This window comes from Robinsoniella peoriensis (assembly GCF_000797495.1).
In the GTDB taxonomy this organism is placed as follows: domain Bacteria; phylum Bacillota; class Clostridia; order Lachnospirales; family Lachnospiraceae; genus Robinsoniella; species Robinsoniella peoriensis.
This window is the reverse complement of the sequence record NZ_JTGN01000002.1, coordinates 576,716-634,386: the sequence shown is the minus strand read 5'-3', so window position 1 is coordinate 634,386 and position 57,671 is coordinate 576,716. Positions and strand designations below refer to the sequence as shown.

Sequence of the window (57,671 nt, the reverse complement as noted above, 5' to 3'; positions counted from 1 at the left end):
TAACCACAGCATACATACGTTCAAAATACGGCTTAGACTGTTCTGCATGGGCTCTTGCCTTCTGCAGCTTTACGGTGGATACCAGCTTCATTGCCTTGGTAATCTGCTGAATACTGGTTATACCTGCCCGGCGCCGCCTAATATCTCTCATCGAAGCCATTGTATCACCCTTTCTAAACGATTTTCATCCTATCTGGATTCTTTAAACTCTGCTTTGCATTCTTCTATTGCTTTCACAAGTGCATCCGCCGTCTCATCTGAAATCTGCTTTGTCGTTCGGATTTCTTCCGGAATCTCAGGATATTTAATATCGATATACTCAAACAGGGCTTTTTCAAAATCCAGTATTTCTTCCACATTAATATCTAACAAATACTTGCGGGTAGCTGCAAAAATAATGATAACCTGATATGCAACCGGCATCGGCTTATACTGGGGTTGTTTTAACACCTCTTTGATCCGCTCGCCCTGCGCCAGCTTCTCTCTGGTGTCATTGTCAAGCTCTGAACCAAACTGGGAAAATGCTGCCAGTTCTCTGTATTGCGCAAGTTCCACACGGATTGGGGATGCAATTTTCTTCATCGCCTTAATCTGTGCCGCACCACCTACACGGGATACGGATAATCCGGCATTGATTGCCGGCCGGAATCCTGCATTAAACATTTCCGTTTCCAGATAAATCTGTCCGTCAGTAATCGAAATAACATTTGTCGGTATATAGGCAGATACATCCCCTGCCTGGGTCTCAATAATCGGAAGTGCCGTCAAAGAACCTCCGCCCAGTTCATCCGACAATCTGGCTGCTCTTTCCAGAAGCCTGGAATGCAGATAGAAAACATCACCCGGATAAGCTTCGCGGCCTGGCGGCCTTCTAAGAAGTAAAGACAGGGTTCGGTAAGCAGCCGCATGTTTGGATAAGTCATCGTAAACAACCAATACATCCTGACCTTTCTCCATCCATTCTTCACCTATTGCACATCCTGCATAAGGAGCAATATACTGAAGCGGCGCAAGTTCACTTGCTGTTGAAGCCACGATCGTCGTATAGTCCATTGCTCCGTATTCTTCCAGTTTCTTAACAATACCAGCAATCGTAGATGCTTTCTGTCCGATTGCCACATAGATGCATTTTACACCCTGTCCTTTTTGATTAATGATTGTATCTAATGCTATCGCCGTCTTTCCGGTCTGCCTGTCGCCAATGATTAACTCCCTTTGCCCACGTCCAATTGGAACCATGGAGTCAATTGCTTTAATTCCTGTCTGAAGCGGTGTATCTACCGATTTTCTTGCGATTACACCAAAAGCCACGCGTTCGATTTTCCGGTAATTATCAGCCCGAATGGGACCTTTTCCATCAATAGGCATACCCAGGGAATTTACAACACGCCCCAGCATTCCGTCACCTACCGGAACCTCAACCACTCTTCCGGTTGTCTTAACAGTATCGCCTTCACTGATACTGGTGGTATCTCCCAGTAATACAGCACCTACGTTATCTTCTTCCAGGTTCAGAACCATACCGTGGACTTCTCCCGGAAACTCCAGAAGTTCTCCCTGCATGGCATTCTCCAGACCATGAATACGGGCAATCCCATCGGCCACCTGGATTACCGTTCCAACATCAGACACGGCCATCTCGGAGGAATATCTTTTTATCTGTTCTTTAATAACGGAACTAATTTCCTCTGGTCTTAAATTCATGAGGCTTTGCCACCTTCTTTCCTGCAATTTACATAAATCAATATTTCTTGAATTTTCTTTCACACTTGTTCCTGAACTTCTATTATTTCAGGCTTCCAGGGAAATCTTGGTAAGCTTCCCAGTGAGATCCACAAGATGACTTCTAATACTGCTGTCCACTACACGGTCTCCAATCCGGATAATCAATCCGCCGATCAGACTGTCATCCACATGAAAGTTCATTTCCATTTTCACATAGTCCGTTGTCTCTAACAGTTTTGCCTCAATTTTCTTTTTCCAGTCATCTTTTAACGGAACCGCGGATGTAATCTGCGCAATTCCAATTTTATTATATTCCTTTACTTTCGCAATAAAATAATCAAATATCCGGGGAAGCTCTTTGTAACGCCCCTTTGTAACAACAATGACTAAAAGTCCCACACAATCGTCCGAGATTCTGTCCTTAAAAACAGACTCAATTGCTTTGATCTTATTATCATTGTCAATCTTAGGATGAAGCATCAGCTGCTCAAATTCCGGATTTTCCAAAAGAATCCGCTTTACAGCCAGAACTTCTTCCTCTAATTCCCCTAATCTTGCCTTTTCCAGTCCAACTTCAAACAGGGCGTCGCCGTATACTTTCGAAGCTAACTTTGCCATGTCTGATCACCTATTTCCTTTAAAGTATCCTCTATTAATGAATCCTGGACTTCCATATCGATAGAAGCCTTCACAACTTTACCAGCCATAAGCGAAGCAATGGATATTATTTCTTTCTTCATATCATCTGCCGCTTTCTTTCTTTCCATTTCCACCTGGGCATTTGCTCTGGCCATAATTCTGCCAGCCTCTTCCTTCGCCTCTTCTATGATCCTGGCTTCATTCTTCAGTGCTTTTTGTCTGGCAGCACTCAGGATTTCTTCTGCTTCTTTATTGATGTCTTTGAGCCTTCTGTCGTATTCCTCCATAAGCTTTTTCGCATCTTCTTTATCCCGTGCAGCCGTGTCAATATCTGATTTGATCTTATCCTGACGCTTTTTCAGCATATTTCTTGCAGGATTAAACAGCAGATATGACAGGAAAGTAAACATTACAAACATCGAGATCATAAGCAGCACCGCGTCATGAATCAACTGCGGGTCCAGATTAAATAATCGTTCCAAGGTTTCGCCTCCTTTCGCTTATTATTCAGACCTATTTCTCTTAAAGCTTTCCAAGAAGCGGATTTGCAAAGAGTAAAATAAATGCAATTGCCAACCCGTAAAGACCGGTTGTCTCTGCAACTGCCTGTCCTAAAAGCATGGTAGATGTGATGTCAGATTTTGCTCCCGGATTTCTTCCTACCGCACTTGCACCGTAACCTGCTGCAATACCCTGTCCAATACCAGGACCTACACCGGCGATCATCGCCAACCCCGCACCAATTGCGGAACACGCTAAAATTAAACCTTCATTTGTTATATTGCTCATTCTGAAATCCTCCTGATCTTTATATTATAATTCTTTATTATTGCGTGATAACTTCAAAACTCTTTCATTATTCCTGCTCTGCTTACGTCATTGATTTTAATTCATTAATTTTACGTCATCGAATTTACATCATTGATTTTACGTTATATCCACCCTGAACAATAGCCACCCTGCACAATCGTTCAGGAGCTATGCCTCACCCGGAAGCTTATCAGTTACGAATACCATCGTCAGCATACAGAACACATAGGTCTGTATTGCGCCGGAAAAGATATCAAAGTAGATGTGTAAAAATCCCGGCCATCCGATTGCAATCGGTGCCAGCAGCGTATAAATCAGTGACATCATTACGGTACCGGATAAAATATTGCCGAACAAACGCAGCGACAGTGAAAATGGTACCGCAATTTCACCAATCAGATTGATCGGAAACAAAAATGGCAGCGGCTTAAATAAGCCAGTCAGTGCACCAAACTTATTGTATCTGATATTATTGTACTGAATAATAGCAAATGTCATAATACCAAGCGGCAGCGTAACACCATAATCCGCAGTGGGCGGCCTGAGGCCAAATAGTCCGGAGATATTACTGACAAAGATAAACAAAAATATGGAACCGATGTAATTTGCAAATTTGCCTGCGTATTTTCCCATGCTTCCATGTACCATTTTGTCCAGCATCTCTACAATCATTTCCACCGCATTCTGAAATCCCCGCGGTATCTCATCGGGATTTTTCATCTTGCGGTTTGCTATAACAGCAAATACCAGAAGAATGATCATAACGATCAATATACTGACATGGGTGGTCGTGATATAGAATTCCTGTCCAAACAGTTTGTATTTGAACAGACCGTGAATCATAAAATCTACCTCACCGCCCGCAGCCAGCAGCTGGCCCTGACAAAGATACGCATTTCCCACGTTCTCACCTTCCTTTTCTTTATTTTTTTATTTTTTGAATTAAACGATGGAGAACCGGCTGCAGATAAGCTCCTATCTTTAATCCAAATAACCCCAAAAATACTGCGACAACATCTCCCAGTTTAAGCAGATACGTGCCAAAAAATACTACTACCACTACCAGCGCCCGCAGCATAAACATTTTTTTCATGTGACTGACAGCGCCCTTTTCATCCATTTCCACTGCATTTTCAATAGACCAGTTCATATGAACCGCCAGAAAAACAGAGATTGCAATTCCGATCCACAACCCGGTAGTATAGAGCACCTTTGAACCGGATAGCCATATTAGTGAAAATTGAAATATAACCCCACATATTAGAATGCCAAGAATCAGCTCTTTTGATACAGGATTTAACTTCTTAATCATCCTTTTTCTTTCCTCCTGTATTCACCATATCCTTTAATAGCATGTAACAATTGCGTCCACCGGCAAGGATACCCAGAATAAGAAGAACGATCGTGGTATTCCAGCCGAATTTCCGATCCAGCCAGTATCCAACAAATACGCACAAAATTATGGGGGCCAACATGCTGATGCCAATCTGAGTTATCATCGCCAGTGAACGAAAAACATCTTTTTTATATTTCACACGCCTGCCTCCTTTACGATATTTTACCGTAATATTATCTTAAAACATTTTCCAGATAATGTCTAGTTATTTCACTAAATAATACACAAAACTTTCGGTATTTTTTATATATATTTGACAAACTTTTAACTGGAATGTTATTTTTTACACATTATTGCCTAAATAATATTTGCAGAAATTGGAATTTTATACATGGATGTAATAATATCTTATATAATAAGAGCTTTGGCCGGTATTTTTTTAGAATACCTTCCAAAGCTCTAGAGCGTGTTTGAAAATTTCTATATGGGAGCTGTGAGTCACAGTTTGCGGGTGAGGTAAATACCTGTTTCTTCTATTCTACTACTACCCCTTTTTGCAGCATAATGTTAGCATAAAGAGCTTTCTCACTGGTTGCAATGATTGCATAAGCCGTCTTTGCTTCATCATAAAACGCAAAACGCTCAATGTTCCCAATGGCTTTATCTCCGCGGCTGTCATACTTTGCAACGATTTCTTTGTATGTATCCCAGATCGGTGTCTCTACATCATCCCCCGGCATTACTTCCATTAAGTTGACCGGATTATCCACATAGGTATCCAGTGGAAATACTTTTAAAATTGCGTCCAGGATTTCCGGTACGCCATGTCCGTCACACCGGATAACGATTGCATCTTTTCCCATGGACTCTGCCGGGAAATTTCCGTCTGAGATTACAAGACGGTCACTGTGACCCATCTCGCATAATACTTTTAATAACTCTGGTGATAAAATCTGTGGTATTCCTTTTAACATTTGTTTGTCCTCCTAACATATGCGTTGATTTAATTTTATGATACAACTGATGCCTGATAATCAGGCATCAGATATAACCTTTATAAACTTCCATACACCGTATTCCATGATGGCTTTATTATTATTGCACTGTTGGAAAACAATTTCAAGAGATATTACTTCATTTTATAAGTAATTACATTGGAATATTTTCCATAGAAGGTTTTTCCATCTGCTTTTACGTACGCACGTACTTTAAAGCTGTAGGTTGTGCCTTTTTTCAGTTTATTTACAACGGCTGTTGTGGTTTTTGCTGTATCAACTTTTTTATATTTTCCCTTGCCTGCTTTCATGTAAACTGCAAAGCCATCGCTTCTTACATTTTTGAATGTAAGTTTTACACTGTCTGCCGTATTTTTCTTTACAGACTTTAATGTTACTTTATTTGGCCTTGTAGCTGTGGTTACTGCAGTTGAATAAGCACCTTTTCCGGTTTTATTTACTGCTGCAACTTTGACCTGGCATTCCATACCAACCGGCAGTCTTTTAATTGTCATGCCTGTTTCATTTGTAGTTCCTGCCTTTGACCATTTCTTGAACTTTTGATTGTATACGTATACCCGGTAAGTATCCGCACCTTTTACTTTATTCCAGGTCACTTTCATTGAATGCGTTGCATTATTGCTGACTTTTACATTCGTAACCCTGCCTGGTTTTACGACTGCCGGTTTATTATCCTCCTTAACCGTAATGGTACATTTTGCTGTAATATTTCCATCTGCTGTTTTCACAATAATTTCCGTTTTTCCATTAGATACAGCCGTAACTTTTCCATTGGAATCAACTTTTGCTACTTTTTTATCCTTAGACGTCCAGGTTACCTTTTTATTTGCTGCATTTTCAGGATAAACCTCTGCTTTCAGCTGAAGGCTTGCCCCTTTGCCGTATAATACAGCATTTGTTTTATTCAGGCTTACTCCGGTTACGGAGATTACAGGTTTATCAATCTTAACCTCTGCCTCACAGGATGCCATAAATGCTCCATCCTCTGATTTTACTGTGATAATTGCTTTTCCATCTGCAATTGCAGTTACCACACCGTTCTTGTCCACTTCTGCCACTTTTGAATCGGAAGAGGTCCAGGCAACATTCTTATTGGTGGCATCTTCTGGTGCTATGACTGCTTTCAGCTGTGCGGTCTCTCCTGCTTTGCTGAATTTTAAATGAGTTTCCTTTAAGGAGATTCCGGTTACCGGTTTCACAATGGAAACTGTTATCTGGCAGGTTGCTGTAAAATGCCCGTCTTCCGTCAATGCAATAATAGTAGTCGTTCCATCTGCTGCTGCAGTTACCACACCCTGATCTACATCTGCAACTTCCGGCATCGTAGATATCCAGGTTACATTTTTATTTGTTGCATTTTCCGGCATTACTGTTTCGTGTAATTCTAACGTCTCTCCTGCTTTTGTCAGGGTTGCTTCTTTCTTATCTAAGATAAGCTCTGTAACTCCAACCGGAATGGCTACCTTAATGGTGCAGGCTGCTTCAAATCCGCCATCCTCTGTTGTTGCCGTTATCACTGCATCACCATTTGCAATTGCTGTTACACAGCCATTTTCATCAACGGTTGCTGCCTCCGGATTGGAGGAATTATAAGTTATTTTCTGATTGCTTGCATTAGACGGCTGAACCTGCGGTTTTAACTGCAGTATTTCGCCTGCTTTCTGCATGGTGTGTTCCGTAATATCCATTGTGATACCTTCTACCGGTATAACCTCTGGTACAATTGCTACGGTAACTTCACATACTGCGGTGAATCCGCCATCTTCCGTAGTAACGGTAATCGTTGCCGGCCCATCCGAAACTGCGGTAACCAGACCATTTCCATCAACTGACGCGATATCCGGATCAGAAGATACCCAGCTTACATTTTTGTTGGTGGCATTCTCTGGATTAACGGTTGCTGTCAACTGGATATTTCCATTTTCTGTTGTGATTTCTGCAGTTGTACGATCCAGCGATACACTTTCTGCTCTCACTGGTATTTCTACATTTACTCTGCATGCAGCCACATAGCCGCCATCTTTTGTAATGGCTACAATTTCTGTATTCCCATTTGCTGCTGCTGTAACCAGACCACTCTGATCTACTGTTGCTGCACTTTCATTTGTAGATCTCCAGGTTAATTCTTTGTTCATTGCATCCTGCGGTGTAAATACAGGATTTAACTGGAATGTTTCTCCTGAAGCCGTTAAGGTTTTTTCGGTTACGTCAAAGGCAATTCCGGTTACCCGAAGCCCTACTGTAACTTCACAGGACGCTGTCATATTTCCGTCTTCGGTGGTTACGGTAATATTAGCCGTTCCGGTTGCAACTGCTGTTACCAGTCCGTTTTCATCTACCGTTGCTGCCTCTGGATTGGATGACTCCCAGGTTACGTTTTTATTCGTTGCATTTTCAGGTGCTACCGTTGCAGTTAACTGCAGGGTCTCTCCCACCTGGGTCAGTGTTGCCCTGGTCTTATCCAGTTCTACACTTTCTACCGGTGCAGCCGGAGCTGTAAACTGTACATCGAACTTATCGATTACCGGTCCTGCTTTTACATCTGCTGTAAATACCAGTTCACCTGCACCTGCTTTCGTCACTACAATTGGAAGTTCTACTGTTTTATAGACATTTGCATCCGGTCCGGATACATCCTGGCTGCCGCTTACTACGTTGGTACCGCTCCATACAAATGCATTTGGTGCTGAGGAGTTTCTTCCGCTTCTGTAAGTTGCGGTGAGTGTATAGGTACCTGCCTGAGCTGCGGTAAATGGAAGTTTAATTACATTTCCTGTTTCAAACCAGTTGATTTCTTTTCCGTTGCTTGCATTAGCCTTATCGGAAATTCTTACATACTTATCCGTATTTACCGGATATAAGGTAAAGTGCTCCGCTTCTAAATTAACTGTGCTGTCATCGGAAGGGAATGCAAATGGCAGTGCTTCTGTATAATGGTCAAATACAAAGGAAGCTTCAATGGTGCTGTTTGCCTGAACATTTACAAAAGTATAAGAATATGAATTTGCTGCTTCATCCTCCACTACTAACTGGTCTTTCACCGATTCGCCATTTACTAATACATCATCAATTTTGTAATTAGCCTCTGGTGTGATCACAAATTTCTTATCTGTTCCCTGATAAACCTCATTATCACCTGCATCACTGATACTTCCGTGTTCTCCTGCTGATGCATCTATCTGGAACTTCACGTAGTCAATTTCATTTGGTGTAATCTCGAACTTATCAATTACCGGTCCTGCTTTTGCATCCGCTGTAAAGATAAGGGTTCCGGCACCTGCTTCTGTAATCTTAATCGGAAGTACCACTTTGTGATATTCTGAAGCTCCGTCTTCACCGTATACATCCTGGCTGCCGCTTTCAATCTTGTCACCACTCCATACAAATGCATTTGGATTGTTCTGTGCCCTGCCGCTGCGATAGGTAGCTTCCAGATTGTAGGTACCTGCTTTTTCAGCTGTATAATGAAGTATAATCTTATTTCCAGGTTCAAACCAGTTTACTTCTTTTCCGTTACTTGCCTGGTCACTTTCTGTAATTCTTACATATTTATCCCCTTCAATCGGATCCAGGGCAAAAAATTCTGCTTCCAGAAGCTTCGACTGATCTTTATATGCCGGGAAGACAAACGGATCTTCTTCTGTATATGGATCTCTGGACACCAGTCCGTCAATCGCTGCTTTCAGATTATTATATGCATTTGTGATTGCAACTCCGGTTGGACTTTCATTATCAACAACCTTCTGAGCCTCTTTTTTGGCATCCAGCATTGCGTTCCAGCTGTCTTCCTTGTAATATGCGCTTACCAGGGAGTCGGTAGATGCAATCAGTTCTGACACCATTGCTTTTGTGATCTTATCAGCATCTGTAATGGTTACACGGGCAGATGGTTTAAATCCAAGTACCGTGCCATCGGATGGCTCTACCAGGTCAACGCTGAAGTACAGATCACCGGTATTTAATGTCTGGCGTTTTGTTGTTACATGGGCTGTTTTTTCAGTTTCTCCCTCTTCAAATACCAGTTCAATTCCCTCTGTAGGTATGTATTCACTTTGCACTGCCGTTCCCGGATTATCCTGGAACAGAACGGTTGCCCTGCCTTTGGAACCTCCGATACGTTTTACCACAAACTCATTTACCGTATCTTCCGGTACCGTATAGGAAGATTGTTCTAATTCAAACATTCCTTTTCCGCCATTATTTAATGATAATGCCGCTTCCAGTCCGATTGCTTTGTTCTTCACTACCAGTCTGATGGTGTGCTGTCCATCCTCTAAGTCCGGAGTTTCATATAAGACCTGTCCAACTGCTCTCTTGGATGCACTTGTATCAATGGTTACAGGCTCTGAAGCACCGTCAATATACAAATCTGCTGTTCCGTGATTCGGGTCCTGTGTTCCTAAAAGCCACGCTTTAGTCCCTTTAAACTTAAGTGTTACTTCAGCTCTTGGATTTGCCCACATGTTCGTACCATTTGTGTACTGGGAACCGGTTTCCTGAGTCCATCCGTTTCCGATTTCAAATCCAATTCCATCTGCCGTATCCGTATCTTTGATGTCGATGTTATCCAGGCCATCCGGGATCGCCTGACCTACTTCAAATCCCTGGGATGCTTTATAGAGTCCTACTTCACTGATTACAGGAACTGCATAAGAGCCGGTTATATTAATGCGTACCTTATCTGCTTTTACAGGAGTTTTCCGGCAGAGTTTTTTCGGACCGATTGTAGTCCCTTCTGCAAACTTTTTCCATTCTCCGCCCTGGTTCTGGTATTCCACGGTAAAGGAAGAAACACGCTGTCCCAGCTTAATCGCTTCTTCTATGGATACCACATCAAATGTTTTGGTTGATCCAAGGTCTATTGTTATGGAACCTGTAGTGGAGCCATCATCCATGGTCCAATAGGTATCATCATTATTATCTTTTAAATTATCCGGTGAGTACGCAATATCATCTCCCCTTACCGATGATGCAGAAATAGTCACGCCTTCCTGCGCAGCTAAATTCTTCTTAAACGTCTCATTGATATTCGTTCCGAATTCTGCAACCCGGTCCAGAATAGGCTGATCGATCGTGCCTTCCCTGTTCGGCGGTATATTTAATAACAGAACCGCACCATGTCCAACAGAATCGAAATACATATTGGATAGCTGTTCCAGACTGAGGGGTGTCTTCTTACCCGGTCCCCAGAACCAGCCCGATGTAATCTTTGCATCTACCTCCGGAACTGTCCATTGATTGCCGTCATGATATCCCGAGGTTGCTCCCCCTACCTGTCTGCTGTCAATGGTATCTCTCTCTTTATCCACTCTTGACTTCGACCAGGTCTCTTCGTTGGCAAAACCGCTTTCATTCCCGATCCAACGTACTGTTGTGCGGGATTGAGCACCAAATAACATACAATCAGATTCATATTTTTTAGAAGCAATTCCTTCGTTTTTCTGGATTGTATCAAACCATAAGTCAAAATCATAATCCTGAGCCATGGAACCGTCGCCCTTTGCTCCATCCATCCACACTTCTACGAAATGTCCGTTATTTCCATATTCGTTATTTCCCAGAATCTCCTGGAGCTGGTTATTATAATACTTATTATAATCTAAAACGTCATGCTCTTTATCAGTTGGATTCCCCTGTTCATCACGATATCCATATGACGGATTATTTACATCCCACGGTGATAAGTATAATCCCATATCCATATCATACTTTGTACATGCTGCGGAAATTTCCTTCAGCACGTCCCCCTTATAATCAGTACTTTCCAGATCATGATCTGTATACTCGCTTCTCCATATACAAAATCCATCATGATGCTTTGCCGTAATGATTAACTTCTTAAATCCTGCATCCTGCAATGATTTTACCATGTTATCTGCATCAAAATCATTTTCAAGTGCAAAACTGCTTGGTGATTCTTTCCCATTACCCCATTCCGTGTTGGTATAAGTATTCATGCCGAAGTGACAAAACGCAGCTAATTCCTGTTTCTGGTAATCGTATTGATTCTGGCTCGGTGTTACCCCCCATGGAGCCGGCGCTGCAGTTCCATTATCACTCAAATCAATGCTGTAGACTCCCTCCCTGTTTGCTCCCTGGGCTTCCGCCTTAACGCTCATCGAGCTTACCGGTGCTAAAACTCCCGGTACGATCATCGCTGCGGTCATTGCTGACGACACAAATCTTTTCCAAGTTTTCTTCATACCTCTTCTCCTTTTCTTGTATATTTTTGGTTACTTTATAAAAAATTCTGAAAAATCAGAATATTTTATCCTTTTATCCATTAATTACCAAGCAATTTAAATACAAAAATAGAGAGGGAATTTACAATCCACTCTCTATTCCGTTTTGAAGCATATTAAATTAAAACTATGAGTTAAAAGTAGTTCAGTACAATCTACGGATTATTCGTACAGACAAGGAGCGATGTCTGGATCTTCCATAGTTTCAGCTGTGTAATATAAGCATCCTGTATCAACATCAGCTACTTCTTCACCTTTAGCTGCTTTTGCTGCTAAAGTAACTGCCTGGTAACCGATCTGTACTGGGTTCTGTGTGATAGATCCTGCGAAGATACCATCTTTGATTGCCTGTAACTGGATTTTACCGGAGTCAAATCCTACAGCGATGATTTTGTCAGCGCCAAGTTTCTGTAAACTTTCATTAGCTGTAACGATATTCTTAGCTGAGAATTCGTTAGAACCATAAATTGCTACTAAGTCAGCTTTGTTTAACAGTGTATTTGCTACTGTAACACATGCTGCATCATCTGTTGTTGCAGGAATACCTACTTCGATGATAACTTTTGCTCCGTCAACTTTTGCATTGTATTTGTCATGTCCTTCAACAGAAGTTTTGTCAGCTCCGATTAAAGAAACCATTTTATCAATGAAACCGCCAGTACGTTCACCGATAGACTGAGATGTAGCATCCTGGGATACACAGCCGATTCTTACTGTTTCAGCTGGATCTGTTACTTTGTCTTTGATCAGGTCATATAATTTTTCTGCTGCAAGCTCGCCTGCTGCATAGTTATCTGTAGCTGCATTAGCAACAATTGCACCTTCCGGAGCATCTGGTACACCTGAGTCAAATCCAACAACCGGGATTCCTGATGCCTGTGCATCATTTAAAGAACCTAATACTGCTTCTGTATCAAGAGCTGCCAGACAAATAGCACTTGGTTTTTTATTGATTGCATTCTTTAACTGCTCAACCTGTTCTGGAATTGCACTTTCATTCTGCGGTCCAACGAAGTTTGTTCCTTTTAATCCAAGTTCTTCTGCAGCTTTTTCGGTACCTAACTTAACAGCTTTCCAGAAGTCATGCTGGAAACCTTTTGCAACGATTTCAACTGTAACATCACTGTAATCCCCTGTAGCTGCTGCTGTAGTAGAAGCTTCTGAAGTTGCTTCGCTTCCTGCTGCTTCTGTTGTAGCTGCCTCAGATGCTGCTTCGCTTGCTGCCTCAGTTGTTGCTGCTGTAGTTTCTTTTTCTGAAGCTGCTTTTGTTGCTGCTTCTGTTGTTTTTGTTTCGGAACTTCCACACCCTACGGCTAAAGCTGCTACCATAGATACGCCTAATACTACACTAATCACTTTTTTCTTCATTGTTAAATCCTCCCTTAATAGAATTTGAAGTTTTTATTTTGATCTTCCTGCATATTGCAGGAAGACTGAATAACATTAATAGATGCTACTGATTAACCCTGTTTTCTTCTGTTATAAACATCGGCAAATACTGCGATGATTAATACGAAACCAGTAATAAATAACTGATAGTGAGGCTGTAATCCAATAAATGGAAGACCTGTTTTCAGTACGGACATGATGAATACACCAATTAAAGTACCGGATACGGAACCAACACCACCGGAAAGAGATGTACCACCGATAACTACGCCGGCGATTGCATCCAATTCGTAACCATTACCTGTACCAGGCATGATGGTTAAGTAAACTGCTGCATAGGAGATACCTGCTAATGCTGCAAAGAATCCACTGATTACATATGCTAATGTTTCCCATTTTACTACGTTTACACCAGACAGTCTGGTTGCTTCTTTATTACTTCCTAATGCAAGGATGTAACGTCCAGGACGGGTTTTATTTAAGAAGATGGACATAATAATTGCTAATACAATCAATAAGATAAATCCTGTTGGAATTCCGGCTAGCGGAAGTCCTTCTCCCTGGAACTTGAAGATATTTCTAAACCAGCTTCCTGCTGACTCACCCTGTGGGAAAGTAACACTTGCTGTTGCTGTTACGATAGAACCTAAACCTCTTGTGATCATCATCATACCCAGTGTAGCGATAAAAGCTGGCAGTCCCATTACAGAAACCATTAAGCCGTTTGCCATACCGAATAAGATACCTAAAACTAAGATTACTACCATACAAAGTGCCATCGGAAGACCTGCTTTATTAAATAAAGTACCGCCGATCAATGCACAGCAGACACAGACTGTACCGATTGATAAGTCAATTCCGCCTGTAATAATTACAAAAGTTACACCAATTGCTAAAAATCCAATGTAATAAGATGAATCTAAAATACTGATAAATGTACTATATTGAGCAAAATTGTTTCCGGCTATACAAAAGAAGATAAATAATACAACCAGTGCTAATACCGCTACCAATTTCTGCGTTCCAATACTTCCTAACTTTCCTTTTTTCTGCTCTGCCATTTTCTCTTACCCTCCTGATTATTCTCTTAATGTTGCAGCATGCATGATCTTTTCCTGAGAAGCTTCTTCAATGGAAAGCTCTCCAGTCTTGCGGCCTTCGCACATAATAATGACTCTGTCACTCATACGAAGTACTTCCGTAAGTTCTGATGAAATCATGATAATGGATTTTCCATCTTTTACAAGTTCATTCATCAGAGCATAAATCTCGCTCTTTGCACCGACGTCAATACCACGGGTAGGTTCGTCGAAAATCAGGATGTCACAGTCTCTGGTAAGCCATTTTGCTATAACAACCTTCTGCTGGTTACCACCAGATAAGTTTTTTACTTTCTGTTCAATCGAAGGTGTTTTTGTCTTTAAAGCTTCTACATACTTCCTGGTAACTTCTTTTTCTTTTTTCTTATCGATGAAAAGACCGTTTGTAAAGTTCTCCAGGGAAGCCATCGTCGTATTTTCAGCTACTGTTTTTTCAACATTTACACCGAAACGCTTTCTGTCTTCTGACAGGTATCCGATACCCGCATTTACTGCGTCCTGAGGACTCTTGATCTCAACCTTTTTGCCATTGATATATACTTCACCGCTGTCTTTTTTATCGGCTCCGAACAATGCTCTTGCTGTCTCTGTTCTTCCGGCTCCCATAAGTCCTGAGAAACCAAGGATTTCTCCTTTGTGAAGATCAAAGCTTACATTTCTGACCATCTTTCCGGCATTCAAGTTTTTAACACTTAATACAACCGGCGCATTTGGAGGTACATTGCTGTGTTCTTTGGGGTCTTCATAAACAACACGTCCAACCATCATATTGATGATATCATCCTTCGTGGAATCTTTTGTTACGATTGTTCCTACATACTCACCGTCACGCATAACTGTTACTCTGTCAGTAATCCGCTTAATTTCATCCATTCTGTGAGATATGTAGATAATTCCGATATTCTTCTTGCGAAGGTCATCGATGATCTTAAACAAGTCAGTGATTTCAGCATCCGTAAGTGCAGCTGTCGGTTCATCAAATACAATCACCTTTGCATCCGTTGAAATAGCCTTTGCAATTTCACACATCTGCTGCCTTCCTACTGTAAGATGTCCCATCGTATCCTTAGGATCAATATCAATATTCAATAAATCAAATAATTTTTGTGCTTCGACATTCATCTTTCTGTCATTGATCATTTTACCGTTCATGCTTTCGCGTCCGATAAATATATTTTGAGCAACAGTCAAATGATTCATCATGTTCAATTCCTGATGCACAATAACGATACCTGCTGTCTGAGCTTCTTTTGGGCTTTTGAACTCTACTTCTTTACCCTCAAATGTAATGGTACCTTTGTCCTTAGCATAAATTCCGGTTAATACTTTCATCAAAGTTGATTTACCGGCTCCGTTCTCACCCATAAGTGCATGAACTTCACCTTTTTTTAATTCCAGATTAACCTCTTTTAAGGCATGGACTCCGGGGAAAGACTTATCAATGCCTTTCATTGTCAGTATTACATCACCCACGTTCTCACCTTCCATTTCTTTTTTTTGCAGTTATTAAATAACTTTCTTCTAACTAATGAACATTATATGTCTAAATTGTGAATATAACAATAGAATATCTTCTTAGAAAAGGTAAAAATCTTACTGTATAATAAATTTTTTACCTTTTAGTGTACAAAATGACTTAATTGCCTAAAGCCGATTCTCTCAACAGGCAGAAACTCTGGGTTGTGACAAGCTGACGCTGTTTGCAATTGTATCAGATGTTTGGAAATATAAGATATTTAGATTTTTTAGTCTTTTAGATTTTTAAGATTTTTAGATTTTAAGATTTTAAGATTTTAAGATTTTTATATTTTAAGATTTTTATATTTTTAGATTCTAAGATTTTATGTATATAAGATACTTAAGATTTAGCAGAATGAACAACCAGTCCACAATGATAAGCTAAAGCTGCCTTATGCATTTTATACGTTCGATGCCAATAGTGTACAGCATGCCACCCCCCTGGGGTTCCACCATGCTGAGAAAACCAGCTTTGTATCAACGAATGCTATCTCGGAAAGATGGGTGTGGGAAACTGGTATGGGCATAGGAAGCGTAGAGCAGAGCTGAGTATTTTTCTTACCTTTCCGGAGTGTTTTTTGGCGGATAGTATTCGACTGGCTCCCATCGGATACTAAGCGGGTACTGAACCGAGAAATGCATCAGGATTTCTCGGTGAATGCCCGCGTGCCGCCAAAAAGCGCTTCGGAAAGGTTAGAAAATACCAGTTCTGCGGCCAGCTGACGGAGCCCATGCCAGTTTCCCACACCCATCTTTCCGTGCACTACCTACATCTACAAAGCGTCCCTTACTCAGCTAACCCCAATTTTAAGATGAAATTGTACACTGTAATACTAGTTAGATTCCCGAAAATGAAACAGCAATTTCTGATTTTCTTCAGTATACATATTATCTTTCGTAATTAATTCCGATCCGGAATTCACATCTTTCTCTACGACGGTTCCATGGGCAATTTCCACTGCCTTCTGTACACCAAGATAGCCCATATTAAAGGGCTTTTGAATGATAATCCCCTTGAAGACGCCTTCTTCCAGCAATTGAATTTCTTCTATAGAACTGTCGAATCCAACCATAGTAATCTTTCCTTCCAGACCCAGGTCTTTCACCGCACGGGCAGCTCCTACCGCAGAATATTCGTTTAATCCTGCTATGACATTAATACCAGGATTTTTTTCCAGCATTTCTTTTGTAACCTCATATGCCTTCTGGTAATTGGAATTACAAAATACCGTATCTACAATATTTTCTTCGTATTCTCCCAGTCCGTCCCGCAATCCATGCTCTCGCTCCATGGCGGTGGAAGAACCTTTTACATGGGCCACAATGCCGATCACTGGGTCACTATCCGGCAGATTCTTTTTTATAAAATCTCCCATTTTCTGTCCTGCCTGGAAATTGTCGGTTGCCACCAGGGTTAAACCCAGTTCCTGGTCGATAGAGGAATCCACAAGCACAACCTTTATTCCCATCTCAAGTGTCTGTTTAATTGCATCCGTTATATCCGTAAAACTGCTGGGGGCAATCATGATAACGTCCGGCCTGTCCTCTGCCGCCTGAAGCAGCAGCTCCCTTTGTTTGATATAGTCATTTTCAGAATCTGCTCCGGTAATGGTCATATTCGCATCATATTCCTTCGCCGCCACCTGGGCACCTTCTGTAAGCGATCCCCAAAAATCCGAATCATCCACAATTTTAGGGATAAACACTATCTTAACCGGGCTGGTCTTCCCCTGCCAGTGTCCAATCAGCGCCCAGCCCGTGAATAGGAGCACTGCCCCCACTGCCAGGATGACAAGGATGGATTTTTTACTCTTCGTCATACGCATCTTCCTCCATTTCATCATTTGGTATCGTTACGTATACGCTTGTACCAATACCCGGCGTGCTCTCATAAGCCAGACCATATTCCTTACCGTAATACAGCTGCAGACGGTTGTGGACATTATAGACCCCAACTTTATTAGATACTTCGTCCGGACGTTTGTTTTCCAGAACGTGGTCCAGCACTTCTTGTTCCATTCCCACTCCATTATCCCGAATGCAAAGGATGATTTTTTCTTTTGTCATTTCTCCGGTGATATAGATCATTCCTTTTGTTTCTTTATATTTGATACCATGATAAATTGCATTTTCAACAATAGGCTGAATCACCAGCTTTACGATACTCTTTCTCTGAATCCGGGCAGGAACGTCTATCTCAAATTCCAGCTGGTCACGGTAACGCATTTTCTGAATTGTGAGATACTCCCGGGTGTATCCCAGCTCTTTTGCAATGGTAACAATTTCATCCTCATTACTGATACTCTGGCGCAATAGTTTTGCCAAAGACGATGTCATCTGCACTACCTCACGGTTTTTCCCTCCCTCAGACATCCAGATAATGGAATCCAGGGTATTGTATAGAAAATGCGGATTGATCTGGGATTGCAGTACCTTTAGCTCACTTTTCCTCTTTTCCTTCTGTTCCCGTACATTTTCCTCCATCAGGTTCTGTATCTTTCCTGTCATAATATTAAATGATTTGCCAAGGCTTGCCACCTCATTTTCCCCTTTGCTGACAAATGCTGCATTTTGGAAATTTCCCCGCTCTACTTCTTTCATGGAATCCTTGAGATCCTTAATAGGCTTTGTAATTTCTTTCGACAACACAACCGCGAGTATCATGGCCAAAGCAAACAGCCCGGAAGCTATTACCAGATAAAATATCTGCATTTCGTCTTTGTTCTTGATCAGCTCTCCTATGTAAGAAACACCTGCTATGGTCCAACCGGTTTCCCTGGAAGTACTGACCGTATATAATTTACTGCCATTACCTTCATCTGTAATGAAGCTGCCATTTTCCTGCGCCAGAACACGGTCTATTGCTTCTACTTTCAAACCACTGTTCAGCAATTGCTGCTGGGGATGATAAATGATGCTTCCGTCTTTATCCAGAATAAACATATATCCTTTATTACCCAGCTCGATTTTTTCACACAGACTTTTGATGGCACTGTAATTCAAATCAATAAAGAAAATCCCTTCAATTTTATTAGTAGCCGGATTAATCAATCCTTTGCTTAAGGTAACTACCCACTGGTATTTATCTTTAAATGCATTCTGCACATGGGAACCGGATACTACAGCAGCCCCATTTGCTTTAATCGTATTCAAATACCAGGGCTTATTTGGGATATCCCCACTGGGATTGAGTGTCGCTACTCCACGGTTCAGCACCATCTTCCCATTATCTGCGATAACAGCTATATTATAGATATCTTCCCTGGTATCCAGAACGGTCTTAAACTGTTCCAGCAGACGAAGCTTTAAGGATTCCCCAGTACTGCCGTCTCCAAAGAGATAGTCCACAACATCGGAATGGTCCGTTACCATCTGGGAGATGGATTCCATATAGCTAATATATGAATCAATATTTGAATTTACCTGCTCCACCAACTGCTTAGTATAATCCTTTGAATTGTCCAGAACTGTTTCTTCCGTGTAATTCAAAGAGAAAAGAAGGAATATCAGCAACGCAAGCACAACCACAAGCGTAAAGGAAAACAACATCGAATTACGTATACTTTTAAAGTGAAATAGAAACCGTACTGCCTCACCCCTTTTTTTCTTATCCATAAATTACCTCATCTTTTTTGCATATTCTGTAGGAGTCATCCCCGTTATCTTTTTAAATGTGATACTGAAGTAATGAGGATCACTATATCCCACATCTTCTGCGATTTCATAAGTTTTCTTTGCTGTATTTTCAATCAGAGACTTTGCCTTCTCAATCCGCTTCTTAGTCAACGCCTCAATAAAGGTCTCCCCGGTATAATTTTTAAAAATAGAGCTGAAATAACTGGTACTCATCGCCAGATGCAGGCAAACGGAATTCAGGGAGATCTTAGAATCACCATAATTCTTGTCTATGTAATCCAGCGCCTGCAGTGCCTGTTTCTTACAGTAGCTGTCCTTTTGGTCTTTCATACTGTGGGACAGAGTCTTGCCAAACTGAATTAAATCTTCCGCTATATCCGTCAGATGTTCCTTTTCATAGATGGAATTCAACAGTTCTCTTTCTTCTATAAAGATCTCGCTTTCGCTTAATGTAGAAGCATCCAGTTCATTCATAATGGACAGCACCATGTTCTGTACGTAGAAAATACTTCTGTTTTTTGTCACATATGCATCTCTTAATGACTGTACAAATCCCAGTACGTATTTTCGTATTTCATGTTCATTGTTGGTTTTAATCGCCAGTACAATCTGATTTGCCCACTTTGAGACGTCCACATTCTGGCTTTCCTGGCTGTCCCTTAGATTCTTGGCATAAATCACCTGATTTCCACCCAGTAGGAAACGGTATTCCATTGACTTTTTCGTATCATTAAAGGAACTGTAGACCAGAGACAAAGAATTTACCACCCTGCCAAGACCGATGGTAGATTCAATTTTTAAGAATTTTAATATTGCCTCCTGTATCTCTTCGCAGACACGCAATGCCTTCTCTTCCAGATTTTCATCCCCCGCAAAGATCATTACGGTTTTTTCTTCAAATGCCTGGAATGTTACTCCGGCACCATACGATGCCATAATCTCAGCCGTTATATTATAAATAGCAAAATACGCCAGATCGGTCTTCGTATCCGCTTCCTGGTTCAAAAACGGAGAAAGATCATCCCCCAGAACCATTGCTGCCATAAAATGGCTGCCGCTTAACTGGATCTGATAATCCATGAGCTTGTCCTGAATTGTCTCTTCATTCACATTTCCCTGCAAAAGTCCAATTAAAAAGCGCCCGCGCATCAACGGGAGGTTGCTGATATAGGCTCCACGTATTTTCTTCATATTCTGTTTTTTCAGCTGTTCTGCATCCAGAGCTTCTTTTACCTTCAGCAGTGTTTCAGAAAGTTCAAAAGCGGTTATCGGCTTCAGTATATATTCTACAACCTGATATTTTACAGCCTTTTTTGCATATTCAAATTCATCATACCCGCTGATAATCACTACTTTAGTATCTTTATACTGTTCATATACAAACTTTGTCAGCTCCATGCCGTCCACATGCGGCATACAGATATCCGTAAGAAGGAGATCCGGTGGATTCTGTATGATCATGTCCATTGCCTCTTTCCCATTTTTGCAAGCACCGACCAATTCATAACCCAATTCATTCCACCTTGTATTTTCACTGATAGCCTCTCGAATGAGGGCTTCATCATCAACTAATAATACCTTGTACATATCTGCCTCCCTGAACATTTATTTTAATTCTTTATTATTCTATCTTATATGATATAGAAATACAATAGAATTGTCAATGATGCTGTGTTAGACATGGATAACCATTGGTAAACAGGTAAAATCTACTCTTCCATTACTTCCCCTCTCTTAATCTCTTTGTAAATCTCCACAATAGCCAGCAAAGTCAATGGTCCAAGAATTACCCCGGCAACCCCGTAAATACAGATTCCTGCATACACTGCAACTGCAATTACAATGGGATAAACACCAAGTTTTTTTCCAATCATCTTAGGCTCCAGAAATTCTCTGGTAGTATTTGCAACAAAGAACAACGTGGCATATGCTGCAGCGTGTACAAAATCACCTTGCAGAGCACATACCAACGCCCAGGGTATCAGTATCGTTCCGGTTCCGATAAATGGAAGTGCATCCGATACGCCGATCAGCAATCCAACCAACAGGGCATAGGGGTACCGAATCACCCAAAGTCCTGCAACACAGATAACAGAAACGATACTCATAATAATGAGCTGTGCTTTAAAGTAGGCTCCGCCAAGTCCCCAAAGCCGATTCAAAACGGTAGCTGTTCTGCGGTATAATTCAAACTTTTTAAGTTTATCATGTATTTCGTCATAATCCTTTAATAAAAGCAGTACAGATACAAATAATGCAAAAAATAATCCTGCCGCTTTCACAAAACCAAGCAGATACTGCAGTGAATAATTAAACATATCCGGCACAATATATACCTGGAGACGGTCTGTCATAACCTGAATATTCTGATATACAAAATCTTCAATGGCTTCTGCCTGAATCCCCAGCGTCTGCTCCATCGCAGAACAGCAGTTTCCAAGTATCAGTCTGAATTCTTTTTCATAACTGTCCAGATTGGATACTATGGCTTTAATCTGCGCAAACAGCTGGATTGTCAGATAATACAGTCCGCCAATCAGTAAAATTGAAAAGAATCCCAGTACCACAGCCGCAAGCCATTCTTTCTTTATTTTTATCCTGCGCTGCAGCCGCTTTACAAATGGATTCAGTATCCGCACGATAATATACGCAATAAAAAAAGGGGCTACAAATGGCAGCAGGTATTTCATTCCAACGAATACTGCAATTGCAATCCCTATTACGATAAGTACTTCTTTATATTTCTCTGCTCTGCCCATCCTTTCGCCCTCCTATATTGTAAGAATAGGATGTGCAGATTCATTTTGATTATTCATTATTAGAAGACAGACATCTGGTACAAATGGCAATATCCGCCATGTTTTTATCTGGACGTGAATATTGAAAAAGCATCACCTTTGGGTTCACAGGAAAAAGCCATCTGTTTTTTTGTTTTTGGATGTAAAAAGCTTAACTTACAGGCGTATAAACCGATAGTTGTTCTCTGGTCACCTGCTGTTTTGGGATTATATTTTTTATCTCCATACAAAGGTGTTCCTGCACCAGCCAGCTGCACACGGATCTGATGATGACGCCCGGTAATCAGGTGAATTTCCAATAGTGACAAGCCTTCTTTTTCTTCCAGAACCTGATAATGTAATTCCGCCCTTTTGGCACCTTTTTGTTCCTTTTTTACAATTCTGGACGTATTGGTTTTACCGTCTTTAAACAGATAATCCACAAGCACTCCCTGGATTTGGGGAAGTTTTCCACATACTACAGCCTGATACCTTTTATCCATCTCCCCATTACCTGCCTGTTTACTTAAATCCGCAGCAGCCATCGGCGTTTTCGCAAATACCAGTACGCCACCAACCGGCTGATCCAGCCTGTGGATAACTCCCAGATAAGGCTCGCCATTTCCACTATTTTCTGTACTCAGATAATTTTTTATTCTGCTTTCCAGATCCATAGTGCCAATTCCCGCGCTTTGTACCGCTACACCGGACGGCTTTTCACAGACCAAAACCTGGCCGTCTTCATAGATTATATTTAACATATAGGATTACCTCTTTCGCATATTTTATTTTTTAATAATAAAAGCCGGTATGGGTCTGACTTTCTGACTGATTACACAACACCTTTACTGTAAATATTTTTCCAGTTGTTTTTTGCTTAATATAGGAAATAATAACATTGATCATAATTCTTTGCAATAGTTGGTAATAATTATTTCATACAACCGATACCCTGCTATTTATTGACAAATTATATAAAATAATTTGACAAATTTCTGGTAATTCAGTATGATGACAACAGGTCATTTAAGGAGGAAAAAAATGTTAACTTATGTTCTGCTAATCATAGGATTTGTACTGCTGATAAAAGGTGCCGACTACTTCGTTGAAGGCAGCTCCAATATTGCAAGACTTCTCCGTATCCCCAGTGTCATCATCGGACTTACTGTTGTTGCATTTGGTACAAGCATGCCGGAAGCTTCCGTGAGTATCACCGCTGCCATCGAGGCTCAAAATGAACTGGCACTAAGTAATGTTATTGGTTCTAATATTTTTAATCTGCTGGTTGTAGTGGGCATATGCGCTGCTATCAAGCCCATGGGTATTACACCTTCCGTTTTAAAACGCGAATTTCCCTTCTCCATCGTGATTACCGCGGTATTGCTTCTGCTGTCTCTGGACCATGAAGTAGGCCAGATCGACGGTTGGATATTACTTGCTTTCTTTGTGCTCTTCCTGGTGTTCACCGTTAAAAGTGCACTAAAAAGCCGAAATGAAATTCAGGCAGACTCTACTGACGGTATCAAGCAGTTATCCCCGCTCTTAAGCGGCATCTGCATCATCGGCGGTTTGGCTGCCATAGTAATCGGAGGGGATCTGGTAGTTAACAGTGCCGTTTCCATAGCTGAATCTTTTGGGCTCAGTCAGACACTGATCGGCCTTACGATTGTAGCCCTTGGTACCTCTCTGCCCGAACTGGTAACCTCCATCGTTGCTTCCCGAAAAGGAGAAAACGACATTGCACTTGGAAATGTGGTAGGATCTAACATCTTTAACATCCTTCTGGTTTTAGGCGCATCTTCAGCGCTCCATCCGGTTGCAGTCAATCTGTTTTCTATTTACGATATCATGATTCTGATCGTTGCCAGCATTGCCGTATTTATATTTGCATTGCAAAGCAAGATACTGAATCGTATGGAAGGGTGGATCATGCTATTGGGCTATGCTGCATTTATGGGATTTATTATTTTAAGATAGACTTCTAAAAGAAAAGGGACGCTTACAACCAATAAAAGAACTGGTTATAGCGTCTCTTTTTTATTTTTGCACCGGAGATTTTAATACAATCAGTACTGCAATACCGCCAAATATTACTGAACCGGTCAAAGTACTCAGGAAGGACCATGCAGGATTACCCCCCGTGCCTCCTAACAAAAGGGCAAGCATCCCCAAAAAGAACTTTGCGATTCTGCCGCCTGCAGCATACAGGTCTACGATCGGCAACACAATCAGTAAGATTACCGGAACTCCAATGCTGATTACCATCTTTTGAATCTTACCCAGATTATAATACAACGCTCCGAAGAAATATCCTATCATCGTAAATAGAATGACAAAGCCTGACCAGAACAGAAGTTCCACCCCCAGCTTCTCCAATCCACCTGCCTGCTCCCAAAAGGATGGGTATATTTTGCCAAAGATATTTCCTGCCCGCAGATTACCGTCTCCCAATGCTGCCAGTTCATAAACCAGGGAAACCAGTCTGCAAATAACCGCCAGAACAATCCCGCTTAACAGTGTATTTAAAATTCTTCCTGCCGCTATCATTTTACGGCTGACATTGTTTTGCATCAGCATTTGGAAGTTTTCCCGAAATGAATTTGCTCCCATAATAAACCCGGCCAATACTACCATTGATTCGTTGCGGAAATAAATTCCCTTATCTTCCATGCCACTTATCTTAATTCCAACAAGGTTTGCTAATTCCAGAAACAGTAAAATCCCAAAAAATAATACATAGGAAATTTTGTAATCCCGAAACTGATATTTAAAAACTGATTTTAACCTCATATTTTTCTCCCTCTATTTCTGCACCTGGGCACGAATTACTAACAAATAGCTGATTCCTCCCAGAATTACCGTACTTACCAGAAATGTAATCACTGCAATAAACGGATTCTGGCTTTTCTGTCCCATTACCATTAAGAAAAAGTCCAGTAATTTCTTATAGATCCCTTTAACCAATAATACATCTATAATTGGAAGTAAAACCACAGCAAATACAGAGAGGGCTACTCCTAAAATAATCTTTGTTGTTCTTGACAGATGATACAGTAAGGAACTGACACAATATCCAAGCAGCGTAGCCATCATAAGCGCCAGGCTCCAAAACAGAATATTTATCAGGAATAACGGCAGGGATTCCATTTCACCCAGCATTTGAGGATACATAACCTGGAGAATATTGATTTCAAATATAATGTTTTTATTGAAATGTACAAATATCCTGCAGACCAGCGTAATCAGCTCATTTAATACAGCAAGCGCAATGCTGCTGGTTATTATGGTTAAAATTCTGCTGAAAACAATTGTCTTTCTGGAAACTCCATTTTGCATCATAAGTAAAAATCCCTCCTGGAAACAGGAACATCCCATTACAAATCCAAATATAATGCTTCCAAATTCTAATCCGGAAAAAGAACCGCCGGCATCAATCTGCCCAAATATTACTAACCCGCTGAAAAAGATAATCAGCGACAGCACTACAGCAGCGTAGCCTGTTCCGGCACTAACGTACTCTCTCATCTGATATTTATATACCGACTTCAGTTTCATAATCTTTCCCCCTAATTTGTCAACTGGATAAATAATTTTTGCAGATCTAACCCGGTTATCTCCAATCCTTTCGGCAGATTAGCACGATCCGGTCTGCCAATGATATACGCAGTTTTCAAGCCTCCCAAAACATCTGTACCAATTACTTCTTTTCCTCTTATATACGTATCCACAAGCGCTCCATTTCCGGAAACCGTATAGCCTCTGCTAAGAAGCTCTTCCCGTGTTTCCAATCGGATTACCTGACCGTTTTTAATAATTACAATATCCTCTATCACGCTGGAAACTTCTTCTATTAAATGTGTGGATATCACTGCAGCAAAAGGATTCTCACTATATTTTTCAATTAAAATCTTATAGAACAGTTCCCTGTGATTTGCATCCAGTCCCAATACCGGTTCATCCAGGAAAACAAAAGGTACATTTACCGATAATGCAATAATATTTTTAAAAATGGAAGTATACCCCGTTGATAATCCTTTGACCTTCTTTTTCACATCTAACCGGAACTGCTCTGCCATATTCATTGCAAAATCCGTATCAAAATTTTTGTAGAATTCCTTACTCCATTTGAAAACTTCTTTAATTTTCATAGATTCCGGATATAATGTTTTTTCACTCATCAGATAAATCTGTTCCAATGCCTGATCATTTTCCCTCACCGGTACTCCATTCATAAGAACCTGCCCCTCATCCGGAAAAATACGGTTACTGATAATATTAAGCAATGTAGACTTACCCGCACCATTCCTTCCAAGCAGTCCATAGATCTTTTCTTCCTCAAAAAGGAGATTCACATGATCAAGTGCCACGGTGTCTTTAAACCTTTTACTGATATTTACTACTTCAATCCCTGTCATTTCCTAAATCCCCTTTCTATCATCCCTAATAATTCTTCATCTGAAATGTTCAATCGCTTTGCTTCCTCAATCATTCCACTGATATAGTGCTCAAAGAACTGATCTTTCCTCTTTTGTCTCAGCTTCTCTACCGCTCCCACTGCTACAAACATACCTACACCTCTCTTTTTATAAACAATGCCTTCCTCAACCAGCATATTGATTCCCTTCAGGGCGGTTGCCGGATTGATCTTATAAGTTACTGAAAATTCCGTAATTGAGGGGATCTGTCCCTCTTCCTGAAAAGCCTCTGTCAGAATCGCATCTTCAACGCCCTCCGCTATCTGCATAAAAATAGGTTTTTCATCCTCAAAGTTTAATTTCATGAAAACCACCTCTTGTTTGTTGGTTAGTTACTTGACTAATTAACTATATGTGTATTAAAGCATACTTTTTTGTTTATGTCAACTCCTTAAATAGAAAAATTAAGATAATTTTCCCAACACAAAAAAACTGTCCCAATTTATAATCAGGACAGCTCTCACTATAATTCTTTTCAATTTTGAACAGTTTTTATATCTTAAACCGGTACCCTACACCCCAGATCGTCTCTATATACTGAGGCTTCGCCGTGTTGAACTCAATCTTCTCACGAATCTTCTTAATATGCACCGTTACGGTTGCAATATCACCGATAGATTCCATATCCCATATCTCGCTGAATAACTCTTCTTTAGTAAATACGTGGTTCGGGTGTTCTGCCAGGAACGTTAATAAATCAAATTCTTTTGTTGTAAATGTCTTCTCTTCTCCATTAATCCAGACTCTTCTGGCCGTCTTGTCTATCTTAATACCGCGAATCTCAACAATATCATTTGTCTGGACATTACTGCTGATTAATCTGTCGTAACGTGCCATATGTGCCTTCACTCTTGCTACCAGCTCACTGGGGCTGAAGGGCTTTGTCATATAATCATCTGCTCCCAGTCCAAGACCGCGGATTTTATCGATATCATCCTTTTTCGCCGAAACCATAAGAATCGGTGTGTTCTTCTTGTCCCGGATGGATTTACAGATTTCAAATCCGTCTACTCCCGGAAGCATCAAATCCAGGATAAATAAATCAAATTCTTCTTCTAATGCTCTCTTAAGTCCAATATCCCCACGATTTTCAATTTCTACCTCAAAACCGCTCAGTTCCAGATAATCTTTTTCCAGATCTGCGATACTTTCCTCATCTTCAATAATCAATATCTTACTCATTGACAGGTACCTCCTGATATTTTCTAAGCACAAAATACATAACTGTGCCTGTTCCCATTTTACTGCTTGCCCAAATTTTACCGCCGTGATCTTCTATAATCTTCTTAACAATGGACAATCCGATTCCGCTTCCGCCCTGGGCAGAATTTCTGGATGCATCTGTACGGTAGAACCGGTCAAAGATAAGCGGCAGATCTTTCGGTGCAATTCCTTTTCCGTTGTCCTCAATTTCCACTTGAATGAAGTCGCCTACATCCTTAACCCGGATATTGATATAACCCTTAGGCTTATCTAAATACTTTACGGAATTTCCTATAATATTATTAATTACCCGCTTCAGCTGTTCTGCATCAGCGATAATCCAGGTTTCTTCATCTGCATAATTAAAATAAGAAAACTCAATATTCTTAGATTCCAGATCCAGACCAACCTCTTCAAAGCAGTCATCAAAGTAACTGGATACGTTAATTTTACTAAATGTATATGGAATACGGTTCGTATCGATCTTCGAATAAAATGTCAATTCATTAATCAAACGGTCCATATCATTAGCCTTATTATAAATCGTACGGATATATTTATTCATCTTCTCAGGAGTATCCGCCACACCATCCATAATTCCTTCTACATAGCCTTTCACAGCCGTAATCGGAGTCTTCAGGTCATGGGAAATATTGCTGATCAATTCCTTATTTTCCCTGTCGTACTCTACTTTTTCTTCGGCAGATTCCTTCAGCCGCTTCCTCATCTCTTCAAAATCCTGGCACAACTCGCTGATCTCATCTTCACCTTCAGCTACTAATGTAAAGTCCAGATTGCCTTCTTTGATATTCTGGGTAGCTGCACGAAGCTTTCGAAGCGGTGTACTGATTCCCGAATAAATCCAGGTACTCAAAAGACCTGCGGTTAAAATCAGGATTACAACAATTGTAATAAACATATCCCGAAGCAGTGACTTCATCTGCGGCAGCATATTATCCATACTGGTTATAATGAAAATGCTTCCTGCTGTTTCATCCGAAAATGTAACATCAATCTGCTTTACAAATGCCCTTACATCTTTTCCGATATACGTTCCGCTGTCAGCAGACGTTGTATAAATATTGGGTCCCGGCAGTTCTTTAAAAAGCTGTGCATTATTTTCAGAGGTACCCGAATAATACTGGGAACTTCCTTTGCGCACAATGAGATAAGAATTCTTGTCCTGCAATTTATCATTAATCGTACACAGATAATCCACATCCAGAAACTGATCCGGATCTTTGTCGGCTTCCTTCTTCATCTCCTCAAAAATACGCTTCGTGGTTATGCTCAGCATCTGTACTGAATTAGAAAATGCGTCATAGGAAACATTGTCGATTCCATATTTATCTTCTATGGATTTTAACTGGTACTGACTGAAACCCAACAGAGCTACGCCTGTTAACAGAAGCGGGACACATATAATTACAAAAAAGGCTATGATAAGCCTTGTTTTTAATTTCATAGCAAAAACTCCTTTATGTTATACCGTTCTCTTTTCAGTATAGCATAAAGGAGCCATATTTACATCTAAACAAACAAGGACTTTTATAAATTTTTCATAAATTTACAAGTACTTCTTAAGAATTTCGACTTTATCCAGCTTCTCCCAGGGCAGATCCAGATCATTTCTGCCGAAATGTCCGTAAGCAGCAGTCTGCTTATAGATCGGGCGGCGAAGATCAAGCATCTTTATAATTCCGGCAGGACGAAGGTCAAAATTCTCTCTTACGATTTCCGTAATCTTCTCGTCTGATAATTTGCCGGTTCCAAAGGTATCGATCATGACAGAGGTGGGTTTTGCAACTCCGATTGCATAAGATAACTGAATCTCACATTTTTCAGCCAGTCCTGCGGCCACAATATTTTTTGCCACATAACGTGCTGCATATGCTGCAGAACGGTCTACCTTGGTGCAGTCTTTTCCTGAAAATGCTCCGCCGCCGTGTCTTGCATATCCGCCATAAGTATCTACAATAATCTTACGTCCGGTAAGACCGCTGTCTCCATGTGGTCCGCCGATTACAAAACGTCCGGTTGGATTGATAAAAAATTTCGTATTCTCATCTACCATTTCAGCAGGCAGAATTACATCAAATACATATTTCTTAATATCCTCATGAATCTGCTCCTGTGTTACATCCGGATCATGCTGTGTAGACAGAACAACTGCATCCAGTCTGGATGGCTTGCCATTTTCATCATATTCTACACTGACCTGAGTCTTTCCGTCCGGTCTCAGGTAAGAAAGTGTGCCGTCTTTACGAACTTTTGTAAGCTGCAGCGCTAATTTGTGTGCCAGTGAAATTGGATACGGCATTAATTCTTCCGTTTCATTTACCGCATAGCCGAACATCATTCCCTGATCTCCTGCACCGATTGCTTCAATTTCATCATCGGTCATGGTATTCTCCTTTGCTTCCAGCGCTTTGTCAACGCCCATGGCAATATCGGAAGACTGCTCGTCAATGGCTGTGATAACGCCGCAGGTTTCCGCATCAAATCCATATTTTCCACGTGTATAGCCAATGTTTCTTACCGTATCACGCACAATTTTCTGGATATCCACATAAGCATTTGTAGAAATTTCTCCCATTACCAGAACCATGCCTGTAGTAGTTGCAGTCTCACACGCCACACGGCTCATGGGATCCTGCTCTAACAGAGCATCTAAGATAGCATCAGAGATCTGGTCGCACATTTTGTCCGGATGTCCTTCTGTTACTGATTCAGAAGTAAATAATAATTTTTCCATAGAATCCTCCTTTGGATAAGAGCATTTATATTTTCTCACGAGATCGATTTAACATATCCTGCAGGCTTACTTGAGGCCGGGAACATGTCCCGCTTCACAAAACTGCTCCTGCTTTTAAACTAAAAAAGGTCCGCACTAAGCGGACCCCCTATCTATTATGATAAGTAAATCCTCTTATTGTTCGAATTACTCGCTCAGGTTGGCACCTTCCTCTGACGGGGTTGCCGTGGTTTCACAGATCCTTTGTATCTCCACCACTCTGAATAAGAGAAAATATAATATTTAATTTTGTTACGTCTACTACGATAACGCTTATTCGCCTGTTCGTCAAGTACTTTTTTATGGAAATTACTCTAATGATAAAAATTTGATAAAAAATTATATAGAAAAAGCAATAGAAGCAGATATGTCGTGACTTTAGGAGTACCAAATGATAGAATATGGTAAAGAAACAAGCGATAAGCGGAACGGTACAATAAGATAGCACAACAATCGGAACAACGAATAAAAATCGTTTGCCGGGTTGTGGAAAGGGGAGTAAAATGCAGATTCAAAATACACCTGCACTGGAAACAGACAGACTGATATTAAGGAAATTCACTGAAAATGACATGGATGCCTTATTTTCCATCTACAAAGATGAAGAAGTGAATACTTATTTACCCTGGTTTCCTCTGAAATCACTGGAAGAAACCAGAACTTTTTTCAAAGAAAACTATGCCAGATCATATCAGCAGGCGAAAGGATACCGATATGCTGTCTGCCTGAAAACAGATAATGTGCCCATTGGTTATGTACATGTGTGCATGGATGACAGCTATGATTTCGGCTATGGACTAAGAAAAGAATTCTGGCACAAGGGAATCGTATCAGAGGCTGCAAAAGCCGTATTAGAGCAATTAAAAAGAGACGGATTCCGGTATGTAACAGCTACCCATGATATCAAAAACTCCCGCAGCGGCAAAGTCATGAGACGCCTGGGCATGAACTATCAATATTCTTACGAAGAACACTGGCAGCCGAAGGATATATTAACCACATTCAGAATGTACCAGCTCAATTTTGATGGACAAGATGAACGGGTTTATAAAAAATACTGGGATAAATATCCTGTGCACTTTATTGAAAAAGATCTGTAAAGCAATATTTGTTTTCGTTGACTTTTTGTTGTTTTTTCTTTATACTGAATGCATGAAAGTATCGTTAAAGAGGAGAAAACAAAACTATGGATGTAAAATCAATCAGCATGAACTGCACAAGAACGGAATTTATCGGAACCGCGGTACTGGACACAATCGGTTTGGTGATTGCGGGAATCGATGATGCTCTTTTGGAACAAATGAATGTTGGAAAAGCTTATCATACCATAGGTGTTTTCAGTTCCCGAACCGGTGCGGCAGGACAGCTCACTGCTGTAGATGAAGCAGTGAAAGCCACCAATACAGAAGTATTATCCATCGAACTTCCCAGAGATACCAAGGGCTGGGGCGGACATGGTAATTACATTGTACTTGGCGGAAACAGTGTTTCTGATGTCAGGCAGGCTGTTTCCATTGCTCTTGAACTGACAAATAAGTATGCAGGGGAACTTTATATCAGCGAAGCCGGACACCTGGAATTTGCTTTTTCTGCAAGTGCTGGGCAGGTACTGAACAAAGCTTTTCACGCTCCCGCAGGCCAGGCGTTTGGCTTCTTATGCGGTTCGCCGGCTGCTATCGGTCTTGTAATGGCTGATAATGCAATGAAAGCCGCCGGCGTAAATATAATCGAGTATATGACCCCGAATAAAGGTACCAGCCACTCTAATGAAGTCATTCTTGCTGTATCCGGTAATGCCAGCGCCGTAAAGGAAGCTGTTCTGACCGCTCGGCAGGTAGGACTGGAATTATTGATTTCCATGGGCAGCTACCCGGAGATTCCCGGCATACCTTATCTGTAAATATGGTAAATAAAAAAGTTATCAAGAACGTAATCATCTTGATAACTTTTTTCTTATACTGCATAACCGTAAACTTCCCTCTTTCTGCGGAAGAAGAAACAGGAGATAAATACAGTGAGACACTCTGCAAGGGGAACTGCCATCCAGACCCCATCAACGCCTATGATATAAGGCAGAATCAAAATGCAGCTCACTATAAAGCCAAAGGTACGCATAAATGATATCGCCGCCGATATTTTACCGTTTGAAAATGCAGTAAACATGCCGGAAGCGAATATATTCATCCCTGCAAACAAATAGTTGAATGAGAACAGAAAGAATCCTCTGCTGGCAATTTCATAGGTTGCTGAAGTACGCGGTGTAAATATTTCTACAATTATGGGTGCCCCCGCCAACGCAATGATCGTAATTACAACTGCGGAAACGGCAATAAACCGGGTACAGATTTTATAAATCCGCTGTAGTAAAATCACATTTCCACTTCCGTAGTTAAAACTGAACACAGGCGCTACACCTATTGCAAATCCCAGATATAAAGCATTGAACAGGAACTGGCCATAAAGTACGATCGTAATCGCCGCAACGCCATTTTCCCCCAGAAACCGAAGCATAATAATATTAAACAAAAAGGTTACAATTGCAGCAGACAGATTGGTAACCATCTCTGACGAACCGTTCAGACAGCTTTCTTTCAGCACGCCAAAATCCATTTTGGGTTTAACAAAGAATAAATCTCTCTTTATTTTCCAAAAATAGATAAGGCCGGCTACACCCGGTACTGCCTGGCCAATTCCGGTAGCCAGAGCTGCTCCCCCGATCCCCATCTGCAACGGACCCATAAAAACGTAATCCAGCACAGCATTTGTAAGTCCTCCCAGCAAAGTCAGTCCCAGTCCGATTACAGGCTTCCCTGCTGTCACGAAGAATGACTGGAATAACAGCTGAAGTACACATGCAGGCGCAAATAAAAGGAGAATCTGTAAATAAGAGATACTATTCCCAAGTATTTTATCCGTAGCCCCCAGCGCTTTTACCATAGGCTCTATAAAAATATTGCCTGCCGTTAAGGACAAGATACCAAACAACAATCCGGAAATTACAATTAAAGTAAAATTCTGTCTGGCTTCCTCTGGTTTCTTTTCTCCCATTTTTCTTGCTATAATTGCACTGCCGCCGGTAGCCAGCATAACGCCAACCGCTATCAGTATATTCACCGCAGGATAAACAATATTTGTAGCAGACAGAGCATCACTTCCAAGAAGCCTGGATATAAAAACACCATCCACAATGGTATACAGGGACATAAACACCATCATTACCATAGTAGGCAGAGCAAATCTCAGCAGAGAAACAAAATTAAAATCTTTCGTAATTGAATTTTTCATGATATAACACCTCTTTTTATTGCATTTTAGCGATTTCTTTACTATCATAAGGTATCGGGTTACCCTATAGTCAAGGAAAAATTATTTTCTAAAAAAATATGAGCTTACAATTTATATATCATTTAAATTAAAAAAAATATGAAAGGAAGGGAGATTTATGATTAATAAAGATCTTTATTTTACAACAGGAGAATTTGCAAAACTCACCGGAGTCACCAAGCACACCCTGTTTCACTATGACAAAATCGGTCTGTTTTCCCCTGAAATAAAACTGGACAACGATTATCGGTATTACTCCATTTCCCAGCTGGATGTGTTTGATGTGATCTGGAATTTAAAAGAGCTGGATATGCCCCTGTCTGATATAAAATACTACCTGGATCATAAAAGCCCTCAAGCCTTAATATCACTTTTAGAAGAAGAGGAAAAAATAATCGACCGGAAAATGGCAAAACTGAAGAAAACCAAAAAATGGCTGCGGTTTAAATCTGAATTTATTCAAAAAGCTCTGCAAAAAGATTTTTCCAGAATTGAGGTATTAGAAACAGCGCCCCAGTACTATATTCCTACCCATACTTCAACTTATAATGACAAAGAACTGGCAAAAAAAATAGGGGAACTGATTAGTCTGGGGGAAAACCTTGGAATTAAGAGCCCTTATGGGATCGGATTTCTGCAATATGCAACGAAAATTCACCAAGGTATATACAACGATTACCGGCATATTTATCTGCTCCTGGATTCCCCGCCTAAGGGAGTTTCTTATACCTTAAAGCCGGGAGGGGCTTATTTATATGGTTACCATCAGGGCGGTTGGAAACAGATCGGAGAAACTTATCGCCGGATGCTTACTTTTGCGGGAGAACATGCACTGGAATTAGATGAACTCTTCTTCGAAGATTATCTGCTGGATGAACTAACAGTAAATGGATATGACAATTATGTGATTCAGATTTCTGTTTTAGTCAAAGAAAAAAGAGACTGATTCAGTCTCTTCAGATCTCTTAACCATTCAATTCTCTTCTTTCTTACTAAGATGAAGGTCATATTCTTTTTCTTCATTTTTTATTTCCCAGTGAATTAAAAATGTCAGGATAGCCCGCAAAGCAATAATTCCTGCTACCAGGACAATTTCAGAGATTTGGCGAACAACTACCGTTCTTAGAATTTCACTGCCAAGCTTAAATTCCAACCCCATTGCCAGTCCCTTTGCCAGCATGAGCCGCGTCTCCGGTTTTCTGCGGATATAATTAATAATTCCCTGAATTCCGGTATACGCGATGACACCCACGCCAATGTACTCAAAGAGCAGCACCGCCAGGTTTACGATGGACACCAATGTGCTTTCCAAAAATACCATTGTTTCTTATCCTTTCAGCTTTATCTGTTCTGTCCCCCAAGAGCGTGTCCGAACTTTGTTTTCAAACACGCTATAAATCATTTTAAAATTATTATTTCTTACTCTTTGTCACGAATCCAAAATCTACAGTTCCGTTGTCCCATTTTGCGGTTATCTGATAGGTATACCCTGCTTCTGCTGCCGGAATAATGAATACTCCATCCTTCTCTTCCGGCTCTACCTTTTCTCCCTCGGGTACATCGCTGCCTTCGCTATACTGCTTCTGTACATCCTCCGTCCACCGGATAATTTCTATGGTGTCTGGTTTTTTCGTAAAGTCCAGTTTCAGATCCGTAGGTTCATTTAAAGTAAGATCATTGATTTCCTTCCATCCAAGGACCGGCGCCATATCAGTTTTTGCAGTACCTGTGGTTCCATCCTCATTTTCGTAGCTCCACTCGTATCCGCCCCGGGTAATCGCTGCCGATACGACTGCTTCCGGCTGGGTGTACTCAGCAGAAAGATATGGAGGCTCAGCAGGATCCGGCTCCTGGTAAATCTGGTCGATGATCTCATTATACTGGTCCGCATCCTCCGGCTTTCCGGTCTGATCCAGCACCATTTTTGTAACTCCCGGGTACTGTCCCGGATAAGACTGCAGCATTATTCCATTTCCATAAATCTTTAAAATATTTCCTCTGGTCAGATCTTCCTGCTTGATCTGTTTCCCATCTTTATCAACCAGACCGCCCTCCGGCACCGGTGCCGTGAAAAGTGTTCCGTTTTTTGTATCGATAAAAATAAAGTTTTCTTCTCCATAGGTGAGATACATGGCAGTAATTACATTTTCCTCTGGATTTTCAGATGAATTTTCAGTTTTTTTCTCCGTCTGTAATTCCGATGAGTTTTCTGTTTTTTGTTCTGTCAATGTTTCCGATGACTGCTCCGTTTTTCCCATTTTATCTTCAGAATTTTTTTTCTTATTTCCTGTCACCAACACAGCTGCAGCAACTGCTATTACAACGAGCACTACAACTCCGGCAATGATATACTTCATGTTTTTATTTTTCATGTTCGTTTTCTCCTTTACTCTGATTATGAACAGTATCAGTTAATATCATACTATATATCATGATATTTATAAAGAAGAATTCAATTTTTTATTAGGATAAACCTTGATTGGCATGAATTGGTGCTTAACCCTTTCTTCCCATTAGCTGATCAAACATTGTAGCGCAGCGGATTGTCATTTCATGAGGTGTCACCTTGCTCTCCACCTCACCACGTTTCACGCAGTCCACCATTTCCTGGATTTCATAAATAAATCCATTCTCTGTCTGATCTGTAAAATGTACCGGTTCTTCCCGGTCACGGTACAGGGAACACTCTTGTCCATAGTGAACCAGCGGTACTACAATCTTCCCTTCGGTCCCGTAAAATACAGCTTCATCATTTAGCTTCGCAGCAATGCTTGCGTGCATATTAGCAATACAATTATCATATAAAATGGATATCTGTTCGGTTTTATCAACCCCGGTTTCAGATTGAATCATATAGGTATGTATATCTTTTACCGGACGATCTAAAAAATATGTCATCAGTTCAAAACAATAAACCGTGATATCCGTTGCCGCACCGCCCGCCAGATCAGGATTATTAAAGCGGTTCTTTGGATCATTTCCCGCCTGGAAGCCAATATTAATTTCGGCCAGCTCTACATTACCGATTTTACCTTCATCCAGCCATTGTTTAGCAATTTTGTTATGAGGAAGGAATCTGGACCACATCCCCTCCATAACAAAGACTCCCAGCTCTTTGGATCTTTGGAATACTAGTCTTGCTTCCTCTCCATTTACCATCATTGCTTTTTCACAGAGTACCGGTTTCTTATAATCCAGGCAGAGCATCGTAAGTTCAAAGTGGTAATTGGGCGTCGTTGCAATATAGACTCCATCCGGATCTGCATCCTTTAACATCTCTTCATAGCTGTCATATGCCTGGGCTACATTGTTCTTTTTAGCAAACCGGGATGCCCGGTCCAGACTCTTACTGGCGACTGCAATTACTTCCATGTTCTCCAGCCGGTTAACCGCATCACAAAATTTTTCAGCAATACCTCCTGCCCCCATGATAGCAAAGCGAAATATCTTTTCCTGTCCCATAAATATCATCCTCCATCTCTTTCATAAAAAGCCAAAGAAATCAATCCTTTGGCTGGTTTACAATTTAAAAATAAATAAAGAAGGACAAAGGATTGCTAAAATCCTCCGTCCCCGATTGTCAGAGTGTATCTTCATCCCACTCTTAATTTAAATTTCTGTATTTCTTTTTCACTCGAAACTTTTTCTATTTCAGCTCCAAGGCCACGGAGTTTATCTTCAAAACACTCATAGCCACGCTGGATATAAACGATATCATCTACAATTGTGATTCCTTCCGCTGCAAGCCCCGCAATGACAAGCGCTGCACCAGCTCTTAAATCAGGTGCGCTCACCTGTGCACCTGTCAGTTTGTCCACACCGTAGATAACTGCCGTATTGCCTTCTACCTTGACTGTAGCTCCCATTCTTGCCAGCTCATCCACATATTTAAAACGATTTTCAAATATGCTCTCTGTTACAATACTGGTTCCTGTTGCCAGTGCCAGCGTAACACCGATCTGCGGCTGCATATCCGTAGGATATCCGGGATATGGTAATGTCTTTACATTTGTATTGCGTAACTGCTTTGATGCGACAACACGTACCGCATCATCAAATTCTTCTACTTCACAGCCAATTTCAATCAATTTTGCTGTTGTGGCTTCCAAATGCTTTGGAATTACATTTCTCACCATAACATCACCCTTCGTTGCTGCTGCTGCAAACATGAAGGTTCCTGCTTCTATCTGATCCGGAATAATGGAATATTCTGTTTTATGAAGCTTCTCTACACCGCGGATACGGATTACATCAGTACCTGCGCCTTTGATATTTGCTCCCATACTGTTCAGGAAGTTCGCCACATCAACGACATGAGGCTCTCTTGCTGAGTTCTCAATAATGGTATATCCTTCCGCCATGGTTGCTGCCATCATAATGTTAATGGTAGCACCAACGGAAACGGTATCTAAAAATATATGTTTTCCAACGAGTCTCTCCGCCTGGGCAACAATCGCTCCATGCTGAATGCTCACTTTTGCTCCTAATGCCTTAAAACCTTTTAAATGCAAATCAATCGGCCTGCTGCCGATATTGCATCCGCCCGGCAGAGGTACTTCTGCCTTCTTGTATTTTCCTAATAACGCTCCTAATAAATAGTAAGAGGCTCTTATCTTTTTTATGAACTCATAATCCACGCTGACACTGCCAATCATGGAGCCATTAATTAAAACTGCGCTCCTGCTTACCCGTTCAACCTTTGCGCCAATTACACTGATAGCTTCTAACAGCACATTCACGTCCTGTACATCTGGTAAATTTTCTACTAGTATGGTCTCATCTGTCATAATTGCGGCTGCAAGGATTCCAAGCGCTGCATTCTTAGCCCCACCGATCTCAACATCACCTACCAGTGGGTTACCGCCTTTAATAATATATTGTTCCATAGGACACCTCTATACTTATTTATACTCTCTTCAATTCTTATAGACAAAAACGACCCCTCGAATTTTGTCTTACTGTTACCCCTTTAAAATATCTAAACTATATTATATCACATTCTTTACTTTTGTAAACAAAAATTAAAATTTAAGTAATTTTTTCCATATATCTTTCAAAAAAAATACAATCAAATAGCATTTCCTGTGCACTATTACCCCTAAAATATGGCAAAATGTTACAAAATTATGTATTTCTATTTGTCTATTTTTTTCTGCACTTCGATCTGTCTCCAGGGGCAATCCCCAGTTTCTTCAAACCTTCCACAACTGCATCCAATGTCTCTTCCACCGTTAATCCTGCCTCATTGACAACAATATCCGCATATTTGTCATAGAGCGGTGTTCGTTCGTCAAACAGATTCCGAAGGGTCTGTCCCTCTCTCAGAACAACACCACGCCCTTTTAAATCGCCCAGGCGGGTAAATAAATCTATGTAATCTAATTGTAAATAAACCACTGTTCCAATTCGGCTTAAGTTCTCCATAGCATCTTTTCCGTATACTACGCTGCCGCCGGTAGCGATTACGGCATTTTCTTCCTGAATCCGGCTGTTCACCCTGTTTTCTATTTCAATAAAGCCATCTACGCCGTCTTCTTCAATAATCTCCCGAAGCAGCCTGCCTTCCTGCTCCTGTATCAATATATCAGCATCCACGAAATGATATCCCAGCACTTTAGCCAGAATTACCCCGACGGTACTCTTACCTACGCCCGGCATCCCGATCAAAACCACGTTACTCATTTGTATACCTCGTTCATTTATTCCTGCGAACAACGAGCCAGATGGGTTCGCTTGCGAATCCATCTGGCAACTGACGCAGGGGTCAGGTACCCCACCGCTTACAGGGGGTATTGTTGTACCATCTTAACATAAATACACATTTGTTGCAAGCTTACAATCAAAAGCAGCCTTATATCAGGCTTTAGAACCGATATAAGACTGCTTCTGGTTATCTTATAAATTTCTCTTAAGATTTGAGTAAGCTGATGCAAAAATACCAAATAGAATACCTGCTGCCGGAAAGACAATCCAGCAGATTTTCCACCCGCCGAAACCGATTCCCCAGATAAAGAAAATCAATGCCGCTATAGGAAATACGACTGCTGCCACAGAACCAATCACTTTATTTTTTTCCTGTTCCTCTTGTGCAAATTCTTCAATCTTTAACAGACGCTTGCAGCACTCTGATCTGGTTCCGAATACAATAAATATATAAACTGCTGCCGCAATCATTATCAATAAAATGCTGACTCCTGCAAATGTAGCTTTATCATTCAGAAATTTACCCAATATTACGGGAATCGGTGATGCAATACAGAGACTTACGCCTACAATAACAGATATAATAAACCCGGATCTTTCTTTCTCCATTAAATTTTCTAAAAATGTTTTTGTTTCATAAGTAATCTGAAATTCTCCTTTTTCAATATTCTTATACTTCTCCATAGAATAGCCTGAGTAAATAAACATTCCTACCGCAATAATAATTATGATAAGCAAGGGAAATAACGTAATGCTGACCAGCAGATTTTCATTCAGTCCACGATCGTCCAAAAGTCCGTACATCAATATCAAATAAGCCACTCCCACCAGTATGATATCCACTCCAATTGCAACCAGGCGGGTGCTTTTCATGCTTTTTTTCAGATATTCACATACTTCCTCACCGTTCATCTGATCAGACTCACTGCACCCATCCAAATTTTCTGAATTAATTTCAAATTCTTTAATTAGCTCATCAATATTTCCAAATTCAGAAATTACAATACCTACTGCTTCGTTTTCTGTCTTTCCGTCGTTTTTCAATTCCTGGTACTTCTCTTCCATATTACCCAATATTTCTTCCTTCAGACGTTCCATCTCCCTTGACATCATAAGTCCCCGGAACATGGTATCCACATATGTCCTGATCGTGTCCATTAGCTCATCTCCTTTAAAAATTTATTAATTACTTCCTTTGTCAGTTGCCATTCTTCGCATTTTTCTTTAAGGTATTCCTTTCCGGCATCTGTAATCCGAAAATAGGTCCTTCTTTTTCCATAAGTCTCATCACCAAAATAGGACTCAATAAATCCATTTTTCTCTAAACGGTTAAAAGCGGAATAAAGAGTTGTTTCTTTCATAACGTATTTTTCATCCGATACCCGCTTGATTTCTTTGGAAATTTCATATCCGTAGGAATCCCCTTTTGACAGGATACTAAGAAGAATTGAGTCATTGTACCCCCTTAAAACATCGCTGCTGATCAAATCTCCACCCCCTGTTCTTCATCACGTAGAGTAATTACTTTATCTGATGAAGTAATCATATCACAATTACTCCATCACGTAAAGTACTTTTTATGATATTTTTAAAAAAACATTGGGATATTGAATCAACAATATCCCAATGCTCCCGCTTTTAATTAAACTGCTATGTATTTGTTATCAGACCATTATATATATTTTTCCAGGGTCTGGAACAATTTATCCACATCTACCGGTTTAACCAGATACCCGTTCATTCCCGCTTCAAAAGCCTGGTTTTTATCCTCATCAAATGCATTTGCCGACATTGCTATAATTGGAATGGCTCCTGCATCTTTTCTCAGCAGGCCTCTTATGGATCTTGCAGCATCCAGTCCATTCATAACCGGCATTCGGATATCCATAAGGATTGCCAGATAATAGTTTTCCGGCATACTCTGGAATTTTTCCAGTGCCTCGGCCCCATCCTCCGCTGTGTCTACCTCCATCTGATGCATTTCAAGGAGCGATTTCGCTATTTCCATATTTAATACATTGTCTTCTACGAGTAGCACACGCTGTCCGTTCAGATGATACCCTTTTTTTACTTCCGGTTCATTATGCGTAATCTGAAGCTGTATCAGAGTGTCATAAAGGGTTGCCTTAAATAATGGTTTAGCAATAAAATAATCGGCCCCGGCAGCTTTTGCTTCTGCCTCGATCATGCTCCAATCATATGCTGAAATAATAATAATCATAGTATTGGGACCGGTTAATTCCCGAATTCTCCTGGTTGTCTCTACGCCGTCCATGTCCGGCATCTTCCAGTCAATCAAAGCCAGATCAAATAAACATTCATTTGTCAGTGCTGCCTCTACTTCCTCAATTGCCCTCTGTCCAGAATCAACCCATATGGATTTTGCACCGATATTGGAAAGAATCATGGATGCCTGCTCCCCTACAATACTGTCATCATCTACAATAAGAACGCTGAGTCCCCTTAACAGTTCCTTTGATTTACGGTCATTTTCTTCTTTTGCATCATCTTCTGCCAATCCAAGTGGAATTTCCACCCGAAATGATGTTCCTTTTCCTACATCACTTTTGACCTGGATGGTACCTCTCATCAGCTGCACCAGATTGTGCACAATAGACAGCCCCAGTCCGCTTCCGGTCTGGTTTCTGGCTATGTCTGAACTTTCCTGTTCAAATGGCTGATATAATTTTTTCATAAAATCTTCAGTCATTCCCACTCCGGTATCAGAGATTGTAAATTCCAGATTTGCAATACTATTTGACCTTCTGACTTCCCGGATCCCCAGAATGATATTCCCGCCTGAGTGAGTAAACTTCATAGCATTTGAAAGCAGATTCATTAAAATCTGATTCATGCGAAGGGAATCTCCTATATAGAAGCGTTCCAGCGGTTCCTCATGGTGCACTTCAAAATCAATCCCCCGCATTACCGATTGCGGATAAATAACTTCGGTAAGGTTCTTTATAAACTCCGTAAATTCGAATCTTGAATTGGTAAGAACCATTTTCCCCCGTTCAATCTTAGACATGTCTAAAATATCATTGATCAGGGCAAGGAGATATCTGGATGATGCATCTATTTTCCGGAAGCAATCCAGCATCCTGTTTTTATCGTTTATCTTCAACTGCCCGATTGTACTCATTCCTATGATTGCATTCATTGGTGTACGGATATCGTGGCTCATCCTGGACAGGAAATCAGACTTGGCATTATTGGCTGATTCCGCAGCGGCCAGCGTATCACGTAAGAGCTGCTCCTGACGTGCTTTCTCTGCTCTCTGTTCATCCAGAACCCGGAAAAGCATGATTGCAAAAACATCTTCATCATATGGATTAGCGACAAATATAACATGATTAGCTACCCAGTGATATCTCCCATCCTCTCCCATCTGCCGGAATTCCGTGTATATATCATTGCTGCCGCTTTCAAATCTCTTTAAAATCCCATCTTTGTCAAATGTTCGCTTATATTCTTCCCTGTATGCCGGATAGATCAGGGGATATACCTTTTCTATCATCTCATGATAATTCCCATGGTCATCATGCTGCATAATAAAATGTCCCGAAGTCAGGCATTCATATGTATTCTTTGACAAGTTTATCTTCATTATCAATGGATATGCTGTATAAATGGCAGCTCGTAAAATCTGGTTTTCCAGCAGCTGTTCCTGTTCCCGTTCCTTTGAAAGCAGCTTGTTCTCTGTGATATCATTCAGAACCGCCTGAATAACCTCTATGCCGTTAGCATTTATTAGCCGCTCCATGAATACGCTGACCCAGTACCTGGTTCCATCTTTACCTACCCCTTCTCTTTCATAGGCGACTTTATCACCGGTACATTTTAAATTGTCAAATACCGATCTGAAATGCTGGTTTTCTTCCTTTAGCACTAAATCAAAAGTGTCTTTCCCATTTTGAAGAAATTCCTCTCCATTATATCCATAGATTTCCCATGCACGTCTGTTTGCATAATAAATTTTATGGCTTGGGTCCGTACTCAGTTGAATAATTCCGCTGGGAATTGTATTATAGAGCTGTGTCAGGAAATCAGCCTGCCTTTTCACTTCCTGATTTGCCTTTATCAGTCTGAATTCCTGATTTTTACGCTCCGATATATCAGTGATAAAGCAGGAAACAGAAGGTTCTATTCCATCTGTAACTTTTTTGCCAATATCCATTACCCACAAAACTTTTCCATCCGGACGCAAAATACGGTATTCCAAAGAATAAATATCACCCGCTTCAAAAGCTTTCTCAACCTGTTGCCTCACACTTTCCCTGTCTTCCGGAAATATAAAGTCCCGAAAAGAAATCCGCAGTTCTCCGTCATAGGTGTTCCTGCTCCCGCATCCCAATATCCGGCAAAGCCCGGGGCTGACCCACTTGACGGTAAACGACTCGTCCATGCCGCAGACTGCCATTCCGCCGGGAAGCTGTGACATCATCAGTTCAATCTGCCGGTTCTGCTCAATCACTTTCTCCTGCATCTTCTCAAATGCTTCTTTTGCAGCTTCCACCGGAAATAATTCATCTTCACCCATGGCTGACAGAGGAACTGAATTATGGATATGCATGGTCTCAAGTCCTTTATCCGTTCTTCTGAATATAAAAGTGATTCTTTGACGGGTATGCATGTTCATGCCCGTATCCGGTTTTGCTTCCAGCATACTTTCTCCTTCACAGAGATAATAATCTGGTCCCAATTCAGATACCACGTAACGCTTATCCCACATATCACAAAGAATCAGATCGTCTTTTCCCTCCAGAAAGTGGCGGCTGACTTCCTCCTTGCCTTCCGCCCGCTGTTTTTCCCCCGCTCCCAGCCAGATAATATCCTGACTCAGCGTTGAAATAAAATAGTCTATATCGCCTTCGCAAAAGTATCTTTCCAGAATATTGTCTGCAAAGGTTATAATTTCTCTTTTTTCATGATCTGTCATAACAGAAAAGCTCCTCTTCCCCAGAAAATCACTAGTTTATTTTATTATTTTAACATAATTATTTACGAATAGATAGAGGTTCGCACCGAGAAAAATCAGAGGATTTCCCCTTAAATATTTTCCTTTCAGAATGCCCTTAAATTCCTTATTTTTTGCTTGACATTTTCCCCTTAAACGACTATAATTTGACTTGTATCAAAGATTTATTGGATGTAAAGTAATTCACTAGTTATTAGAGATTATATTTAACACCTATATAATCTGTAATAGCTGGTGAATTTTTTTATTTTCAAGAGCACAATATTTTAATGGAGGTACCACAAAATGAACAAAGGTACAGTGAAATGGTTTAACGCAGAAAAAGGTTACGGATTTATCACAGGAGAAGACGGAGCAGATGTATTTGTACATTTCTCAGCTATCCAGGGAGACGGCTTCAAATCTCTTGAAGAAGGTCAGGCAGTTTCTTATGATTTAACAGAAGGCGCTCGCGGAATGCAGGCAGCTAACGTTGAAAAAATGTAATTTCAGTTAATCTAGCGAAACCAGAATAAGGTTGTTATACTATGTATTTAGTATAGCAGCCTTATTCTTTTGCCGATTTTTTTACATGAAAGCGCAGATACAGCTGACAGCCTGTTTTATAAAAGCGCAGATGCAGCATCTGCCCTCTAACAGACTGTCAGCCGCATCTGCGCTTTTAGAATATATTCCTGACTCGTGAACACAAATCTTTCATATATTTCAACGACACATTTCATAATACCTTTCAAAACACATTTCCGTAACTTCTACTGGTTTGTATCTACATATTTTTTGATATTCGAAGCATTTACATATTTTTTCGCCTTATCACCTTCTACCACAACCAGTGTAGGTGCCTGCATCACACCGAATTTTTGTACCAGTTCCTGATTTTCTTCTGCATCAATTACAACGTAATGCTCATTTCCCAGCATTTCCTTGGCAATCTTACAGTTTGGACAGGTCTTTGTGGTAAACAGGTACTTGATTCCCTTGCCCGGCTCTACTTTCACATCATCTTTTGATATGGTTACAATGCTGCTGTGAACCTTATGCAGACAGGAATTGTCCACATCGTATAACTGGCGGTTTTTGTATTCCTGCGTCTTGCCATCGTTCCAGTTCTGAACCGGACGGTAATACCCGGTGATACGGCTGTATACTTCTGCTGTCTCACCGCATTCCGGACAAACAAAATGTTCTCCTGCAATATACCCATGATTCTTACATACCGAATAGGTAGGTGAAAGTGTATAATAAGGCAGCTTATAATTTTCTGCAATTTTACGTACCAGAGCCGCTGCTGCTTTCCAGTCCGGAAGCTTCTCACCCAAAAATGCATGGAATACAGTTCCGGAAGTATATAAGGTCTGAAGTTCATCCTGGATATCTAATGCTTCAAAAATATCAGCGGTATATTCCACCGGCAGGTGGGAACTGTTAGTATAGTATGGCGTATCCCCGTCTTTTCCTGCCGTCTTGATGTCCGGCCAGCGCTTTCTGTCGTGTTTTGCAAGGCGATAAGTGGTTGATTCTGCCGGAGTTGCCTCCAGGTTGTATAAATCGCCGTATTCCTCCTGATAAATAATCAATCGGTTTCTCATATAGTTTAACACATCTTTTGTAAACTGCTGTGTCTTCTCTTCCGAAAGATCCTTACCAAGCCATCTTGCATTTAAACCGACTTCGTTCATGCCGATTAATCCAATAGTGGAAAAATGATTGCTGAAATCCCCTAAATAACGTTTTGTATATGGATACAGCCCTTCGTCCAGAAGCTTTGTAATAACGTCTCTCTTGATCTTTAAGGAACGAGCTGAAATATCCATCATGCGGTCCAGACGCTTATAAAAGTCTTCTTTGTTACTTGCCAGATAAGCGATACGCGGCATGTTAATTGTAACCACACCTACACTGCCTGTACTTTCTCCCGAACCGAAGAATCCGCCGGTCTTTTTACGTAGTTCGCGAAGATCCAGACGCAGACGGCAGCACATACTTCTTACATCACTTGGCTCCATATCACTGTTAATGTAATTTGAAAAATAAGGCGTACCGTATTTAGATGTCATCTCGAATAACAACTTGTTGTTTTCTGTATCGGACCAGTCAAAATCTCCGGTGATCGAATAGGTAGGAATGGGATACTGGAAACCGCGTCCGTTGGCATCTCCTTCAATCATCGTCTCAATGAATGCCTTATTGATCATATCCATTTCTTTTTTACAGTCTTTATAACAGAAGTCCATTTCTTTTCCGCCTACGATAGCCGGAAGTTCCGCCAGATCATTGGGAACGGTCCAGTCCAGTGTAATATTGGAAAATGGTGCCTGGGTTCCCCATCTGCTGGGGGTATTTACCCCATATATAAAGGACTCAATACATTTTTTAACTTCCCGGTAATTCAATTTATCTGCTTTTGCAAAAGGTGCAAGATATGTGTCGAATGAAGAAAAAGCCTGTGCGCCTGCCCACTCGTTTTGCATAATTCCAAGGAAATTCACCATCTGGTTGCAGAGTACGGATAAATGCTTTGCCGGAGCAGAAGTAATCTTTCCCTTGATTCCTCCAAGGCCTTCCTGAATCAGCTGCTTTAGGGACCAGCCTGCACAATATCCGGTAAGCATTGACAAATCATGAATATGGACATCCGCATTTCTATGAGCGTCTGCAATTTCCTCATCATATATCTCAGACAGCCAGTAATTTGCCGTAACCGCACCCGAGTTGCTCAGGATCAGGCCTCCAACGGAATATGTAACTGTAGAATTTTCTTTTACACGCCAATCCTCTACTTTAACATAGCTGTTAACGATTTCTTTGTAATCCAGGATAGTCGATTTCATATTACGGATTTTTTCCCGCTGTTTCCGGTATAAGATATATGCCTTTGCAACATCTCCGTATCCTGCCTGAACAAGAACGTTTTCCACGCTGTCCTGAATGCTTTCTACATCGATGACCCCGTCTTTAATCTTCCCCTGAAAATCAGCTGTCACACGAAGACCCAGAAGATTGGTCATATCCTCATTATATTCCTTTTGTGTGGCTTCAAATGCCTTTGCTATGGCATCACTTATCTTCCCTAAATTAAAATCTGCTACTTCCCCGTCACGCTTTACTACTCTAAACATACCCATGCTCCTTCCAATTCTCATACATCAGCTCATCTATTGTTCTAACTGTAAATGACATATTTCCAGTCAAAAAAAGCTCCATTCGTTCTCTCTTTTGAGAGCGACTGCAATTATTGTAGCAAATAAATTATTGACCGTCAAGCCAAAAAAGTACTATATCTATGTATTATTTTTGGCACATAACACTAGATATAGTACTTCCTCTTTATTTTGCAACATTTAGCCTGTCACATTTCCATAAATTTCCATAGGCACATATGCTTTGACATAGATCCCTTCCGCACGGTAATCTTCTTCCAAAAGCTGGCCGTATTTTCGTATTAATTGTATCAAACCCGCATCAGCATAGGGATATATCCGCTCTATTAAAATATTTTTCTCCTGCAGAATCTGTTCTAAAATATTTTTGAGCTCTTCTAAGCCTTCCCCTGTTTTGGCAGAAATGCACAAAGTTTTATCTGCCTTAAAATCCCGCAGAGTTTCTTTCTCAATAACCCTGTCCTGTTTATTAAAAAGTGTCACCACAGTTTTATCTGTGACACCCAGATTCGCCAATGTTTCATAAACTACAAACATCTGCTTTTCCATTTGCGTATTAGATGCATCTACTACATGAAGTATAATGTCTGCATACTTTGCTTCTTCTAACGTACTGCGAAAGGCCTCAATTAAATGATGGGGCAGTTTTCGTATAAATCCTACCGTATCGGTCAGCAGAATCTCCTGTCCGCCGTTTAAAGCGAGCATCCGTGTTGTGGGATCAAGGGTTGCAAACAGTTTGTCCTCTTCCAACACTTTTGCATCGGTAAGATGATTTAAAAGGGTTGATTTCCCTGCATTGGTGTATCCTACGATTGCCGCTACCAATGTCTGGTTCTTACTCCGCTTCATCCTTACCACTTCACGGTGGCGCTTCACATCAGCCAGTTCTCGTCCTAACTGAGCGATTCTGTCCTTGATCAGACGCCGGTCCATCTCAAGCTTCTTTTCACCGGGGCCTCTGGTACCAATTCCGCCTCCCAGACGCGACAGGGAGCTTCTAAGCCCCACAAGACGTGCCAGGCGATACTTTAACTGTGCCAGCTCCACCTGGATCTTTCCTTCGCTTGTAGACGCCCTTGCAGCAAAGATATCCAGTATAATCAAAGTTCTGTCCATAACCTTTATATCCAGTTCCTGCTCCAGATTACGCAGCTGAGCAGGGGATAATTCATCGTCACAGATCACTCCGGTTGCTGAAAGCTCATATACCATTTCCCGCAGTTCCTGGATTTTCCCTTTGCCTATATAGGTACCGGGATGAACCTGTTCCCGATTCTGGATTATACGCCCGACTGTAACAGCTCCTGCTGTGGATGCCAGGTCTGTCAACTCATCCAGCGATTCCATAGTATCGTCATCATCAGATGTGCTGACACCCACCAGAATTACTTTTTCCTCTAATTTTTCAATATCAAATAAATCCGCCATATTCTCTCCTGTCAACGTGTGGACAGGAAGTCATACTCTTTCTTACCTGCCGCATCATTTGGGTATTTTGCTATATATTCGACCGCCTTGGCCTTTGCCGTCTGGAAATCTTTCTTGCGCTCATATGCCACAATTTCATTATAGAGCAGATCCTGCTTTCCGGTCTCTCCATTTAAAGCCAGTCCCTTTTGTATCGTTGCGATTGCAGCATCCGGAGCATTGTCCGCAAGATCACAGAGCGCTATTCCGTTATAAGCCTCGGGCGCTTCTCCAAAATCTTTCAGATACTGCTGGTAAATATTCCTGGCTTGTTTGGAATCCTCCAGTTTCAGATAAGCTTTTCCAAGAAGCAGCGCAGAAGTCTTGTCCTTTTCCTCTACCGGCTTTAGCAGTTCTTCTTTTGCTTTTTCATAGTTCTCCAGATAATAGTATATGCGCCCGCGCTGATAATAATCCTCTGTTTTTTCGCCGCCGATGCTCAAAGCCTTCTGCAGATATTCATCTCCCTTAGCAGAAAGATTTTTATCTTTATATGCTTCATAAATATTCCAAAACAGGTCATAATCCTCAGGTGACATAGATGACGCCTTGTCAAAATCTGCTTTTGCTTTCGCTTCATCCTCTTTCTGAAGATAACAGGTTCCTCTCATATAATACGCACTGCCATCTTCATCTGCAGATAATATCTGACTGCAGGTCTCTATGGTACCATCGTAATCTTCAGATTTTAATTGCGCTGAAGCTTTATAAAGCCTGATATCCTTTATGGTCTTCACCATTTTTTCACCTGCATTTTCCAGGGCTGAATTAAATGCAGTAATTGCCTTTACATATTCACCAAGTCCAATATAAGCCATACCTTCACCCCGGTACGCCAGAACGATATCCTTCTCTTCTGCAATGGAACTTTCAAAACTTTTCAGTGCTTCCTCATATTTCTGCTGTTCCACCGCCGCCATCCCCAGATTCAGAGAACTATCGGGATCGTTTTTCGGCTGACATCCACTCAGTGTACATGCGGCCAAAATCACTAACAGTAGCTTTTTATATTTCATGGTATTGCCTCCATTACAAAAATATTCTCTAAACACGCTTTTAGCCAGGTGCAAGCATTTTTCAGATACGCTCTAGTATATCAGATATCGACTCATAAATATAGTGGTTTTTTATTAATTCGGGGATCAATATAGACTGCAAAGAGGCTGATAATCCGCAAATTATCAGCCCCGTCGAAAACTCATTGTATATTTTTCACTATAATTTACCCATATGTCTTTTATTCCATAATTTCCCGTCTTTTTCGAAAACTCATAAAATATAAAATGATGGATACCACGCTAAAGAATATGGAATGAAAGAATGCCAGTATCATATCAATCTGCGGCTGGTGCTTTGCAGATTGAATAAGGAAGAGGAATGCCTCTTCTTTCTTTTTCCACAAATTTGTCCAAAAGTCAAAATCGGACCATTTGGTTGGTATCATTTCCTTAGGGATTGTTATAAAGCGGGAAACTCCCCATATGGTCATGATTAGCATCACAATCAAAGCTCCCCACCAGATATAAGCAGATATCCCCTGCCCTTTTTCTTCTCTTGCATATCGCAAAAAAGTGAACATGATTCCAAATGCAAAGAATATCGGAAGAAGCAGTATGAATATTCTTGTAATTCCTTTTAAAAGATCCAGATCCATGATTTTTCCTTCCAGTGCATGACGCATAAGAAGCTCATTAACGATAGTTTCGGCTTCTTTTCCTTCCGGAACCTTTACCGTGAAACTGTCCAGGTTCTGAGCATCACCATCTGCCTGCATTACCACCATCTGTCTCTCATCATCAATACCGTTTAAGATTCCTCTGACGGTCAGTTTCCTGTCCTGGTACTCCAATTGTTTCCCCACCACATCCGTGCTCCCAAATAAATCATAGGCAGTTTTTTTATCAATTAAGCAGCCATTTTTATCCTCTGGCGCAAGTGCTGCTGTTCCATTAAAAAGAAGCTGGGGATTATTGCATACCAGCACAGCGGTTGCGGAACTATTACGCTGGTATTTCTTATTTGATAACATGACATTTTCTTTTTCTCCCCATATCGTAAATAGCAGTGGATTATCCTGATTAAGCTCTGTTTTCTGGATATCAGAAGCAGATTTTGCATCTAACCGGTTATCCGTCAGGACAGCCGTAGCTGTCCCCGGATTATCGCTCATCATCTTACCGTTATAGAAAACTGCCAAACCATAACATAAGATCATAAGCAGCGCGCCCACTATTCTTGCCCAATACTTTTTTAGCATCATTCCTCTGCCAGCCGCACACGACTGCCTCCTGAAATATTCTTATCTGATCCGGTAATGATCTTCTGGTCGTTTGTGATGGTTCCATCTGAAAGTGCTGCAAAATTCTCATTCTGGTCTAATACTTTAACGACTACTTTCTGCGCCTTTAATTCATCCCCAAGAACAGACGTTGTTTCCTGGATTACATAAATAAATTTTTCATTGTTGTCTTCATGCAGCGCCGAAATGGGAACACAGGTCGGATAGGATTTTGATGTTCTTGTCACCTCGAATTCTGCCGCTGTTCCTATCTCTAATGTATCTGCCGGTAATTTTACGGTAACATCCAGCATATCTTTGTTCTCTTCGTTTGCCTTAACCGATTCTACCGTCAGACCTTCGATTGGCTGTCCATTATTGCCTGGCTTTAATACAACCGGATCGTTCTTCGCAATATATTTTTCCTGATCAACAGGTACCTGTGCTACGAATTTACTGCCATTTGTTGTATCCGCCAGCAGCATAGCGGTTCCATCCATTGTCTTATCGCCGGTTGTAATTGCAATTTTCGTAACAATTCCCTTGATAGGTGCCTTTATCTGACCTCCTGCTGCCAGTAGTGCCTCTAATTTCTGTAATTCCATCTGAAGCTTCTCTTTATCAAGTTTGCTGATCTTACCGCTGCTGTCCGTTCCTTCCGGTGCATTGGCATCCTCTAAAGCTCTCTGGGCAGTACGTATGCTGTCATCTCTTGCATTAACTGCATCGTCATAAGCCTGCTGTTTGGCATTTACGTCATCAATCAGCAGCTGTTCCTGTTCCTGCGTACCTTTTGCCTGGTTTTCCGCCTGTTCCTGCTGGTATTGCCCAATTGCCTGTTCCGCAGAACTTTTTTCTTTCTGCGCTTTTTCAACTTTCTTATTTGCTTTCTCCAGCTCGCTCTTGTATTGATCCCGGACCGCCTTTTCTACCTTAGCCAGATCCTCAGTTTCGGGGGCCGGTGCCGGAGTTTGAGTCTGGGGCTGTGCTGCTGACCCATTGGACACCAATCCTTTCTCATCACTGGACGGCTCTGCCGGCGCTTCTGTCTGTGGCTCTGTATAAGCTGCAGCCTGAGCCTGTGCTTCCTGATTTTTCTTTTCTGCTGCATCTAATGCCTTATTTACTTCCCGTTCGATTTTGCGCTCCAGTTCTTTCAGTTCTTCCTGCGCCTGCTGCAGAGCCTTGTCTTTTGCTTTCAGAGTTTTGTTAAGTTCTGCTAATACTGCATCATTCCCATCCGTAGGGATTCCCTGCTGGTTTCTATATTCCTGCAGCTTCTGCTGTGCATTTTGCAAAGCTTCCGCGGCTCTGGTTACCGCTTCATTTCCTTTTCCCGCTGCCAGGCCGACATCCTGTTCTGCCCGGTTCCTGGTACTGGATTTTTTTTGCTCCTCAGCACTTGATTTACTCTTGTTATCCCCCTCTGTAAGATCCATTTTTTCTATTTCCTGCTTTTTAAGAAGAATCTGTTCTTTTAGATTTGCAATATCTAAATCAAATAATAATTCCCCTGCTTCTACAGTCTGACCTTCACTAACATAAATTGTCTGTACCTTCTGATCCCCTATTGTGGATACCGCCTGTTCTCTATTCTGCATGACTTTTCCATTCCCCGTTACCCTATGGTCAATTGTCATGCTCTGCGCTGTTTTTGTCTGTACATTTGCAAGACTGGCACTGTCTGCCGCCCTGGACAACACTGTAAACAGCAGCATCAGCACTAAAAATGAAGCTAAAATACTAATTACCTTTTTTCTATTCATATCACCTACTCCTTTACCGCCGCTGCTACGATTCCCTGTTCCAGATAATCCTGTCCTCCCATGAAGACCAGGATTGCAGGGATTAATGTTACAATTGAAGTTGTAAATGCAATCCCTGCCTGTTCCATTCCAATATTCGGCAGAAACAGTGAAAGCGGCCACAATGTCTTATCCTTTAAAAATGTAAGCGGCTGCTCAATAAGATTCCAGTATTCCAGAAATCCCAGCACCATGGCTGAAATAATTCCTGCAGATCCCAGGGGAATTCCAAGCCATATAAATATTTGCAAATTTCCTGCTCCGTCTATTTTAGCTGATTCTATTACCGCATCCGGTACACTCTCAAAAAAGCGATACATGATAAATACAGGAAATGTGGAAAATACCATCGGCAGTATAATTCCAAGATGGGTATCTATCAAATGCAATTTATCTAAAACCAGATAATTGGAAAGCATAAGTACCTGGAAAGGCATCATCATAAGAATTATATAGAGAGTAAATAATGCTTTTTTGAGAGGGAAGTGGAATTTCGCAAATCCCCATGCCGCAGGAACACCGATGCACAACTGACCAATTAGAATCAAAACCACTAGTTTCACCGAATTCCAAAACATCTTGAAAAATTCCGGCGAATCAATTAATAATTCAACATACGACCGCATCGTTGGAGACATCGGAATTATTCTCCACGTCACATACCCATCTGCCCCTGTTAGAACCGGTTCTAAATATTCTTTTAATTCCCCGGCACTCATAAATGATCCTGTCAGCAAAAAAATAATGGGGTAACATGCAATCAATGCCAGCATACATAGAACGACTATAACAATTTTTTTCTTCATTTTTACTCCTTAGAATCCCATGCTTTTTGCAGTAACATAATTAACAGGAATATAACCAGGGCATTTACTACCGCTGCTGCTGCCATCTTATCCAATGACAGATCTCTGAACCAATTATTTAAAAGATGCTGAAGAAGATACATGCTCTGATCCGGATAGTCACCGGCTACCAGATACGCCTCCCGAAATACTTTAAACGAATTCAGAAATGACAATACTGCAATGGTAAAGAGGGAAGGAAGCAGATTCGGCACTGTAATTTTACAAAAACATTTCCACTCCCCTGCACCATCTACTCTTGCAGCTTCATATATACTCTCCGAGATACCTGAAAGACCGGCAACCCATAGAACAATATCATATCCCAGGTTCTTCCATACATAACTAAACACCAGTATCCAAAATGCATACTTAGAATTCATCCAATCTACTGTGGTACCCCCGATTGACTGGACAAAACCGTTTAATATTCCGTGATTATCAAACAATAACCTCCACAATAACACAATGGATGCCACCGGAATCGCCATCGGAATAAGGAAGCTGCTTTTCAGCAAGCTTCCAAACTTTTTCTGCCTATGTAAAAAGACTGCAATAACCAATGATAATATGATCAATATGGGAATACAAATTGCTACAAACCGAATTGTATTACCAGCAGCCAGACGGAAGGCGGGATTTGTGAAAATTGTCTTATAATTATTAATCCCTACCCATTCCCCGCTGACTGCTTCCGTAAACGACCTGCGTATAACATCCATAAATGGTATCAATACAAAGATGCTGACACCTATAAAACTCGGAAGTATAAAGAGTATGCCTGACCATTGATATTTAGTTTTAACTTTAACCTGCCTTCTGCTTTTACTTCTGTCTTTTATCTTCATTTTTACTCCCATAGGACACCGCTGCCGCTGATTTTCTTCTTTAAACTTTATGAACTATTATTCTGATAAGTACAGATTCACTTTCTGCATTACATTCTTTACTGCATCTTCAATAGTTATCTGACCGCTAACACATTGTTCTGCCTGCTCTTTCATGTTATCTTTAATAACAGCATCTTCTACAGAAGGTGTTGTAAGTGAATCAATCATATCATTCAGGTATTTTATGTCCTCTTTTGATGGCTGTTCAGTCTTATAATCTTTTTGCCGTCCATTGGCATCATTATACGGTATCTTTTCCGGTAAACCAGCGGTTCCTCCTTTTATACCTTCATCAAAAGCTGCTCTATTAACTGGTAAACCCCCACCCTGATTTATTTTCTGTGCCTCTTTCGAAAGTAAAAAGGTTAAAAATTTACCTGCTGTCTCCACATCAGAACTCTTATTACTGATTCCTACTGTTGACATGGGTACAAATGTGTTCGATGACTGTCCGTTCAGAAGCTTCACTGCCCCATCTTTCAATGCTCTGTTAGAAGATATCACCCGGGTATATTGTGTAAAATCACCTAACAGACCAATATTTATAAGATTTTTCTTCCCTATCAGATTTGCTATACCAACATCTATACCATTGAGCGATGGCTTTACAAAATCTCCTGCTGCTGTTGTTGCCATTGCCGAATTCTCTGTTCTAGTTTCATGCGTATCACTGCCATAGATTCGTTTTAACTTTGTAAAGAAATCTTGTACAGCTTCTTGGTTTAACGTGCCATCTTCTTTTATCCATGCTGCTGAATTGCTTACATACAATTTTTCAAACAGTTCTTCAAATTTCAGATCTCCCAAAATTCCCATATCGGGATTTTCTTTTTTTAGCTTCTCCATCTGATCCGTTAAACTAGTTAAATCATTGATATCATCTATATCCCCTTTGCTTCCCTGAATCAACGGCACCTTAAATCTTGTTGGAATCGCTTGAATTTTGTCTCCATTCAAATAGGTGTTTTTGATACTTTCAATAAAATTCTCTGAATTTTCCTCTTGCTTTAAAATCTCTGTAAGATCTTTCAGCAATCCCTTTTCCATGTAAGAATTAATGGGCATGCCATCCAAGATCAACACATCGGGACCTTTTCCTGCCATGATATTGGTATTTAATGTACGAAGGGCATCTGAATCTGTAATCGCATCTTCCCCTGACCTTCCAAGTTCCAACGTAACAAAAGTATCTGGATTTTTATTCTGAAAAAGTAAAATTGCCTGGCGAATTTCTACATTATCTTCCAAACTGTATACTTTTACCTCTTTACTCGGGATTGTTGGAATATCCTTAGAATATGTGTATTTGTAGAGCTTATAGGAATCAAATCCATCGGTCCCTGCTACCAGAAATGATCCATCTTCCAATGCAATAATGGAAACAAATGAAAACTTCGGATTCCCCATAGAGGTTAAAGATCCATTAATTACCTGTTCTATCACATTTCCCCCTATTGAATGGCTGTACATTCCATCATTACTGCCAAAGAATAGAGATTTATCATCTTTCCCTTTGGCAAACAAAAATGGACTTCCCTCGTTACCTAACATCTGCATTATATCCGATTCATCTTTACCTTTAAATATCTGATCATTAAGGGCTGCCTCTTTTTCCATTTGCTTTCCTGTACTTAAATCAAAAAGCTGTACTTCCTTATCCGTTGTTACAATTAGAACATCGCCTATAGCCTGAAATAAAATAATATAATTTTCCTTAAATGCTCCACTAAAACTCTTTGTGATTTCACCCGTTTTTGAATCAATTAAATGTATGGTTTGCTCTTGATCTAAGCCTAACAACTTTCCACTATCCGTATAGGAAAATTTCAAAATTCTATTGGCATAAGGATCCGCCTGCATTAACCCATTTTTTTCCTCCGTGGGGTTATTTTGCTCACTTTGGGGTAAGTTTATGGGCAACTCACTTGCATTTCCATCATTATCTATAATCCAATAATTTATTGGAACTCCTCCTTTTTCATTATACTCCCCCATTAACGCAACTGCAGACTCACCCATCGCAGATACTGCTGATGCTATAATTCGTGAATTGCTTTTTACAATATCCTCCGTTAGATCTTTCACTTTTGTCCAAGTACTTCCATTATCCTTTGAATCCCAAATACTCGGTTTATTTTTCTCATTATTTGCCAGAATCCTTACTCCACCGTCCGCTAATTTAGACATACTCATTATCTGGCTCAATCCTTCTGGAAGCTTCATCTCCTCTTCCTGATATCTCCCCATTGCATATGTCTTCGTATCATTTGAACCATCTCCCGAATTGTCATTTTTTCCATTAACGCACCCAGTCAGTGTGCTGATCGCTATGGCACCAGTCATTGACAGCGCTAAAACTTTCTTTAATATTGTTTTCATATATCCTCCTGTTTTTTATATCAAAAAATATATATTACTTGATTTTTTTTTATTATAGCACCCGTTTCTCTAAGTTATCTCTAAAAATATACTTTTCAGACAAAACTATATTTTTGAAATTTTTTCAAAGTCATATTTCATTTAGCAGTTTTCTATGCTATAATTTTTAATAGAAGTA

At 40.8% G+C, this 57,671-nt stretch carries 48 protein-coding genes and 1 riboswitch (1 of these 49 cut by a window edge); of the genes, 5 read left to right on the top strand and 43 right to left on the bottom strand.

Annotation, left to right across the window (positions count from 1 at the left end):
• The 19 genes from atpG to QR40_RS06455 form a co-directional block, all read right to left on the bottom strand.
• Positions 1–160: the start of an ATP synthase F1 subunit gamma gene (atpG, locus tag QR40_RS06545; protein ID WP_044293951.1), read on the bottom strand. The gene continues 698 nt to the left of window position 1, outside the view; 160 of the gene's 858 nt are visible here — the first part of the coding sequence; the start codon lies at positions 158–160; the stop codon falls past the left edge of the window.
• Between the two features lie 29 nt (positions 161–189).
• The gene (gene atpA / locus QR40_RS06540) at positions 190–1,704 is read right to left on the bottom strand and encodes a F0F1 ATP synthase subunit alpha (protein ID WP_027295062.1); all 1,515 of its coding nucleotides are present in this window, start codon (positions 1,702–1,704) and stop codon (positions 190–192) included.
• Positions 1,705–1,791: 87 nt separating this feature from the next.
• A complete protein-coding gene (gene atpH, locus QR40_RS06535; RefSeq protein ID WP_027295063.1) occupies positions 1,792–2,343 on the bottom strand; it encodes an ATP synthase F1 subunit delta in 552 nt (183 codons plus the stop codon).
• The gene (gene atpF / locus QR40_RS06530; protein WP_044293950.1) at positions 2,331–2,846 is read right to left on the bottom strand and encodes a F0F1 ATP synthase subunit B; all 516 of its coding nucleotides are present in this window, start codon (positions 2,844–2,846) and stop codon (positions 2,331–2,333) included. The genes atpH and atpF overlap by 13 nt, the downstream gene beginning before the upstream one ends.
• A 40-nt stretch (positions 2,847–2,886) precedes the next feature.
• Complete coding sequence (gene atpE / locus QR40_RS06525) at positions 2,887–3,153, bottom strand: ATP synthase F0 subunit C (RefSeq protein ID WP_027295065.1); 267 nt, start codon at positions 3,151–3,153, stop codon at positions 2,887–2,889.
• Positions 3,154–3,342: 189 nt separating this feature from the next.
• Positions 3,343–4,017 carry a F0F1 ATP synthase subunit A gene (gene atpB / locus QR40_RS06520; RefSeq protein WP_044290142.1) on the bottom strand — a complete coding sequence of 225 codons (675 nt, stop codon included), beginning with the start codon at positions 4,015–4,017 and terminating at the stop codon, positions 3,343–3,345.
• Between the two features lie 79 nt (positions 4,018–4,096).
• Positions 4,097–4,486 carry an ATP synthase subunit I gene (locus QR40_RS06515; RefSeq protein ID WP_027295067.1) on the bottom strand — a complete coding sequence of 130 codons (390 nt, stop codon included), beginning with the start codon at positions 4,484–4,486 and terminating at the stop codon, positions 4,097–4,099.
• A complete protein-coding gene (locus QR40_RS06510) occupies positions 4,479–4,709 on the bottom strand; it encodes an AtpZ/AtpI family protein (protein ID WP_044293949.1) in 231 nt (76 codons plus the stop codon). Before QR40_RS06510 ends, QR40_RS06515 begins: the two co-directional genes overlap by 8 nt.
• Positions 4,710–5,043: 334 nt before the next feature.
• The gene (locus tag QR40_RS06505; RefSeq protein ID WP_044293947.1) at positions 5,044–5,484 is read right to left on the bottom strand and encodes an RbsD/FucU family protein; all 441 of its coding nucleotides are present in this window, start codon (positions 5,482–5,484) and stop codon (positions 5,044–5,046) included.
• 155 nt (positions 5,485–5,639) lie between these two features.
• Positions 5,640–11,729, bottom strand: coding sequence for an Ig-like domain-containing protein (locus QR40_RS29570; RefSeq protein WP_052430725.1), 6,090 nt, complete (start codon positions 11,727–11,729; stop codon positions 5,640–5,642).
• 201 nt (positions 11,730–11,930) lie between these two features.
• The gene (locus QR40_RS06490) at positions 11,931–13,136 is read right to left on the bottom strand and encodes an ABC transporter substrate-binding protein (protein WP_027295070.1); all 1,206 of its coding nucleotides are present in this window, start codon (positions 13,134–13,136) and stop codon (positions 11,931–11,933) included.
• A 92-nt stretch (positions 13,137–13,228) separates the two neighbouring features.
• Positions 13,229–14,218: an ABC transporter permease gene (locus QR40_RS06485; RefSeq protein WP_044293945.1), complete on the bottom strand. Its 990-nt coding sequence runs from the start codon at positions 14,216–14,218 to the stop codon at positions 13,229–13,231.
• 18 nt (positions 14,219–14,236) lie between these two features.
• A complete protein-coding gene (locus QR40_RS06480) occupies positions 14,237–15,730 on the bottom strand; it encodes a sugar ABC transporter ATP-binding protein (RefSeq protein ID WP_044294034.1) in 1,494 nt (497 codons plus the stop codon).
• A 686-nt stretch (positions 15,731–16,416) separates the two neighbouring features.
• Positions 16,417–16,539, bottom strand: a complete 123-nt coding sequence (locus tag QR40_RS32450; RefSeq protein WP_255348102.1) for a hypothetical protein — start codon at positions 16,537–16,539, stop codon at positions 16,417–16,419.
• Positions 16,540–16,608: 69 nt separating this feature from the next.
• Positions 16,609–17,595 carry a substrate-binding domain-containing protein gene (locus tag QR40_RS06475; RefSeq protein WP_044293944.1) on the bottom strand — a complete coding sequence of 329 codons (987 nt, stop codon included), beginning with the start codon at positions 17,593–17,595 and terminating at the stop codon, positions 16,609–16,611.
• On the bottom strand, positions 17,582–19,390 hold the full coding sequence (locus tag QR40_RS06470; protein ID WP_044293942.1) for a sensor histidine kinase: 1,809 nt from the start codon (positions 19,388–19,390) through the stop codon (positions 17,582–17,584). The genes QR40_RS06475 and QR40_RS06470 overlap by 14 nt, the downstream gene beginning before the upstream one ends.
• Positions 19,391–19,393: 3 nt before the next feature.
• Positions 19,394–20,998, bottom strand: coding sequence for a response regulator (locus tag QR40_RS06465; RefSeq protein ID WP_044293941.1), 1,605 nt, complete (start codon positions 20,996–20,998; stop codon positions 19,394–19,396).
• 122 nt (positions 20,999–21,120) lie between these two features.
• Positions 21,121–22,170 (bottom strand): AI-2E family transporter, encoded by a 1,050-nt coding sequence (locus tag QR40_RS06460; protein WP_027295076.1) that lies wholly within the window; start codon positions 22,168–22,170, stop codon positions 21,121–21,123.
• Between the two features lie 104 nt (positions 22,171–22,274).
• On the bottom strand, positions 22,275–22,949 hold the full coding sequence (locus QR40_RS06455) for an RluA family pseudouridine synthase (protein ID WP_044293940.1): 675 nt from the start codon (positions 22,947–22,949) through the stop codon (positions 22,275–22,277).
• 280 nt (positions 22,950–23,229) lie between these two features.
• Between QR40_RS06455 and QR40_RS06450 the strand changes: the two genes are divergently transcribed.
• The gene (locus tag QR40_RS06450; protein WP_027295078.1) at positions 23,230–24,165 is read left to right on the top strand and encodes a calcium/sodium antiporter; all 936 of its coding nucleotides are present in this window, start codon (positions 23,230–23,232) and stop codon (positions 24,163–24,165) included.
• 60 nt (positions 24,166–24,225) lie between these two features.
• On the opposite strand, the gene QR40_RS06445 is transcribed toward QR40_RS06450, so the two are convergent.
• The 7 genes from QR40_RS06445 to metK all read right to left on the bottom strand — a co-directional run bounded on the left by QR40_RS06445 (position 24,226) and on the right by metK (position 30,621).
• Positions 24,226–24,978 carry a hypothetical protein gene (locus QR40_RS06445; protein ID WP_044293939.1) on the bottom strand — a complete coding sequence of 251 codons (753 nt, stop codon included), beginning with the start codon at positions 24,976–24,978 and terminating at the stop codon, positions 24,226–24,228.
• A 12-nt stretch (positions 24,979–24,990) separates the two neighbouring features.
• Complete coding sequence (locus QR40_RS06440; RefSeq protein ID WP_027295080.1) at positions 24,991–25,743, bottom strand: hypothetical protein; 753 nt, start codon at positions 25,741–25,743, stop codon at positions 24,991–24,993.
• 11 nt (positions 25,744–25,754) lie between these two features.
• Positions 25,755–26,603, bottom strand: a complete 849-nt coding sequence (locus QR40_RS06435) for an ATP-binding cassette domain-containing protein (RefSeq protein ID WP_044293938.1) — start codon at positions 26,601–26,603, stop codon at positions 25,755–25,757.
• A complete protein-coding gene (locus tag QR40_RS06430; RefSeq protein ID WP_027295082.1) occupies positions 26,600–26,968 on the bottom strand; it encodes a GntR family transcriptional regulator in 369 nt (122 codons plus the stop codon). Before QR40_RS06430 ends, QR40_RS06435 begins: the two co-directional genes overlap by 4 nt.
• A gap of 187 nt (positions 26,969–27,155) precedes the next feature.
• Positions 27,156–27,845 (bottom strand): response regulator transcription factor, encoded by a 690-nt coding sequence (locus QR40_RS06425; RefSeq protein ID WP_027295083.1) that lies wholly within the window; start codon positions 27,843–27,845, stop codon positions 27,156–27,158.
• A complete protein-coding gene (locus QR40_RS06420) occupies positions 27,838–29,331 on the bottom strand; it encodes a sensor histidine kinase (protein ID WP_044293937.1) in 1,494 nt (497 codons plus the stop codon). The genes QR40_RS06425 and QR40_RS06420 overlap by 8 nt, the downstream gene beginning before the upstream one ends.
• Positions 29,332–29,433: 102 nt before the next feature.
• On the bottom strand, positions 29,434–30,621 hold the full coding sequence (gene metK, locus QR40_RS06415; protein WP_027295085.1) for a methionine adenosyltransferase: 1,188 nt from the start codon (positions 30,619–30,621) through the stop codon (positions 29,434–29,436).
• Between the two features lie 171 nt (positions 30,622–30,792).
• Positions 30,793–30,891, bottom strand: a riboswitch (SAM riboswitch).
• A gap of 272 nt (positions 30,892–31,163) precedes the next feature.
• Here metK and QR40_RS06410 point away from each other — a divergent pair.
• Both QR40_RS06410 and pduB read left to right on the top strand, forming a co-directional pair.
• Positions 31,164–31,760: a GNAT family N-acetyltransferase gene (locus QR40_RS06410; RefSeq protein WP_044293936.1), complete on the top strand. Its 597-nt coding sequence runs from the start codon at positions 31,164–31,166 to the stop codon at positions 31,758–31,760.
• An 86-nt stretch (positions 31,761–31,846) separates the two neighbouring features.
• Complete coding sequence (pduB, locus tag QR40_RS06405; protein WP_044293935.1) at positions 31,847–32,560, top strand: microcompartment protein PduB; 714 nt, start codon at positions 31,847–31,849, stop codon at positions 32,558–32,560.
• A 53-nt stretch (positions 32,561–32,613) separates the two neighbouring features.
• Here pduB and QR40_RS06400 read toward each other — a convergent pair whose 3' ends face one another.
• On the bottom strand, positions 32,614–33,945 hold the full coding sequence (locus QR40_RS06400) for an MATE family efflux transporter (RefSeq protein ID WP_044293933.1): 1,332 nt from the start codon (positions 33,943–33,945) through the stop codon (positions 32,614–32,616).
• A 157-nt stretch (positions 33,946–34,102) separates the two neighbouring features.
• Between QR40_RS06400 and QR40_RS06395 the strand changes: the two genes are divergently transcribed.
• The gene (locus tag QR40_RS06395) at positions 34,103–34,930 is read left to right on the top strand and encodes a MerR family transcriptional regulator (protein WP_027295089.1); all 828 of its coding nucleotides are present in this window, start codon (positions 34,103–34,105) and stop codon (positions 34,928–34,930) included.
• 27 nt (positions 34,931–34,957) lie between these two features.
• Here QR40_RS06395 and QR40_RS06390 read toward each other — a convergent pair whose 3' ends face one another.
• From QR40_RS06390 to QR40_RS06355, 8 genes are all read right to left on the bottom strand, one after another.
• Positions 34,958–35,305, bottom strand: coding sequence for a DUF1622 domain-containing protein (locus tag QR40_RS06390; protein ID WP_044289523.1), 348 nt, complete (start codon positions 35,303–35,305; stop codon positions 34,958–34,960).
• 91 nt (positions 35,306–35,396) lie between these two features.
• On the bottom strand, positions 35,397–36,356 hold the full coding sequence (locus QR40_RS29565) for a hypothetical protein (protein WP_052430724.1): 960 nt from the start codon (positions 36,354–36,356) through the stop codon (positions 35,397–35,399).
• 124 nt (positions 36,357–36,480) lie between these two features.
• Entirely contained in the window at positions 36,481–37,446 is a 966-nt protein-coding gene (locus tag QR40_RS06380; protein ID WP_027295090.1) for a Gfo/Idh/MocA family protein, read from the bottom strand.
• 131 nt (positions 37,447–37,577) lie between these two features.
• Positions 37,578–38,870, bottom strand: a complete 1,293-nt coding sequence (locus tag QR40_RS06375; RefSeq protein WP_027295091.1) for a UDP-N-acetylglucosamine 1-carboxyvinyltransferase — start codon at positions 38,868–38,870, stop codon at positions 37,578–37,580.
• A 256-nt stretch (positions 38,871–39,126) separates the two neighbouring features.
• On the bottom strand, positions 39,127–39,666 hold the full coding sequence (locus QR40_RS06370) for a shikimate kinase (RefSeq protein WP_081820308.1): 540 nt from the start codon (positions 39,664–39,666) through the stop codon (positions 39,127–39,129).
• Between the two features lie 213 nt (positions 39,667–39,879).
• Positions 39,880–40,845 carry a permease prefix domain 1-containing protein gene (locus tag QR40_RS06365; protein ID WP_044293932.1) on the bottom strand — a complete coding sequence of 322 codons (966 nt, stop codon included), beginning with the start codon at positions 40,843–40,845 and terminating at the stop codon, positions 39,880–39,882.
• The gene (locus QR40_RS06360) at positions 40,845–41,174 is read right to left on the bottom strand and encodes a PadR family transcriptional regulator (RefSeq protein ID WP_044293931.1); all 330 of its coding nucleotides are present in this window, start codon (positions 41,172–41,174) and stop codon (positions 40,845–40,847) included. The genes QR40_RS06365 and QR40_RS06360 overlap by 1 nt, the downstream gene beginning before the upstream one ends.
• A 185-nt stretch (positions 41,175–41,359) precedes the next feature.
• Positions 41,360–44,626, bottom strand: coding sequence for a PAS domain-containing hybrid sensor histidine kinase/response regulator (locus QR40_RS06355; protein WP_044293930.1), 3,267 nt, complete (start codon positions 44,624–44,626; stop codon positions 41,360–41,362).
• A 324-nt stretch (positions 44,627–44,950) separates the two neighbouring features.
• Between QR40_RS06355 and QR40_RS06350 the strand changes: the two genes are divergently transcribed.
• Positions 44,951–45,151 (top strand): cold-shock protein, encoded by a 201-nt coding sequence (locus QR40_RS06350; RefSeq protein ID WP_027295093.1) that lies wholly within the window; start codon positions 44,951–44,953, stop codon positions 45,149–45,151.
• A 266-nt stretch (positions 45,152–45,417) separates the two neighbouring features.
• On the opposite strand, the gene QR40_RS06345 is transcribed toward QR40_RS06350, so the two are convergent.
• The 8 genes from QR40_RS06345 to QR40_RS06310 all read right to left on the bottom strand — a co-directional run bounded on the left by QR40_RS06345 (position 45,418) and on the right by QR40_RS06310 (position 57,493).
• Positions 45,418–47,784 carry a ribonucleoside triphosphate reductase gene (locus QR40_RS06345; RefSeq protein ID WP_027295094.1) on the bottom strand — a complete coding sequence of 789 codons (2,367 nt, stop codon included), beginning with the start codon at positions 47,782–47,784 and terminating at the stop codon, positions 45,418–45,420.
• Between the two features lie 222 nt (positions 47,785–48,006).
• Positions 48,007–49,257, bottom strand: a complete 1,251-nt coding sequence (hflX, locus tag QR40_RS06340) for a GTPase HflX (protein ID WP_044293929.1) — start codon at positions 49,255–49,257, stop codon at positions 48,007–48,009.
• 11 nt (positions 49,258–49,268) lie between these two features.
• Positions 49,269–50,312, bottom strand: a complete 1,044-nt coding sequence (locus QR40_RS06335) for a tetratricopeptide repeat protein (RefSeq protein ID WP_052430723.1) — start codon at positions 50,310–50,312, stop codon at positions 49,269–49,271.
• A 221-nt stretch (positions 50,313–50,533) separates the two neighbouring features.
• Complete coding sequence (locus QR40_RS06330; protein ID WP_044293928.1) at positions 50,534–51,556, bottom strand: ABC transporter permease; 1,023 nt, start codon at positions 51,554–51,556, stop codon at positions 50,534–50,536.
• A complete protein-coding gene (locus QR40_RS06325; RefSeq protein ID WP_044293926.1) occupies positions 51,553–53,340 on the bottom strand; it encodes a hypothetical protein in 1,788 nt (595 codons plus the stop codon). The genes QR40_RS06330 and QR40_RS06325 overlap by 4 nt, the downstream gene beginning before the upstream one ends.
• A gap of 5 nt (positions 53,341–53,345) precedes the next feature.
• The gene (locus QR40_RS06320) at positions 53,346–54,185 is read right to left on the bottom strand and encodes a carbohydrate ABC transporter permease (RefSeq protein WP_044293925.1); all 840 of its coding nucleotides are present in this window, start codon (positions 54,183–54,185) and stop codon (positions 53,346–53,348) included.
• Between the two features lie 2 nt (positions 54,186–54,187).
• Positions 54,188–55,084: a carbohydrate ABC transporter permease gene (locus tag QR40_RS06315; RefSeq protein WP_242858460.1), complete on the bottom strand. Its 897-nt coding sequence runs from the start codon at positions 55,082–55,084 to the stop codon at positions 54,188–54,190.
• Between the two features lie 45 nt (positions 55,085–55,129).
• Positions 55,130–57,493 carry an ABC transporter substrate-binding protein gene (locus QR40_RS06310; RefSeq protein ID WP_044293924.1) on the bottom strand — a complete coding sequence of 788 codons (2,364 nt, stop codon included), beginning with the start codon at positions 57,491–57,493 and terminating at the stop codon, positions 55,130–55,132.
• Between the last annotated feature and the right edge of the window lie 178 nt (positions 57,494–57,671).

Bases quoted from the DNA above. Each gene is read 5' to 3' on its own strand.
- QR40_RS06375 (WP_027295091.1), bottom strand. From the start codon at position 38,870: ATGGAACAATATATTATTAAAGGCGGTAACCCACTGGTAGGTGATGTT.
- QR40_RS06450 (WP_027295078.1), top strand. From the start codon at position 23,230: ATGTTAACTTATGTTCTGCTAATCATAGGATTTGTACTGCTGATAAAA.
- QR40_RS06370 (WP_081820308.1), bottom strand. From the start codon at position 39,666: ATGAGTAACGTGGTTTTGATCGGGATGCCGGGCGTAGGTAAGAGTACC.
- pduB (WP_044293935.1), top strand. From the start codon at position 31,847: ATGGATGTAAAATCAATCAGCATGAACTGCACAAGAACGGAATTTATC.
- QR40_RS06320 (WP_044293925.1), bottom strand. From the start codon at position 54,185: ATGAAGAAAAAAATTGTTATAGTCGTTCTATGTATGCTGGCATTGATT.
- QR40_RS06470 (WP_044293942.1), bottom strand. From the start codon at position 19,390: ATGGATAAGAAAAAAAGGGGTGAGGCAGTACGGTTTCTATTTCACTTT.
- QR40_RS06345 (WP_027295094.1), bottom strand. From the start codon at position 47,784: ATGTTTAGAGTAGTAAAGCGTGACGGGGAAGTAGCAGATTTTAATTTA.
- QR40_RS06465 (WP_044293941.1), bottom strand. From the start codon at position 20,998: ATGTACAAGGTATTATTAGTTGATGATGAAGCCCTCATTCGAGAGGCT.
- QR40_RS06400 (WP_044293933.1), bottom strand. From the start codon at position 33,945: ATGAAAAATTCAATTACGAAAGATTTTAATTTTGTTTCTCTGCTGAGA.
- QR40_RS06505 (WP_044293947.1), bottom strand. From the start codon at position 5,484: ATGTTAAAAGGAATACCACAGATTTTATCACCAGAGTTATTAAAAGTA.
- QR40_RS29565 (WP_052430724.1), bottom strand. From the start codon at position 36,356: ATGAAAAATAAAAACATGAAGTATATCATTGCCGGAGTTGTAGTGCTC.
- atpH (WP_027295063.1), bottom strand. From the start codon at position 2,343: ATGGCAAAGTTAGCTTCGAAAGTATACGGCGACGCCCTGTTTGAAGTT.
- QR40_RS06395 (WP_027295089.1), top strand. From the start codon at position 34,103: ATGATTAATAAAGATCTTTATTTTACAACAGGAGAATTTGCAAAACTC.
- QR40_RS06475 (WP_044293944.1), bottom strand. From the start codon at position 17,595: ATGACGAAGAGTAAAAAATCCATCCTTGTCATCCTGGCAGTGGGGGCA.
- QR40_RS06350 (WP_027295093.1), top strand. From the start codon at position 44,951: ATGAACAAAGGTACAGTGAAATGGTTTAACGCAGAAAAAGGTTACGGA.
- metK (WP_027295085.1), bottom strand. From the start codon at position 30,621: ATGGAAAAATTATTATTTACTTCTGAATCAGTAACAGAAGGACATCCG.
- QR40_RS06325 (WP_044293926.1), bottom strand. From the start codon at position 53,340: ATGAATAGAAAAAAGGTAATTAGTATTTTAGCTTCATTTTTAGTGCTG.
- QR40_RS06490 (WP_027295070.1), bottom strand. From the start codon at position 13,136: ATGAAGAAAAAAGTGATTAGTGTAGTATTAGGCGTATCTATGGTAGCA.
- QR40_RS06485 (WP_044293945.1), bottom strand. From the start codon at position 14,218: ATGGCAGAGCAGAAAAAAGGAAAGTTAGGAAGTATTGGAACGCAGAAA.
- atpB (WP_044290142.1), bottom strand. From the start codon at position 4,017: ATGATTCACGGTCTGTTCAAATACAAACTGTTTGGACAGGAATTCTAT.
- QR40_RS06515 (WP_027295067.1), bottom strand. From the start codon at position 4,486: ATGATTAAGAAGTTAAATCCTGTATCAAAAGAGCTGATTCTTGGCATT.
- QR40_RS06365 (WP_044293932.1), bottom strand. From the start codon at position 40,845: ATGGACACGATCAGGACATATGTGGATACCATGTTCCGGGGACTTATG.
- QR40_RS06315 (WP_242858460.1), bottom strand. From the start codon at position 55,084: ATGGGAGTAAAAATGAAGATAAAAGACAGAAGTAAAAGCAGAAGGCAG.
- QR40_RS06390 (WP_044289523.1), bottom strand. From the start codon at position 35,305: ATGGTATTTTTGGAAAGCACATTGGTGTCCATCGTAAACCTGGCGGTG.
- QR40_RS06445 (WP_044293939.1), bottom strand. From the start codon at position 24,978: ATGAGGTTAAAATCAGTTTTTAAATATCAGTTTCGGGATTACAAAATT.
- QR40_RS06420 (WP_044293937.1), bottom strand. From the start codon at position 29,331: ATGAAATTAAAAACAAGGCTTATCATAGCCTTTTTTGTAATTATATGT.
- QR40_RS29570 (WP_052430725.1), bottom strand. From the start codon at position 11,729: ATGAAGAAAACTTGGAAAAGATTTGTGTCGTCAGCAATGACCGCAGCG.
- QR40_RS06430 (WP_027295082.1), bottom strand. From the start codon at position 26,968: ATGAAATTAAACTTTGAGGATGAAAAACCTATTTTTATGCAGATAGCG.
- QR40_RS06425 (WP_027295083.1), bottom strand. From the start codon at position 27,845: ATGAGTAAGATATTGATTATTGAAGATGAGGAAAGTATCGCAGATCTG.
- QR40_RS06435 (WP_044293938.1), bottom strand. From the start codon at position 26,603: ATGACAGGGATTGAAGTAGTAAATATCAGTAAAAGGTTTAAAGACACC.
- QR40_RS06330 (WP_044293928.1), bottom strand. From the start codon at position 51,556: ATGATGCTAAAAAAGTATTGGGCAAGAATAGTGGGCGCGCTGCTTATG.
- QR40_RS06335 (WP_052430723.1), bottom strand. From the start codon at position 50,312: ATGAAATATAAAAAGCTACTGTTAGTGATTTTGGCCGCATGTACACTG.
- QR40_RS06310 (WP_044293924.1), bottom strand. From the start codon at position 57,493: ATGAAAACAATATTAAAGAAAGTTTTAGCGCTGTCAATGACTGGTGCC.
- QR40_RS06355 (WP_044293930.1), bottom strand. From the start codon at position 44,626: ATGACAGATCATGAAAAAAGAGAAATTATAACCTTTGCAGACAATATT.
- QR40_RS06455 (WP_044293940.1), bottom strand. From the start codon at position 22,949: ATGTTAAATATAATCTATGAAGACGGCCAGGTTTTGGTCTGTGAAAAG.
- QR40_RS06440 (WP_027295080.1), bottom strand. From the start codon at position 25,743: ATGAAACTGAAGTCGGTATATAAATATCAGATGAGAGAGTACGTTAGT.
- QR40_RS06380 (WP_027295090.1), bottom strand. From the start codon at position 37,446: ATGGGACAGGAAAAGATATTTCGCTTTGCTATCATGGGGGCAGGAGGT.
- QR40_RS06460 (WP_027295076.1), bottom strand. From the start codon at position 22,170: ATGGGCAGAGCAGAGAAATATAAAGAAGTACTTATCGTAATAGGGATT.
- atpE (WP_027295065.1), bottom strand. From the start codon at position 3,153: ATGAGCAATATAACAAATGAAGGTTTAATTTTAGCGTGTTCCGCAATT.
- QR40_RS06410 (WP_044293936.1), top strand. From the start codon at position 31,164: ATGCAGATTCAAAATACACCTGCACTGGAAACAGACAGACTGATATTA.
- atpA (WP_027295062.1), bottom strand. From the start codon at position 1,704: ATGAATTTAAGACCAGAGGAAATTAGTTCCGTTATTAAAGAACAGATA.
- hflX (WP_044293929.1), bottom strand. From the start codon at position 49,257: ATGGCGGATTTATTTGATATTGAAAAATTAGAGGAAAAAGTAATTCTG.